We start from the raw sequence: 57,671 nt of genomic DNA, 5'->3' as shown, positions 1-57,671 counted from the left end.
CGCCGGACAGGGCCCCGGGCCGTGAACCGCCGGACAGGCCCTACGCGCGCGGCGGCGGGTCGTCGTGCAGGATCCGCTGGAAGAGGTGGGAGTCGCGCCAGGCGCCGTCGAGGTGCAGGTAGCGGGGCGCGGTGCCGATCTTCTCGAAGCCGCACTTGGCGAGGACCCGCTGGGACGCGTGGTTGTCGAGGAGGGTGGACGCCTCGATCCGGTGCAGGCCGAGCTCCTCGCGGGCGGCCCGGCAGACCTCCTCGGTCAGCGCGGTGGCCAGGCCCCGGCCCCCGTACTCCGGGTCCACCCAGTAGCCGAGCGAGGCGCTGCGGAACGGGCCGAGGACGATCCCGGAGAGGATCGCCGCGCCCACGATCCGCTCGCCACCGGGGAGTTCGTCCACCGCGAACCAGCGACGGGCGCCGTCGCCGAGCCGGGCGGCCTGGCCCTCCGGGGTGTAGTACGTCTCGGGGCGGTACGGCTCCCAGGGCCGCATGTACGCGCGGTTGCGCGCCACGGCCGCGGCGAGGGCGACGGCTTCGGCGGGGGCCTCGGGGGCAGCGGGTCTGATCCGTACGGTGCTCATCCGCGTACCGTAGACGCCCGCGCGCGCCGAAGCGACGCCCTAACGGGCCTCCTCCGCCCCGTACTTGGTGTCGGCCGCCGGGTCGAGCGCCAGCCGGTAGCCCCGCTTGACCACGGTCTGGATGAGCTTCGGCGTGCCGAGTGCGGTACGGAGCCGGGCCATCGCGGTCTCCACGGCGTGCTCGTCGCGGCCCGCGCCCGGCAGGGCGCGCAGCAGCTCGGCGCGGCCGACGACCCAGCCGGGGCGGCGGGCGAGCAGCCCGAGCAGGGCCATCCCGGCGGGCGGCACCGGGCGCAGCGCGCCGTCGACGAGGACGGCGTGGCCGCGGATCTCGACGCGGTGGCCGGCGACCGGCAACACCCGGGCGCGGGCGGGCAGTTCGCGGCAGAGCAGCTGGACGAGCGGGCCGAGCCGGAAGCGCTCGGGCTGGTGGGTGTCGATGGCGAGGGCCTGCAGCGGCAGCGCGGTCACCGGGCCCACGCACACCGCGAGCACGTCGTGCCGCAGCGCCGTCACCAGCTCGTCGAGCAGCCCGCGGGCGCGGGCCCGGTCGATGAGCGAGGCGGCGGCCGGCGCGCTGGTGAAGGTCACCGCGTCGAGGGCGCGGGCCACGGTGGCGTCGAGGAGCCGGTCGAGCGGGCCGATGTCCTCGGGCGGCATCCAGCGGTAGACGGGTACGGGCACGACCTCCGCGCCGCCCTCGGTGAGCGCCTCGACGAAGCCGGGCAGCGGCTCGCCGTGCAGCTGGAGCGCGATGCGCCGCCCGTCGACGCCCTCGCCGAGCAGCCGGTCGAGGACCTCGGCCATCGACTCGGAGGACGGCGACCAGGTCTCGGTGAGCCCGGCCGCCCGCACCGCGCCCTTGACCTTGGGTCCGCGGGCGAGGAGTTCGACCCCGCGCAGCCGGTCGAGGAGCGCCTCGCCGAAGCCCCAGCCGTCGGCCGCCTCGACCCAGCCGCGGAAGCCGATCGCCGTGGTGGCGACGACGACGTCCGGGGCGTGGTCGATGAGGTCCTTGGTGGCGGCGAGGAGCTCGGTGTCGTCGGCGAGCGGCACGATCCGCAGGGCGGGGCCGTGGACGACGGCCGCGCCGCGGCGGCGCAGCAGCGCGATGAGCTCGTCGGCGCGCCGGGCGGCGGTGACGCCGACGGTGAAGCCCGCGAGCGGACCCTGCTCGCCCGCGCCAGGGGCCCCCGCCACCGGCTCGCCCGCGGCTTGCTCGCCCGCGTGCTGACCGCCGGCGCCCTGTCCGCCGGCGACCTGCTCACTCGCGCCCTGTCCGCCGACGGCGTGCTCGCCCGCGAGCTCCCCGCCCGCGTGCTGCCGGCTCGCGCCCTGTCCGCCGGCGACCTGCTGCTCGCCCACGCCCCGCTCGCCCGCGCCCTGCTGCTCGCCCAAGCCCTGATCGTCCATGCCGTGCTCATCCCTGCCTGGCTCGTCCATGCCTGCCCGCCGACACTGCCGGGCCGGGATGTCGGTCCGGGTTCACCTGTATTTCCTGGTCGTTACGGCCGCGCCCGACCACTGTGACGCATCCCTCGGGCTCACACCTCCGCGGTGTCGCGCGACGGCAGGACGTCCGCCACCGTGTCGGGCACGGGCGCCACGGTCGACGGCCGGCGAAGGTATACCGCCCAAGTGACGGTCATGCACGCCGCGTAGAAGACGAGGAAGGCGACGAAGGCACCGGTGCCCGAGCCGACCGAGCTGAACGACTCCCGGAAGGCCAGGTTGATGCCGAGGCCGCCGAGCGCGCCGACCGCGCCGATGAGCCCCATGGCCGCGCCGGACAGCCGGCGGCCGTGCGCCTCGGCCGCCTCGCCGCTGAGCCCCTTCTCGTACCCCTGCGCGAGGAAGATGGCCGGGATCATCTTGTACGTGGAGCCGTTGCCGAGGCCGCTGAGCGCGAACAGCGCGACGAAGCCGACCAGGAACACGGCGAGCGACCCGGCGACGGAGGCGTAGAGCACGACCGCGGCGGCGACGGCCATCGCGGCGAAGGTGGCCAGGGTGATCCGGGCGCCGCCGTGCCGGTCGGCGAGCGCGCCGCCGACGGGCCGGACGAGCGAGCCGAGCAGCGGGCCGATGAAGGTGAGCGAGGCCGCCTGGAGCGGGGTGCGGCCGAACTGGGTCTGGAGCACGAGCCCGAAGGCGAAGCTGTAGCCGATGAACGAGCCGAAGGTCCCGATGTAGAGGAACGCCATGATCCAGGTGTGCCGCGCCTTCACCGCCTCCCTGGCGGCGCCGCTGTCGTTCTTCACGGGCGCCAGGTTGTCCATGAACAGCGCGGCGCACACGGCGGCGACGACGACCAGCGGCATGTAGACGCCGAGCACGATCCGCGGGTGCAGGGCCCCGGCGGTGCCGATGACGAGCAGGCCGACGAGCTGGACGACGGGCACGCCGATGTTGCCGCCGCCCGCGTTGAGCCCGAGCGCCCAGCCCTTCTTCCGCAGCGGGAAGAAGGCGTTGATGTTGGTCATGGAGGACGCGAAGTTGCCGCCGCCGACCCCGGTGAGCGCGGCCACCAGCAGGAACGTGCCGTACGAGGTGCCCGGCTCCATCACCGCGTACGCGAGGCCGGTCGGCAGCAGCAGCAACAGCGCGCTGAACACGGTCCAGTTGCGGCCGCCGAAGCGGGCGACGGCGAAGGTGTACGGGACGCGGATGACGGCCCCGACGAGCGTCGCGGTGGCGATCAGGAAGAACTTGCCGGCCGGGTCGATCCCGTACTGCGGCCCCATGAAGAGGACCATGACCGACCACAGGCTCCAGACGGAGAAGCCGATGTGCTCGGAGAGCACCGAGAACCACAGGTTCCGGCGCGCGATCCGTTCCCCCCGCTCCCGCCAGAAGGTCTCGTCCTCCGGCTCCCAGCGTTCGATCCACCGGCCGCCCATCTCGCACCTCCGCTGTCGGTTCCCTGTGCGACCGACGCTAGGAAGGCCGCGTTTCCGGGGGCGGCGCCGTGAGGTGACGGGGACGGAACCTTGCTCTCACCCGGAGCGCGGGTCCGCTGTGAGCGCCCCCAGCGCTTCCCCCTCGGGCAACCACGAGCCGGGCGGGCGCGCGTGCCACCCCTCCCGGGCGCCGATCTCGGCGGCGGCGCGGCGCAGGGCGTCGAGGGCGGGGTGGCGCAGGCCCTTGCGCCAGACGAGGCTCACCGGCGACAGCGGCACGGGGTCGACCAGGGGCCGCAGGACGCTGCCGGGCATCGGCGGGAAGTCGACGACGGCGAGGACCGGGGTCGGGGCCTTGGCCATGACCCGCCGGAACTCCTCCCTGCCGACGACGAGCGGCGCGGGCGGCGCGACCCGGATGCCGCGGCCCTCGAAGAGCCGGGCGGCGAGGTCGGTCCACTCGGGGGTGCGGTCGTTGCCGGCGCCCGCGTAGACCTGCCGGCCGGCGAGCGCGTCGAGCGGGACCTCGGCGAGGCCGGCGAGCGGGTCGCCCTCGGGCAGCAGGACGGCCATCGGCTCGTACCGGACGAACTGCGCCTCGACCCGGGCCCGCAGCTCGGGCGCGAGCCCGCCGTACCGCCCGAAGGAGGCGTCCAGCCGGCCGGCGAGCATCTCCCGTACGGCGCCGGTCAGCCCGCTCTCGTAGCGGGCCATCAGCTCAAGATCCGGAACGAGTTCGCGGGCGCGCCCGAGCACCCGCTCGTGGGCGAGGCCCGCGCTGTTGAGGTCGACGAGCAGCGCGCGGACCTCGCCGCGGAAGGCGTCGGCGAGTTCGTCGTGGGCGGCGAGTACCTTGTGCGCGTACGGCAGGAGCCGTTCGCCGTCCGCCGTGAGCGCGACCTGCCGGGTGCTGCGAACGAACAGCTCGGCGCCCAGGTCGCGTTCGAGCCGCCGGATGTCCCGGCTGAGCGCCTGCTGGGCGACGAAGAGCCGGGCGGCGGCCCGGGTGAAGTGGAGTTCCGCGGCGACGGCGACGAAGGCGCGCAGCAGCCGGGGGTCGAGGTCGTTGACGGGGCTCACCGCCGCAGTTAACAACAGAAGTGCGTGAACGGCGACCGATTAGGTGTTGGACCGCCAGGGTCATGCCAAAAGACCCTTGATCCATGCCGCAATCCGCTCCCCCGCAGACCGTCCCGCCCCAGGCCGTCCCGACGCGTTCCGCTGCCACGTCGACCGACCTGATGCTCACCCCCGCCGGCCCCGCCCTCACCCCTCGCTACCGCGAGACCCCCGCCCGGCCCCGCCGCACCCGCAGGACCCCCGCCAACCCCTACCTGCGCCTCTTCTCGCTCCCCGGCGCCCGCGCCTTCACCCTCGGCAACCTGATCGCCCGGCTGCCCATGGGCATGTTCAGCGTCAGCGCCGTCGTCATGATCGCCGGCGCGTACGGCTCGTACGCCCTCGCGGGCGCCGTCAGCGCCACCGGCATGGCCGCCGGCGCGCTCACCGCGCCCTGGATCGCCCGGCTCGTCGACCGCCACGGCCAGGCCCGGATCGCCGTGCCCGCCACCGTCTACGCGGCCCTCGGCCGGCTCGTCCTGCTCCTCTGCGCCCACGCCCAGGCCCCCGCCTGGACCCTCTTCCTCACCACCGCGCTCACCGCCACCGCCCCCAACACCGGCGGCATGTCCCGGGCCCGCTGGGCCCACCTGCTCAAGGACGCCCCGGACGCCAAGGCCGCGCTGCACACCGCCAACGCCTTCGAACAGGCCGCCGACGAGCTGTGCTTCATGCTCGGCCCGGTCCTGGCCGCGTTCCTCTGCTCCTCGCTCTTCCCGGAGGCCGGCACGCTCGTCGCCGCCGTCCTCTTCCTCACCGGAGTGCTGCTCTTCGCCGCGCAGCGCACCACCGAACCGCCCGTCGCCCCGCGCACCGCCGCCGCGTCCGGCTCGCCGCTCCGGGTGCCCGGCATGCCGGCGCTGCTCGCGGTGTTCCTCGCCACCGGCGCGGTCTTCGGCTCGATGGAGGTCGTCACCCTCGCGTACGTGGACGGCCCGGCCGCCGGCCCGGTCCTCGCCCTCCAGGCGGCGGGCTCCTGCGCCGCCGGCCTGCTCTACGGCCGTGTCCGCCGCGCCCCCGGACTCGCCGCCTGCCTCGCCGCCATGGCGACCCTGATGACACTCCCGCTCCTCGCCGCCGCCTCCACCGGCCTGCTGCCCGTCCTCGCGGGCGCCCTCCTCCTGGCCGGCATGGCGACCGCCCCGACCATGGTCACGGGCATGACCCTGGTCCAGCGACTCACCCCGCAGTCCCAGCTCAACGAGGGCATGACGCTCGCCGTGACCGCCCTCCTCGGCGGCATCGCGACCGGCTCGGCCACCGGCGGCTGGCTCGCGGAGCACGCCCCGACCACGACGTACGGCTACCTGGTCCCGCCCCTGGCGGCGGCGCTGGCCCTGGCGGTGTGCGCGGCGACGGCGTGCGGCCGACCGCCCCGCGGTCGGTGACGCGCGCTCGACTGGTACCGGAGGCGAGGAGTGAGGAGCGTCCACTTCGATCCCGCCGCCTGGGAGGACTTCCTCTTCCGGCTCTCCTCCGACCGCAGAACGGCTCGCCGTGTCACGCGCCTCATCGGGGAGATCCAGCACACCCCGTTCGCCGGAATCGGAAAGCCCGAACCCCTCAAGGGCGATCTGTCCGGCTACTGATCCAGGCACCGACCGGGCCGGCCGTGCGGATCAGCACCGACCGGGCCGGCCGTGCGGATCAGCTCTGCCGGAGCGGGCCCATCGGCGGCTGCACGCCGAAAGCGGTGGCTCCTCCCCCGACCCCGCCCTCGCAGCCGTCCGGCTCCTGGGTTCCGAGCCCCCGGGTCGAGGGCTTCTCGGCCGCCCAGAACATGTAGCCGAGCAGCCCGGCCGTCGTCCCGGCCCCGTTCGGCGCCGCGCCGCGGACCCAGTCGCCCGTCGCCTTCTGCAGCGAGTTCGCGTAGTCGGTGCACTCGGGCAGCGGGCTGCGGCCGTACGCGATGTAGAGCCCGGCCGTGAGCTTGGCCGGGGCGAGCGGGGCGACCGGCGGCGAGAACTGGGGCTTGCCGTCGAGGTGTTCCTGCCAGTTGGCTATGTGCGAGCTCGCCGAGGTGGGCCGGGCGGGCACCATGGCGTTGGCGTAGTCGAGCACCGGGCGGTCGGTGCGCAGCCAGTCGGCGGTGGCCTTGCGGTTGAGGTCGATGAGCCAGCGGTCGCCGGCGGCGGTGTCGATGGTGAGCCGGGCGGCCGGGTCGGTGCCGCCGGCGTCGTACGGGTGCACGGAGCGGTAGGCGTCGATGAAGGCTTGGAGCCCGGTCAGGTTCGGCGCGGTGTTCTGCTCGTAGTCGATCTCGATGCCGACGCCGAGGTCGGCGGCGACGGCCGCCGCGTTCCGCCCGAGCTGCGCGGGATCCTCGGCGAGCGCGGCGTCCCAGGCGTCGGTGTAGGTGATGCCGCCGACGGAGAGCATCACGCGGATGCCGTGCGAGGTGAAGTACTGGACGATCTCGCGGCTCATGCCGACGGGCACGCCGTTCACGGTGCCGGCGTCGTTGGTGCGGTGCAGCAGCTTGAGCGGGTCGACGAAGCTGAGCACGACCAGGTTGACGGAGGGACGCCCGTCGCCGCGGTCGATCAGCCAGTGGTTCTTCGCGTCGAACTCGGCGACGTCACGGACGGTGGACCAGGTGCAGAAGTCGTCGCCGCAGTGCCAGGCGCCGTAGACCTGGACGGGGGCGGTGGCCGTGGCCGAGGCGGGCGACGCGGCGGGGACGAGGAGGGTGAGGAGCACGGGCAGGACCGCGAGGAGTCCCTTGTGGCGCATACGTACCTCCGGGGATGCCGTGGCGTGGGGGGCGGCGACCGCAGGTTGGCAGGTCCAGACCAAGTCGGCAAGAGGGTGCGCATGACGAAGACCCGGGACCCGACGTGACGAGTCCCGGTCGACCAGGGGCCCCTCCTCTGCGGATTCCCGCACCGGTCGCGCGTCCCTCCTGTGCGGCGCCACTGCCGGCGCCGCACAGGAGGAGGGTCAGCCGACCAGCTCTGCGTAGGCAGCGGCGTCAAGCAGGCCGTCAGTAGAGGCGCCGTCCGCCGGCCTGATCTTGAACAGCCAGACGTCATACGCGTCGCTGTTCACGTCCTCGGGACTTTCGATGGCGTCGACGTTGATCTCGACGACCTCGCCGGCCACCGGGCCGTAGAGCTCGGAGGCGACCTTGACCGACTCCACCGCACCGATGGGGTCACCGACCTTGACCTGCTTGCCCACGGGTGGCAGATCGAAGAACACGATGTCCCCGAGCTCCTTCTGCGCATGGTCGGTGATGCCGATCGTCAGCGTTCCGTCCGCCTCGGTGCGCACCCACTCGTGCTCGTCGGTGTACTTCAGTTCAGCAGGGACATACGACATGCAGGACCCCTCGATGACGTTGCGCTATCACTTGATCACACAGTGCCATACCGGAGGGGCTCCCGCGACGCCTTCCGGGGACAGCCCGGAAGATCACAGCCAGCCGCCGACCCAGCCGCCCGGCGAGGACGAGGGCGTCCCCTCGGGTGCGGGGGTGCGCCCGCGGTGGCCGTGACATGAGAAAAACCCCCTGTCCTGGCGAAGATCTCGCAGGTCAGAGGGTTTTGCCCACATGGGATGAGTGGAGATGGCGGGAATCGAACCCGCGTCCAACGGTGCGGAATCAGGGCTTCTCCGTGTGCAGTCTGGTACGAGTTTCTCGGCCCTCCGGATCACCCAGACAAGTCCGGAACGGGCTCAGTCACTGTTTGGTTTCCCTCTTCACCCCGTGACCGGGATCAAGGTTTAGTTCCCTAGCTGATGCCAGGATCCGGGTCGGGAACAGCCCCGGGCTGACACTTCGCAAGTCGCTACTTAGGCAGCGAGGGCGAAGGAATCGCGCTTGGTGTTGGCGATTATTGGTTTCGGCGCGTGGTTTACGAGATCATTGCCGCTTCCTCGACACGCTTCCCCTGCTTCGACATCCGCTGTCGAAACCGATCATCCCCATGTTGATTTTTCAAAGGTTGCACCCTCTGTGAGGTGCAGGGCCCATGGTACGTGACCGACAGGCGCCGTTGCCAGCGCATTAACCCTGTCGACTCGGCCCTGGCGGCTTGAGCCCGGCCGGACCTCAGCCCTGCCGGGCCTGCTGGGCCCGCTGCCGGCGCCGCGCAGCCGCGATGGCACGGCTCGCCTCGCGGGTGTCCTGCTTCTCCTTCAGCGTCTGCCGCTTGTCGTACTCCTTCTTGCCCTTGGCCAGAGCGATCTCGCACTTCACCCGGCTGCCCAGGAAGTACAGCGACAGGGGCACGATCGTGTGACCCGTCTCGGACGCCTTCTGCTCCAGCTTGTCGATCTCGGCGCGGTGCAGCAGCAGCTTCCGCTTCCGCTTCGCCGAGTGGTTGGTCCAGCTGCCCTGGGAGTACTCGGGCACGTGGATGTTGTGCAGCCAGGCCTCTCCGCCGTCGATCTGGACGAAGCCGTCGACCAGCGACGCCCGACCCATCCGCAGCGACTTCACCTCGGTGCCCATGAGCACCACACCGCACTCGTACGTGTCCAGGATGTGGTAGTCGTGCCGCGCCTTCTTGTTCTGCGCGATGAGCTTGCGCTCCGGCCCCTTGTCCTGGGTCTTCTTCTTCGCAGGCTTGCCCTGCACGTTGACGAGTCCCTTTGCCATAGTGCGGTCATTTTCGCACTACGAGGCCCCTCCGAGGCCACTCAATACCGTGCGGGCCCGTTCTTCCGCCTGCCCGTCGACCGCGACGTCCGGCGTGATGCCGTGACCGTCGACGGCGTGCCCGGCGGGCGTGCGGTAGTGCCCGACGGTCAGCTCGGCGACGGAGCCGTCGGGCAGCGTGCTCGGCATCTGCACCGAGCCCTTGCCGAAGGTCCGCGAGCCGACCGTGACGGCCCGGCCCCGGTCCTGGAGGGCGCCGGTGAGCAGCTCGGCCGCGCTCATGGTGCCGCCGTCGATCAGCGCGACCAGGGGGCGGGCGGTGTCGCCGCCGCCGTCCGCGTACACGGCGTGCTGGGTGCCGTCGACGTCGTACGTGGCGACGAGGCCGCCGTCGAAGAAGGCGGAGGCGGCGGTGGCGGCCTCGGCGACCAGGCCGCCTGAGTTGCCGCGCAGGTCGAGCAGGACGCCGGCCCGGGCGGGCGCGGTGCGCACGGCCTGCCGGACCCGCTCGCCGGTGCCCTTGGTGAAGGCGGCGACCCGGATCAGCACGGTGCCGTCGGCGAGCCGGCGGACGGTGACGGGGTCGGTGACGAGCCGGGCCCGGCGCAGCGTCTGGGTCCAGCGGGCGCGGCCGCGCTCGACGCCGAGGGCCACGGTGGAGCCCGTGACGCCCTCGCCGCGCAGCAGCGAGACGATCTCGGAGACGCTCAGCCCGCCCACCGGCCGCCCGTCGATCGCGGTCAGCCGGTCCCCGACCCGCAGCCCGGCCCGCTCGGCGGGCCCGCCGCCCCGTATCCGGCTGATCTCGACCCGGCCGTCGGCGCCCCGCCGCGCGGACAGCCCGACCCCGGTGTAGGCGCCGTCCAGGGTCTGCTCGAACTCGGCGTACTCCCGCTTGTCGTACACCGCGCCCCACCGGTCGCCGCTGCGGCTGACGAACTCCTCCGCCGCCTTCTTCCCGGACTTCCCGTCGGCGACGGCCTGCGCGGCGGCCTGTGCGAGGGCGTCCCGGTCGACGGTGCCGGCGGCGGTGACCGTACGGGGCGAGGGCGCGGCCCGGGGGGTCTGCCGGGGGTCCTGCTGCCGGGGCAGCGCGCCGGTGGCCGCGGCCGTACCGATCACTCCGGCGAAGACCAACGTCAAGGCGGCCCCACGGAGAACTCCGCGGGGCCGTCGACAGAACTCGGGGCCGGCACCGGCACGCATGGCGCCCACTGTAGGACAAGCAGATGGCGTCGTACGGCGGTTGGCCGTACGACGCCATCAGGTCACCCGGAGGGAACTGTCACACCTTGAGGTACTTGCGCAGCGCCACGAACGCGGCGAGCGCCGGCATCAGCAGGCCGATCGCGAGGACGAGCGGGAGCTTGGAGAGGACCGCGTCCCAGCCGATGAAGTTGACCAGCTGCATCTTGTCGGCGAGGGCGATGCCGTGGTCGATGAGGAAGTAGCGGCCGACGAGCAGCAGCACGCAGGCGACGCCGCCGCCGAGGAGGCCGGCGAAGGCGGCCTCCATGATGAACGGCATCTGGATGTAGAAGTTGGTCGCGCCGACCAGGCGCATGATGCCGGTCTCGCGGCGCCGGCTGAAGGCGGAGACGCGCACGGTGTTGACGATCAGCATCAGCGCGATGATCAGCATGAGGCCCATGACGCAGAGGGCGGCGATGTTCATGCCGTTCATCAGGTCGAAGAGGTTCTGCAGGATGTTGCGCTGGTCCTGGACCGACTCGACGCCGTCGCGGCCGGCGAAGGCGGTGGCGACCACCTTGTACTTCTCGGGGTCCTTCAGCTTGACCCGGAAGGACTCCTGCATCTGGTCCGGGGTGACGACGGAGGCGATGGCCGTGTCGCCGTACTGCTCCTTGTAGTGCTTGTACGCCTCGTCGGCGGACTCGTGGTGGACCGTCTCCACGATCTCCGTCATCTTCTTGAGGTCGGCCTCGATCTGGTCCTTCTGCTGCGCGGTGACCGCGCCCTTGGCGCACTTGGCGCTGGAGGCGGCGTCGCTCTTGTTGCAGAGGAAGATGGAGACGTTGACCTTGTCGTACCAGTAGTCCTTCATCGTGCTGACCTGCTCGCGCATGAGCAGGGCGCCGCCGAAGAGGGCCAGGGACAGGGCGACGGAGACGATGACGGCGAAGGTCATCGTGAGGTTGCGGCGGAGACCGACGCCGATCTCCGAGAGCACGAACTGGGCGCGCATGTGACTCTTCCCCCGCCCGTCAGTGCTGGTAGCCGTAGACGCCGCGGGCCTGGTCGCGGACGAGCCGGCCGCCCTCGAGCTCGATGACGCGCTTGCGCATCTGGTCGACGATGTTCTGGTCGTGGGTCGCCATGACGACGGTGGTCCCTGTCCTGTTGATGCGGTCGAGCAGCTTCATGATGCCGACGGAGGTCTGCGGGTCGAGGTTGCCGGTGGGCTCGTCCGCGATCAGCAGCATCGGGCGGTTCACGAAGGCCCGGGCGATCGCGACGCGCTGCTGCTCACCACCGGACAGCTCGCCCGGCATGCGCTCCTCCTTGCCGCCGAGGCCGACCAGGTCGAGCACCTGCGGTACGGCCTTGCGGATCTCGCCGCGCGGCTTGCCGATGACCTCCTGGGCGAAGGCCACGTTCTCGGCGACGGTCTTGTTGGGGAGGAGGCGGAAGTCCTGGAAGACGGTGCCCAGCTGGCGGCGCATGTGCGGCACCTTCCAGTTGGAGAGCCGGGCGAGGTCCTTGCCCAGCACGTGCACCTGGCCCTGGCTGGCGCGCTCCTCGCGCAGGATCAGCCGCAGGAAGGTCGACTTTCCGGAGCCGGACGAACCGACGAGGAAGACGAACTCCCCCTTCTCGATCTCCAGGGAGACATCCCGGAGCGCGGGGCGGTTCTGCTTCGGATAGGACTTGGAGACGTTGTCGAATCGGATCACGGATGCACCACGGTCGGCCGGGAGTAGGTGTGCGTGACACTACGCGAACGGGGAAGGCCCGTGCAGTCGCGGTCCGGGCTTGTGCGCTTTATCCTTTTCGTCCTTCCCGGTCCTCCCGCCCGGATTCCGCGGGGCGCGCCGAAACGCGCCGGAGCTGGCACAGTGGTAGGGGAACGCCGGGGTCGCTCCGAGCGTTCTTCTTGTAAGCACCCCCTGTGCGGGAGGAGGAGAGCGCATGACCTATGACCGTCTGGTGTGCGCCAACTGCGCGGCGCCCGTCGCCGAGGGCCGCTGCCCCGTCTGCCGCGCGAACCGCGAGCGTCTGCCCCAGCCGACGGGCCTGACGCCGGCGATGCTGCTGACCCTGGTGATCGCCCTGCTGGCGGCGATGGCGCTGCTGGTGGTGGCGCGGGGCGTGTAGGAGCCCCCTGGACGTACGAGAGGGCCGGGAGCGCTTGGACAGCGCTCCCGGCCCTCTCACGTACAGCTATGTACTGGCTGACTCGCCTCAGACGGCGGTGCGCCCACCGGTCACGAGACGCGGCAGGAACCGGAAGCCGATACCACCGGCGATCATGGTGGCCGCCCCGATGATCAGGAACGAGGTCTCGGCAGCACCGGTCTCGGCCAGCTCCTCCTTGGCCTTGCCCTGCTCGACGGGCTGCGAGCCGGCGTTGTTGGTGCCGTTCTGGTTGCCGCCGTTGTCGACGCACTCGGCGCCGTCAAGGTCGACGGTGCAGGTGCCGGGACCGGCGCCGTTGTCGTTGCCACCGTCACCGTTGTCGTCGTCGCCACCCGGCTTGCCGGGCTTCGACGGCTTGCCCGGGTGCGTCGGCTCGCCGGTCGGCGGCGTCGTCGGCTCGCTGGTCGGCGGAGTGGTGGGCTCCGTCGTCGGCGGCGTCGTCGGCTCGGTCGTCGGCGGGGTCGTCGGCTCCGTGGTCGGCGGAGTGGTGGGCTCCGTCGTCGGCGGCGTCGTCGGCTCGGTCGTCGGCGGAGTGGTGGGCTCCGTCGTCGGCGGCGTCGTCGGCTCCGTGGTCGGCGGCGTCGTCGGGCAGAGCGTCGGGTCGATCTCGCAGTCGCCCGGCCCCCCGTCGCCGACCTCGGCGCCGAGGTTGATGCTGACCCCGACGGCCTGCGCGGCGCCGGCCGCCGTCAGGGACGCGCCGGCGGCGATCACAGCGCCGGCCGCAATGCGCGCAACGCGGATCCGCGTCTTCTTCGTCATCTGGCTGCTACCCCCAGTAGCTCATATCGTCTGTAGAGCAGCGGCCCGGGGCCGGGGACTGAGGGCGATCGCCGTTGTTCACTGGACCTGCCCCCGTCCACACACGCCCCAGGAACACGCATGCCGCGTGCCACCCTTCCGAGTTTCAAAGAGCACGTCAAGGTCGTTGCGCGTGCGATGCCCGAAAGATCCACTTCTGCCCGCCATGCGGGGATGCAACTGTGACGTAAACCCGGAACTCCCGCCCCCGCCACACCGGTTCCCATGTCGACAAAGCGTCAGGATCGCCACTCCATCGCTTGCGCCCGCGAATCCGGCGACCAGCGCGCGCAGGGCGCTCAAAGCGCCGGGCCCCGCTCACCAGGCGGGGCAGGGCCGGCGTACGCCTTGAGAAAGAGGGCTGCGGACTACGCCGTCTGCTCCTGCTGCTTCCGCCAGCGGATGCCCGCCTCCAGGAAGCCGTCGATCTCGCCGTCCAGGACGGACTGCGGGTTGCCGACCTCGAACTCCGTGCGGAGGTCCTTGACCATCTGGTACGGGTGGAGGACGTACGAACGCATCTGGTTGCCCCAGGAGCTGCCGCCGTCGCCCTTGAGCGCGTCCATCTTGGCGCGCTCCTCCTGGCGCTGGCGCTCCAGGAGCTTGGCCTGGAGGACGTTCATGGCGCTCGCCTTGTTCTGGATCTGGGAGCGCTCGTTCTGGCAGGAGACCACGATGCCGGTCGGGATGTGCGTGATGCGCACCGCCGAGTCGGTGGTGTTGACGCCCTGGCCGCCGGGGCCGGAGGCGCGGTAGACGTCGACGCGGAGGTCCGAGTCGTCGATCTCGACGTGGTCGGACGACTCGACGACCGGGAGGATCTCGACGCCGGCGAAGGAGGTCTGGCGGCGGCCCTGGTTGTCGAAGGGCGAGATGCGGACCAGGCGGTGGGTGCCCTGCTCGACGGAGAGGGTGCCGTAGGCGTACGGGGCCTTGACGACGAAGGTGGTCGACTTGATGCCGGCCTCTTCCGCGTACGAGGTCTCGTAGATCTCCGTGGAGTAGCCGTGGCGCTCGGCCCAGCGCAGGTACATGCGCTGCAGGCGCTCCGCGAAGTCGGAGGCGTCGACGCCGCCGGCCTCGGCGCGGATGTTGACGAGGGCCTCGCGCTCGTCGTACTCGCCGGACAGGAGGGTGCGGACCTCCATCTCGTCGAGCGCCTTGCGGACGGCCACGAGCTCGGTCTCGGCCTCGGCCCGGGTGTCCGGGTCGTCCATCTCCTCGGCCAGCTCGAACAGCACCGCGAGGTCGTCGATGCGGCCGCGCAGCGCCTCGGCCTTGCGGACCTCGGCCTGCAGGTGCGAAAGCTTGCTCGTGATCTTCTGCGCCGCCTCCGGGTCGTCCCAGAGGGACGGGGCCGCGGCCTGCTCTTCGAGCACGGCGATGTCTGCCCTCAACTTGTCGAGGTCCAGGACGGCCTCGATCGACCCCATGGTCGAGGAGAGGGACTTCAGCTCTTCGGATACATCGACGACTGCCACGCGTCCAGCGTAACGGCTTCCCGCGATTACCAGGTCCCCGCACTCACGGCTGGGTGGTGGACTGCTTGGTGTCCTGCGCCGGCGGGGCGTCCTCGCCGCCCGCCGCCGCCAGATAGCCGCCCGCTCCCAGGGCGCCCGCGAGGACGACCGCGGCGACGGTCAGCGTGATCCGGCGCTTGCGGACCGCGTCCGCCTTGTGCCGGGCCGAGCCGGGCCGCCGGGCGCTCGCCGAGCGCGGGGCGCGGGCGGTGCCGAGGGGGCCGCCGGAGAGCTCGTCGGGGCCGGGGACCCGCATGGAGGTGTGGGTGTCGCGGTTGGAGTCGGTGGAGGCGCCCGGGACGAGGGGCACGGCGGCGCGGCGCGGGGCGTTCTCGCCGCCGCTGCTGCCGTTCGTCGGGTACGGGTCCTCCTCGTACGCGGGTTCCGCGGCCGGGTCCGCGTCCGGCTCGTCCACGTCGAGCGGCGGGATGCCCTTGAGCGTGGGCAGCACGTCCCGCAGCCGGGTGGCGAGTTCCGAGGCGCGCAGCCGGGAGGCCGGGGCCTTGGCCAGGCACTGGACGATCAACTGCCACAGTTCCTCGGGGATGCCGGGCAGCGGCACGACGGTCTCGGTGACGTGGCGGCGCAGTACGGCGCCGGGGTGGCCGCCGCCGAACGGGGTGAAGCCCGCGAGCAGCTCGTACAGGACGGTCGCGAGGGCGTAGATGTCGACGGCGGCGCGCGGCGGCAGGCCCTCGACGATCTCGGGGGCGAGGTAGTCGGGGGTGCCGATGATCCGGGTGGCCCTGGTGCGGCCGGGGGTGTCGATCAGCTTGGCGACGCCGAAGTCGGTGAGGAGGGCGGGGTGGGCGCCGCCGGGGCCGAGCGGGCCCTCCATGTCGAGCAGGATGTTCTCGGGCTTGACGTCCCGGTGCACGACTCCGGCCTTGTGCGCGGCGGCGAGGCCGTCGGCGACGTCGGCGATGATCGCGACGGCCGCCTCGGGGGCGAGCCGGCGCTCGCGGTCGAGGCGGGTGCGCAGGTCGGTGCCGCGGACCAGGTCCATGACGAGCGCGAGGTCGTTGCCGTCCACGACGAGGTCGCGGACGGAGACGACGTGCGGGTGGTCGAGCCCGAGCAGGGCGGTGCGCTCCTGCACGAAGCGGCCGACGAGCTCCTGGTCGGCGGCGAGGTCCTCGCGCAGCAGCTTGATGGCGACGGGGCCCTCGGGGCCCTCGCCGAGCCACACCGTGCCGGCGCTGCCGCGCCCGAGAATCTGGTGGGCCGTGTAGCGGCTGCCGATATTCCGTGCCAAGACTGCTCCCTCAGCGGCTGCGGTTCGCGTCAAAAGTTACGCGTCCGAACGTGCCCACCGGCACTTCCGAGGGGAAATCACCCCTCGGAAGTCGACAAAGCGACAGGATTACCGGTCCGAACGCGGTCCTTGTCGGCTCTTACCGCCGGTTACTGGCCCGCGCCGCCGTCGCCCGTCGCGCTCTTCGCGCTGTCCACGAGCGAGGTGAACCAGTCGTACAGCGAGGAGATGCCGTCGCCGATCGCCTGCCAGTAGCCCTTGCCCTGGGCGACCCAGTCCTGGAGCGGCGTGAGCTCCCAGATCAGCCAGCCCGCGATCACGAAGAGCACGATCGTGAACAGGCAGCCCTTGAGGCAGCCGAGGCCCGGGATGTGCATCGGGTTGGCGCTGCGCTGCCGCGGCGGCCGCGGTTCGCGCGGTGCCGGGGCGGGCGCGGGCGCCTGGGGAGGCGGCTGCGGCGGCACGTACTGCTGCTGCGGCTGAGGCGCGTACTGCTGCGGCTGCGGCGGCTGCTGCTGGGCGTACGGCTGGGGGTGCTGCGGCCGCTGCTGGTACGGCTGCGGCGGGCCCTGCCGGTACTGCTGCGGCTGCGGCTGCGGCGGATACGGGCCCTGCGGCGGCTGGGGCTGCGGCCGGCGCTGGGGGCGGCGGCGCAGCGGGTCCTCGTCCGGGTCCAGGTACTGGACCTGCGTCTGCTCGTTGCGGTCGCGGACCTGGCGCAGCTGGGTCTGCCACGGGTGCGGCTGCTCGCCCGGCGGGTCCTGCGGCGCGGGCGGTACGGGGGGCATGACCGCGGTCGGGTCGGCGGCGCCGGGCGGGCCGCCCGCCGGGCCGCTGGTCGGCATGACGCTGGTGGCGGCCGCCGGGTCGTACTGCGGCGCCGGCGGGAACCCCGCCGGGGCCGCGGAACCGCTCGGCAGCACCTGGGTGGCACCGGCCGGGTCGACGCCCGGGGCGCCCGCCGTGCCCGGGACCGGCGCCGGGGCCGGGTCGGGCGCGAGCAGCGCGCCGACGCCGTCGGCGGCCTCGATCTGGGCCGGGGTGGCGTGCACGCCGATGCCGGCGGCCACCGTGCGCAGGCCGCGGGCGAGGTTCTCGGCGCTGGGCCGCTCGTCCGGGTTCTTGCGCAGGCAGCGCTCTATCACCGTCCACAGCGGGCCGGGCACGGTCGAGGGCCGCTGCGGCTCCTCGCTCAGGTGCCGGTGCAGGACCTCCAGGGCCGTGCCGCCGGCGAACGGCGGGCGGCCGGTGACCAGCTCGTAGAGGAGGATGCCCGCGCCGTAGATGTCGACGGCGGAGGTCTGCGGCCGGCCCTCGGCGGACTCCGGCGCGACGTACGCCGGGGTGCCGACGAACTCGTGGGTGCGGGTCAGGCCCGGGGAGTCGGCGAGGCGCGCGATGCCGAAGTCGGTGAGCATCGGGTGCATCGCGCCGGCCTGCTCGGCGAGCAGCACGTTCGCGGGCTTGAGGTCGCGGTGGACGACGCCGTCGGCGTGGCTGGCGGCGAGGGCGTCGGCGATCTGCGCGGTGAGCAGCGCGGCGGCGACCGGGGTGAGCGGGCCGTTCTCGCGGATGTAGCGGTGCAGGTCGGGGCCCTCGACGAGGTCCATGACCAGGGCGAGGACATCGCCCTCCACGACCAGGTCGCGGGTGCGCACGATGTTGGGGTGGGTGAGCCGGAGCAGCACGGACCGCTCGCGCAGGAAGCGCATCACGATGTCCGCGTCGTTCGCCAGCTCCTCCTTGAGGACCTTGATCGCGACGGTCTCGCCGGGCTCGCCGGGGACCGCGGCCTCCGCGCCGGCCGTCTCCCTCTGGCGGGCTCGCCAGACGGTGCCCGTGGCGCCGCGGCCGAGCGGCTCCTCGAGCAGGTACTTGCTGCCGATAGGCCGCACGTCACGCGCTCCCTGCTGATCGTGGTCCTGGATCCCGGGACCGGGTGTCCGAGGGCGTCCGAGGTGTTGTGTGGAGGGTCCCCGGGGTTCCCCTGTGTTCTGTGACCCGTCCGGGTGTCCGACCCACTTTAGTGCCGCCGAACGAGTCATCGACTGTCCCCGGGACGGCCGATTCCGAGCGTCTGCGCGTCCGGTGCGAACCCCGTACGGATCCGGAACCTGTCCGTTCACAAGACGCCCGGCGGCGGACGAAGGTTGCCGGAAGCGATACGAGACGTACGCAACCAGGCGATTTCCCGCCCTCGACACGGCCACGGACGACCGAACAAGATCACTTCTGGACGACCCGGAGGCGGGTTGTCAGTGGCAGGTGCGAGGATGCACCCAGCACGTCGTGTGCGGGTCGGGAGCCCCGCACCCGTGCCGACCTGTACCGGACGACGCGTCCGTGCCGGGTGGGGGGAGCGAGTGGGCGATTCCCCTGCCGGACACGCCGCGCAGAAGGGACCGCTGACGGCGATGCAGATCCGGCTGACCGTCCTCGCGCCGCACGCCGGCCATGCCGCCGGCCACGGCGCCGGGCGCGCCTGCGACGTGCTCGTCACCGCCCCCGCGGGGACCGAGCTGGCCGCCGTGGCCTCCTCGCTCGCGACCGCCGTCGCCGGCCCGGACGCCTCCTCCTCCGCGAGCATCGTGCTGTACGCGGGCGGGCAGCGCCTCGACACCCGGCGCTGTCTGCTGGGCGAGCCGCCGCTGGTCGACGGGGCCGTGCTCTCCCTCCAGGTGCCGGGACCCGACGACCACGGCGCCGAGGGCGCCCCGGCCCGGCTGCACGTCGTCGCGGGCCCGGACGCCGGCGGCGTCCATCTGCTGCACGGCGGAGCGATCAGAATCGGCCGTTCTGTCGACGCGGACGTTCCGCTGGACGACCCGGACGTCTCCCGCTCCCACTGCACGGTGACCGTCGGCGACGACGGCCGCGTCACCGTCACCGACCAGGGCTCCACGAACGGCACGACCCTCGACGGCGCCCCCGTCGGCCCGCGCCCCGTCCGCTTCCCGCCCGGCGCCGTGCTGCGCGTCGGCGAGTCCGCGCTGCGCCTGACGGCGGGACCCGGCACGAGCGCCCACGACGGCAGCACCCTCGCCACCGCCCCGGACGGCGAGGGCCATCTGCGGGTGAGCCTCGCCACGAGCCGTGCCACGGGCGCTGCCCCAAACGCCGCCACGGGCGCGACGACGAGCGGCGTCACGGAGCCGGCCGCGGCCCCCGTCGCGTACGCGCCGCCCTACGAGCCCGGCGCCAGGGCCGAGGAGCCGACCTTCGGCGGGAACGGCCTGCGGAGCGCCGGCATACGTCCCGACGGGCCCGAGCGGTCCGAGGGGCACACGCGCGCGGAGGACCCCGCCGCGGGGCCGCAGGGCGAGCTGGAGTCGCACAGCCGGACCCGGCAGGCCCGCAAGCGCGGCCTCGGCGCCTGGGCCCGGCGGCTCGCGGGCGGCCGCGAGGAGCCGGAGGCGGCGGAGTACGGCGTGGATCCCGTGCCGGCCTTCGCCGCGACCGCACCCGGCCCCGGACCGTCCCCGGACAACTGGCCGGACCCGGCCGCCGTGCTGCTCACCGCGCTCGGCCCGGGCCCGCGGCTGTGGGAGCGGGGCCCGGACCATCCGGAGGCCCTGGTGGTCCGGCTCGGCACGACCGACCGGGCCGAGCTGTCCGGCGTGCCCGTCACCGTCGGGCTGCGCGAGGCCGGTTCGCTGGGCCTGGCCGGGCCCGCGCCGCGGCTCGCCGGGCTCGCCCGCTCCGTGGTGGCCCAGCTCGCCGCCCTGCACTCCCCCGGCGACCTGGAGATCGTGCTGGTCAGCGCCGACCGGAACCGGCCCCTGGAGGAGCGGCGCCGGGCCTGGGCCTGGCTCGGCTGGCTGCCGCACGTGCGGCCCGCGCACGGCCAGGACTGCCGGCTGCTCCTCGCGTACGACCGCGACCAGGCCCACGCCCGCTTCACCGAGCTCACCCGCCGCCTCGACGACGGCCCGCTCGGCCCCGGCTGGCCCAGCGCCGACCGGGCGCAGGTCGCCGAGGCCGCCGCACGGCACGACGGGCCGGTGACGGTCGTGGTCGTCGACGGCGATCCCGGCTCCTCGGCGCTGCGCGAGACGGCGGCGCGGCTCGCCGGGGCGGGCGCCGCCGCCGGCATCCACCTGATCTGTCTGGCCGACGCGCCCGCCGCGTCCCCGGTCTCGCCGGTCGCGGCGACGTACGAGACGGCGTGCGCGGCCTCGCTCGCCTTCCGCGAGTGCGGGGCGGCCGCCCTGCTCAGCGGTGACGTGGCGACCGCGCTGCGGCTCCTTCGCACGTCCGGCGGCCGGGTCGCCGGGCACGGCACGGTCGGCATGCTCGACGCGGTGTCCGTGGCCTGGGCGGAGCGCTTCGGGCGGGCGCTCGCCCCGCTGCGCACGGAGCCGGCCGGCGGTGCCGGTGCGGGCGCCGGGGCCGGGCGGGCGGTGGCCGCCGCGCTGCCGCCGTCGTCCCGGCTCCTCGACGAGCTGGGCCTGGCCCGGGCCACGCCCGCCTCGCTGATGGCCCGCTGGGCCTCGGCCGGGGAGGGCACGGCGGTCCTGGGCGCGGGCCCGCGCGGTCCGGTCGCCCTGGACCTCACCAAGGAGGGCCCGCACCTGCTGATCGAGGGCCCGGCGGGCAGCGGCCGCACCGAGCTGCTGCGCTCCATCGCCGCGTCCCTCGCGGCCGGCGGCCGCCCGGACCGGCTCGGGCTGCTGCTCGTCGACGGCGCGGGCGGCGAGCGCGGCGAGGGCCTCGCGCCGTGTACGGAGCTGCCGCACGTCACAGAGCACCTGGTGGCCTCCGATCCGGTGCGGATGCGGGAGTTCGCGCAGGCCCTGGGCGCCGAGCTGAAGCGCCGCGCCGAGCTCCTCGGCGACACCCACTTCGCCGACCGCCGTTCGACACGCCTCATCGGCCAGCGCTCCGCCAGCCTGGACGAGTCCGTTCCGTCGTCGGCTCCCGCGTCCGCCGCGCGCGCCACGGCCCGTGTCCCCGACGCCCGCACGGCCCCCGGCGCCCTCGGCGCCCTCGGGGAGACGGCGAGCGGTCGCACGCTCCGCACGGACGCGAGCGGCTCGGTCGGAGACATGCCGAGCGGGCGGACGTACCGGACGGGGGCCGCGGCGAGCGCCGCGATGCTCGGGGACACGCCGAGCGGGCGGCCGGCCCGCCCCGGCGCCGGTGACATCTACGACCAGGACAGCGTCCCGATGTACCGCAGGAGCGCCGCCCCGGCGCCGGCGGTCGCGTCCCAGGCCGGGGGCGTCGAGGGGGCGGCGAGCCTGGCCCGCCTCGTCGTCCTGGTGGACGACTTCGACGCGCTCGTCGCGCCCGCGCTCGGCGCGCCCGGGCGTCCGGCGGCCGGTTCGGTCGTACGGGCCCTGGAAGCCGTGGCGCGCGGCGGCGCGCGGCTGGGTGTGCACCTGGTCGCGACGTCCTCGCGGCCGGACCGGACGGTGGACACGGAGCTGGCGCACGGCGCGCGGCTGCGGATCGTGCTCGACCCGCCGCCGGCCGGGCCCGGCGGCCCGGGCGAGCCGCAGCCGGGCCGCGGGCGGCTCGGGCACCCGGACGGCCGGGTGACGCCGTTCCAGACGGGCCGGGTCACCGGGCGCATCCCGCGCACGGCGACGCAGCGGCCCACGGTCGTGCCGGTGGAGTGGGAGCGGATGGGTGACCCGCCGACCCGCCGTCCGGTGCGCGAGCTGGGCAACGGCCCGACGGACCTGGCCCTGCTCGCGAGCGCCCTGGACCGCGCGGCCCGCTCGGTCGACGCCGCGCCGATACCGCCCCTCACGTCCCCGACGCACGCCTGACGGCACGTCACGAGCCCATCACGATCCCCCGTCTGCCGCGGAAGGCGGTATTGCGGGCCCTGCGCGACCCGGCTAGACCTGAGCGCACGGGACCGGAGAACGCGGGAGAGGCGGGGCTCGGATGCGTCATGGCAGAACTCTTCGACTCGGCGTGGTGGCGGCGATCGCCGTCCTCATGGCGGCCACGGGCTGCAGCAGCGGCGGTGACGGCGGCAAGGAGCCGGAACCGGCCGGGCCCGGCGCCACCACCGGCTCCGGATTACGGCTGCCTTCCCTCAAGGGCGAGAAGCTGGAGGTCGCGGCCGTCTGGACCGGCCCCGAGCAGGCCAACTTCACCAAGGTCCTGAAGGAGTTCGAGAAGCGCACCGGCGCGACCGTCACCTTCGTGCCGGCCCAGGACCCGATCGTGAACTTCCTCGGCACGAAGATCGCCGGCGGCTCCCCGCCCGACGTCGCGATGCTGCCGCAGGTCGGCGCCATCCAGCAGGCCGCCGCGCAGAAGTGGCTCAAGCCCCTCGGCCCCGAGGCCAGGGCGCAGCTCGCCGCGAACTACTCGAAGGGCTGGCAGGACCTCGGCGCCGTCGGCGGCACCCCGTACGGGGTGTACTTCAAGGCCGCCAACAAGTCCCTGGTCTGGTACAACACCGCCGCGTTCGGCAACGCGGGCGCGGCCGAGCCGAAGACCTGGAAGGAGTTCCTGAGCACGGCGGAGACGATCTCCGCCTCCGGCGTCACCCCGGTCTCGGTCGGCGGCGCGGACGGCTGGACGCTCACCGACTGGTTCGAGAACGTCTATCTCTCGCAGGCCGGTCCGGAGAAGTACGACCAGCTCGCCAAGCACACCATCAAGTGGACCGACCCGTCCGTGGCCCGTGCGCTCACCACCCTCGCCGAGCTGTTCGGCAAGCCGAACCTGCTCGCGGGCGGCACGAACGGCGCGCTGCAGACCGAGTACCCGGTCTCCGTCACCCAGACCTTCACCGGCGGCGAGCAGGCCAAGGCGGCGATGGTCTTCGAGGGCGACTTCTCGGCCGTCAACATCGCGCAGACCGGCGCGAAGATCGGCACGGACGCCAAGGTCTTCCCGTTCCCGGCGGTCGGCGACGGGGCCGCGGCGCCCGTGGTGACCGGTGGCGACGCGGCCGTGGCGCTGAAGGACGGCAAGGGCGCGCAGGCGCTGCTCACGTTCCTGGCCTCGCCCGACGCGGCGCGGATCTGGGCGGCCGAGGGCGGCTTCCTCTCCCCCAACAAGGCCCTCGACCCGGCCGCGTACCCGAACGACGTGCAGCGGAAGATCGCCACGTCGCTGATCGGCGCGGGCGACAAGTTCCGCTTCGACATGTCGGACCAGATGCCGCAGTCGTTCGGCGGCACGCCCGGCAAGGGCGAGTGGAAGGCGCTCCAGGACTTCCTGAAGAACCCGAAGGACGTGGCGGGCGCCCAGGCCCGGCTGGAGGCCGAGGCCGCCAAGGCGTACAAGAGCTGAGGGGCGGGACCGATGGCCGCCCGTACGCACGCCGGTCCTCTTGGCCGGGCGGACCGCGCCCGGCCCCGTCCCCGGCCGGGTCCTGCCCGGCCCCGTGGCCGTGCGGGCCGCCCCCGCGCCCGTACCACCCTCACCGCCGCGGTCTTCCTGCTGCCCGCCCTCGTCCTGCTCGGCGCGCTCGTCGTCTACCCGATCGGCTACTCGGTCCAGCGCTCCTTCTTCGACAGGTCCGGCGACTCCTTCGCCGGCCTGGACAACTACGTCACGCTCTTCACGGACGAGGCGATCCGCACCGCCATCCGCAACAACCTGATCTGGGTGGTCGTCGCACCGGCCGTGGCGACGGCCCTCGGTCTGGTCTTCGCGGTGCTCACCGAACGGGTGCGCTGGGGCACGGCCTTCAAGCTGGTCGTCTTCATGCCGATGGCGATCTCGATGCTCGCCGCCGGGATCATCTTCCGGCTGGTCTACGAGCAGGACCCGGACCGCGGGGTCGCCAACGCGGTCTGGGTCGGCGTGCACGACACCTTCGCCGAGGCGTCGACCTTCCCGCGCGCCCGCCCGCTGCCCGTGCACCCGCTGAAGGCCGCGGGCGGCGGCGCGTACGAGACGAAGTCCCCGGTCCGCACGGGAGAGGTGGCCCGGCTCCCGCTGGTCGGCGTCCCGCCGGCGCGGATGCCGGAGGGCGCCCGCCCGGCCCGTACCCCCGCCCCGGACCGCGCCGGAGTCACCGGCACGGCCTGGCTGGACTTCACCCGGGGCGGCGGCGGGAAGCCGAACGTCGTCGATGCGAGGGAACTCGGCCTGAAGGGACTGCGGATCGAGGCGGTGCGGGACGGCCGGGTGGTGGCCGCGACGACGGCCGCCGCCGACGGCACCTTCCGGCTGCCGGCCGCGGCCGACGGGGCGGTCCTCCGGCTGCCGGCGAGCAACTTCCGCGAGCAGTACGACGGCGTGGAGTGGCTCGGCCCGACGCTCGTCACCCCGGCGATCATCGGGAGTTACGTGTGGATGTGGGCCGGGTTCGCGATGGTGCTCATCGCCGCCGGGCTCGCGGGCCTGCCGCGCGAGCTGCTCGAAGCGGCGCGGGTCGACGGGGCGAACGAGTGGCAGGTGTTCCGCCGGATCACCGTCCCGATGCTCGCGCCGGTCCTCGGCGTCGTCCTCGTCACCCTGATGATCAACGTCCTCAAGGTCTTCGACCTGGTCTTCATCATCGCGCCGGGCTCGGCGCAGGACGACGCGAACGTGCTCGCCCTCCAGCTCTACCGCTCGTCCTTCGGCACGGACGCGGACCTCGGGGTCGGCTCGGCGATCGCCGTGCTGCTCCTGCTGCTCGTCCTGCCGGTGATGGCGGTCAACATCCGCCGCGTCCGCCGCACGCGAAGGGAGAACCGCAGGTGACCTCTCTCGGTTCCGGCTCCCGGCTCGGCTCCGGCTCCCGGCTCGGTTCCCGGCTCGCCGCCCGTACCGCCTCCGGCGCCGTCCGGGTCTTCCTCGTCCTGGTCGGCCTGTTCTGGCTGATGCCGACGGTCGGGCTGCTGCTCTCCTCGCTCCGCTCGCCGTCCGACATCGCGGCGAGCGGCTGGTGGCAGGTGTTCACCGCGCCGGCGCAGCTGACCACCGAGAACTACCGCAACCTGCTCTCCAACGACGCCATCACCGGCTCCCTCGTCTCCACCGTCCTGATCACCGTCCCGGCGACCCTGCTCGTGGTCGTCGTCGGCGCCTTCGCCGGCTACGCCTTCGCGTGGCTGGACTTCCCGGGCCGCGACTGGTGGTTCCTGCTGGTCGTGGGGCTGCTTGTGGTGCCGGTGCAGGTGGCGCTCGTGCCCGTGTCGAAGCTGTTCGGCGCGCTCGGGATCTTCGAGACGACGCTCGGGGTGGTGCTGTTCCACACGGCGTTCGGGCTGCCGTTCGCGATCTTCCTGCTGCGGAACTTCTTCGCGGAGATCCCGCGCGAGCTCCTGGAGGCGGCCCGGCTCGACGGCGCGGGCGAGGTGCGGCTCTTCGCCCGGGTGGTGCTGCCGCTCGGCGGTCCGGCCATCGCCTCGCTCGGCATCTTCCAGTTCCTGTGGGTGTGGAACGACATGCTGGTGGCGCTGATCTTCGCCGACGCCCAGTCGCCGCCGATCACGGTGGCGCTCCAGCAGCAGGTGCGCCAGTTCGGCAACAACGTGGACGTGCTCGCGCCGGGCGCGTTCGTGTCGATGGTGATCCCGCTGCTGGTGTTCTTCGCCTTCCAGCGGCAGTTCGTGTCGGGGGTGATGGCGGGCGCGGTGAAGTAGCGCTCCCTGGAAGGGTTACGCGGTGAGCGCCGCCACCGCCGAGCGCGCCAGGTCGTCCAGGTACCCCTCCGGCAGTTCCGTGCGGACCACGACCAGGCGCCAGTAGAGCGGCCCGAGGACCAGGTCGAGCGCCCGGTCCGGGTCGGAGCCCGCCGGCAGTTCGCCGCGGTCGACGGCCGCGCGGACGACCTGGGCGACCACGCCCTGCTGGCTGTCGAGCAGGGCCGCCTTCAGCGTGTCGGCGATCTCCGGGTGCCGGGCGGCCTCGACGAGGAGGTCGGGGATGACCTGCGAGGCCACCGGGTGCCGCAGCGCGTGCGCGGCGACCTCCAGGAGGGCGCGGACGTCCCCGTGCAACGAGCCGGTGGCCGGCGCGGGCAGGCCGCGGACGGCGACGGCGCCGACCAGGTCGAGGACGAGGGACAGCTTGGACTTCCAGCGCCGGTAGACGGCGGTCTTGCCGACGCCGGCGCGGCGCGCGATGCCCTCGATGGACATCCGGGCGAAGCCGACCGCGGCGAGTTCCTCGAAGACGGCCGCCCGGATGGCCTCGGTGACGTCCTCGCGGAGCACGGCGGCTCCGGCTGGGGCGCGGCGAGGGGTTCCCGAGGGTCCGGACGGTGTCGTCATGCACAGGATCTTAACCAGCGGTTACGGAACGCCGCCGTGACGACGGGACGGTCCCGTCCCGACGTTGCGCTCGGCGGCCCCGCGCTCTACTCTCGCCGTAGCGACGATACGGACCCGTTCCATCGGACGGCCTGCCCCCGGAAGGCGACGTGACCACGCAGACTCTCGCGCCCCCACCCAGCGCCCCCGCCACGCCCGGTGCGCCCACCGCGCCCGCCGCGCCCACCTCCGAGGAGCTGCGGGCCCTCGCCCGGCGCCACGGCCTGACCGTGAGCGGCGCGCGGCCCTCGCTCCCCGCGTACGTGCGCCAGTTGTGGTCCCGGCGGGACTTCATCACCGCCTTCGCGACGGCCAAGCTGACCGCGCAGTACAGCCAGGCGAAGCTCGGCCAGATCTGGCAGGTGATGACCCCGCTGCTCAACGCGGCGGTCTACTACGTGATCTTCGGCGTCCTGATGGACGTCAAGAAGGGCATCGCCGACTACGTCCCGTTCCTGCTCACGGGCGTCTTCGCGTGGACCTTCACCTCGCAGACGATCATGACGGGCACCCGCGCCATCAGCGGAAACCTGGGCCTGGTCCGCGCCCTGCACTTCCCGCGCGCCAGCCTGCCCATCGCCCTCGCGATCCAGCAGCTCCAGCAGCTGCTCTTCTCGCTCGGCGCGCTGGTCGCGATCCTGGTCTGCTTCGGCGAGTTCCCGCGCCCGAGCTGGCTGCTCGCGATCCCGGCACTGCTGCTCCAGACGCTCTTCAGCACCGGCCTCGCGCTCGTCATGGCCCGGCTCGCGGCGAAGACGCCGGACATCGCGCAGCTGATGCCGTTCATCCTGCGCACCTGGATGTACGCCTCCGGCGTCATGTGGTCGATCGCCCACCTCACCCAGGGCCGCGACCTGCCGCACGCGGCGATCGTCGCGCTCCAGGCCAACCCGGCCGCCGTCTACATCGACCTGCTGCGGTACGCGCTCGTGGAGAGCTTCCACGGCTCACAGCTCCCGCCGCACGTGTGGGCGCTCGCGGCCGGCTGGGCGGTGCTGACCTTCGCGGGCGGCTTCATCTACTTCTGGAAGGCAGAGGAGACCTACGGCCGTGGCTGACACCCTCACCATGACGGCGTACCAGGCGCAGACCGCGGACCCGGCGCCCGAGCGCACCCCCACCGTCGTCGCCGACGGCGTCCACGTCACGTACACCGTCCAGGGCGGCCGGGCAGGCAAGGGCAGCGCCACCTCCGCCCTCAGCCGGATCGTCTCCCGCCGCAAGGGCGCGCCCGGCGCCCGCAAGGTGCACGCCGTGAAGGGCGTCAGCTTCGCCGCGTACCGGGGCGAGGCGATCGGCCTGATCGGCTCCAACGGCTCGGGCAAGTCGACGCTGCTCAAGGCGGTCGCGGGCCTGCTGCCGGTGAACGCGGGCCACATGTACACCCTGGGCCAGCCCGCCCTGCTCGGCGTCAACGCGGCCCTCATGAGCGATCTGACGGGCGAGCGGAACGTGATCCTCGGCGGGCTCGCGATGGGCATGAGCCGCCGGGAGATCGCCGAGCGCTACGAGCAGATCGTCGACTTCTCCGGGATCAACGAGAAGGGCGACTTCATCTCGCTGCCGATGCGCACGTACTCCTCGGGCATGGGCGCCCGGCTGCGCTTCTCCATCGCCGCCGCCCGCAGCCATGACGTCCTCCTCATCGACGAGGCCCTCGCGACCGGCGACGCCGGCTTCCGGCGCCGCAGCCAGAAGCGGATCGACGAGCTGCGCGCCGAGGCGGGCACGGTCTTCCTGGTCAGCCACTCGAACTCGACCATCACCGAGACCTGCGACCGGGCGCTGTGGCTGGAGGCGGGCACGCTGCGGATGGACGGCCCGGCGGACGAGGTCGTGGCGGCGTACGAGGAATTCACGAGCGTCACCGGCTCGGGGGGCAAGAACGGGAAGAAGTAGGACATAACGCCCTAGAGTGCGGAGGGATGACGAACGAGCCCCCTCCGCACGCCACCACCGCCGGCCCCGCCCCCGCGAAGGCGACCGCGACCGGCCCGGTGAAGGCGACCGCGCAAGCGCCCGCGAAGGCGCCCGCGACCGGCCTCGGGACCGGCCCGGCGAAGGCGACCGCGCCCGCGCCGCCCGCCCTCACCCGGTCGCCCTTCGAGTCGGAGACCTTCACCTCCGCCACCTTCGTGACCGTCGGCATCGGCCGACTGCTCGCCCTCGGCGTCGTCTGGCTGCTCACCCGGATCGGCATGCTGATCCTGCTGCGCCGCGACGACCTCGGCATCGGCGGCGTCGCCACCGAGGTGTACTCGCTCTACCGGCACTGGTACGACCAGTTCGCGCACGGCACCTTCCCGCCCGGCGACCCCACCTGGCAGTACCCGCCCGGCGCGGGCCTGGTCGTGATGTCGCCCGGGGTCCTGCCCTGGTTCACGTACTTCCAGGGCTTCGTCTTCCTCACCCTGCTCGCCGACGCGGCCGTCACCGCCGCCCTCGCCGCCGCCGACAGCGCGCGGCTCACCCACGGCGCCTGGTACTGGGTGCTCGGCCTGCCGCTCCTCCTGCACATCCCGCTCGCGCGCTACGACGTGCAGACCACCGCGCTCGCCGTGCTCGCGCTGCTCGCCCTGAAGGCCCGGGCCCCGGCCGCGCACCGGATCGGCGGCGTGCTCGCCGGGCTCGGCGCGATGGTCAAGGTCTGGCCCGCGCTCACCCTGATCGGCACGCCGCGCGGCCGCACCTCCCGGGAGGCGTGGACGGCAGCCGCCGTCACCGCCCTGACGCTGTTCGGCGTGCTCGCGCTGCTCTTCACCGACTCGCTGGGCTTTCTGCGCCAGCAGGGCAACCGGGGCATCCAGATCGAGTCCCTCGGCGGCACCGGCCTCGCCCTCGCGAAGGCCGCCGGGATCTGGCCCGGCGGGGTGGAGTTCCGTTACGGGGCCTACGAGTACGTCGGGCCGTACGTCTCCACCGTCGGCCACCTGGCCCTGCTGCTCACCGTCGTCGCCTTCATCTGGCTGCTGATGTGGCGGATGCGGGCGCGCCGCTGGACCGCGGCCACCCCGCTCGACGCGGCCTTCGCGGCGGTGCTGCTGTTCACCGTCACCAGCCGGGTGATCAGCCCGCAGTACATGGTGTGGCTGCTCGGGCTCGCCGCCGTCTGCCTGACCTGCCGCCGCACGGTCATGCGCCCGGTCGCCCTGCTCCTGCTGCCCGCCGTGGCGCTGAGCTCCCTCGCGTACCCGGTCCTCTACCCGGACGTCGTCGCCGGCACCTGGCAGGGCCTCACCGTCATGACGCTCCGCAACGCCCTGCTGCTCGCTTCGGCGGCGCTGGCGGCGCGCCGCCTGTGGACGTCGACGGTGAGCCCGTAGCCGTACGCCCGCCGGTACGCCCGGCCGTACGCCCAGCCGTACGCGAAAGGGGCGCCCCCGCCGGTCACGTGGACCGACGGGGGCGCCCCCCGCATGACGAGGTGATCAGCTGTGCGTGCGCAGCAGCGTGCGCATCGTCCGCATGGCCACCGACAGGTTCGCCAGGTCGAAGTCGTCCGAGCCCTGGATCTCCTCCAGGGTCGTGCGCGCCCGGCCCAGGATCGCCGCGTTCTTGTCCTCCCACGCCTTGAACCGCTCCTCCGGGGTGGAGGTGCCGTTCCCGGCGGCGAGGACGTCCGCGGTGAGCCCGGCGTGGGCGGCGAACAGGTCCTCACGGATGGAGGCGCGGGCCATCGACTGCCAGCGGTCGGCCCGCGGCAGCTCGATGATCCGGTCCATCAGGTCGGTGATCCGCAGCCGGTCGGCCAGGTCGTAGTAGACCTCGGCGACCGCCAGCGGGTCCTTGCCGGTGCGGTCCGCGATCGCGACGATGTCGAGCGTCGGGAAGGCGGAGGAGAACCCGGCCACGCGCAGCGCCAGCTCCTCCGGGACGCCGACCGCGGTCAGCTCGTCCAGGATCGACTGGTACCACTCCAGGTCCGCGCCGCGCAGCAGCTGCGGCAGCTTCTCCCAGACCTGCTCGACCCGCTCCGCGAAGAAGTCGATGGTCTCGCCGATCCGGAGCGGCTGCGGCCGGTTGTTGAGCAGCCAGCGGGTGCCGCGCTCGACGAGCCGGCGCGAGTGCAGTCGCATCCGGGTCTGGAACTCGGCCGCCACCTTGTTGTCGAGCGCCTCGACGGCGTCCCAGACCTCGCCCAGGCGGAAGATCGCACGGGCCGCGGTCTGCGCGCGGACGATCTCCTCGATCGACGCGCCGGACTCCTCGCGGAGGCGGTGCAGGAAGGTCGAGCCACCGGTGTTGACGGTGTCGTTGACCAGCACCGTGGTGATGATCTCGCGGCGCAGGGCGTGGTTGTCGACGGCCTCCGTGAACTGCTCGCGCAGCAGCGTCGGGAAGTACGCGTGGAGCAGCCCGCGCAGGTACGGGTCGTCCGGCAGCTCCGTACCGATCAGCTCGTCGGCCACCGTGATCTTGGTGTACGCGAGGAGGACGGCGAGCTCCGGCTGGCTCAGGCCCTTGCCGCTGCCGAGCAGCTCGCGGATCTGCCGGTCGTTGGGCAGGAACTCCAGCGAGCGGTCGAGCGCCCCGTCGCGGCCCAGGCGGCGCATGAAGCGCTGGTGGGCGTGGAGCAGGGACGGCGACTGGGCGACGGCGTTGGCGAGGGCGGTGTTCTGCGCGTAGTTGTTGCGCAGCACCAGCCGGCCGACCTCGTCCGTCATCTCGGCGAGGATCTTGTTGCGCTGCTTGACGGTCATGTCGCCCTCGGCGACGAGCCCGTTGAGCAGGATCTTGATGTTGACCTCGTGGTCGGAGGTGTCCACGCCGGCGCTGTTGTCGATGGCGTCGGTGTTGACCTTGCCGCCCTCGCCCTCGGGTCCGCCGACGCGGGCGAACTCGATGCGGCCGAGCTGGGTCGCGCCGAGGTTGCCGCCCTCGCCGATGACCTTGGCGCGGACGTCCTGGCCGTCGACGCGGATGGCGTCGTTGGCCTTGTCGCCGACGTCGGCGTGCGACTCGTGGGAGGACTTCACGTACGTGCCGATGCCGCCGTTCCACAGCAGGTCGACGGGCGCCTGCAGGATGGACTTCATCAGCTCGGCCGGGGTCATCTTGGTGACGCCGTCCTCGATGCCGAGGGCGGCCCGCATGTGCGCGTTGACCGGGATCGACTTGGCGCTGCGCGGGTGGATGCCGCCGCCCGCGGAGATCAGCTCGGCGTTGTAGTCGGCCCAGGAGCTGCGCGGCAGGTCGAAGAGGCGGCGGCGCTCGGCGTACGAGGTGGCCGCGTCCGGGTTCGGGTCGATGAAGATGTGGCGGTGGTCGAAGGCCGCGACGAGGCGGATGTGCTCGGAGAGCAGCATGCCGTTGCCGAAGACGTCGCCGGACATGTCGCCGACGCCGACGACGGTGAAGTCCTCGGTCTGGGTGTCGTGGCCCAGCTCGCGGAAGTGCCGCTTGACGGACTCCCAGGCGCCGCGGGCGGTGATGCCCATGCCCTTGTGGTCGTAGCCGGCCGAGCCGCCGGAGGCGAACGCGTCGCCCAGCCAGAAGCCGTACGACTCGGCGACGCCGTTGGCGATGTCGGAGAAGGTCGCGGTGCCCTTGTCGGCGGCGACGACCAGGTAGGTGTCGTCCTCGTCGTGGCGGACCACGTCGACCGGGGGCACGACCTCGCCGGCCACCAGGTTGTCGGTGATGTCGAGGAGCGCGGAGATGAAGGTCTTGTACGAGGCGATGCCCTCGGCCAGCCAGGCGTCGCGGTCCACGGACGGGTCCGGGAGCTGCTTGGCGACGAAGCCGCCCTTGGCGCCGACCGGCACGATGACGGTGTTCTTCACCATCTGCGCCTTGACCAGGCCGAGGATCTCGGTACGGAAGTCCTCGCGGCGGTCGGACCAGCGCAGGCCGCCTCGGGCGACCTTGCCGAAGCGGAGGTGGACGCCCTCGACGCGCGGCGAGTACACCCAGATCTCGAAGGCCGGGCGCGGGGCCGGCAGGTCCGGGATGGCCTGCGGGTCGAACTTCATCGACACGTAGGAGTGCGGGGTGCCGTCGGCCGACTTCTGGAAGAAGTTCGTCCTGAGCGTCGCCTTGATGAGGGTGAGGAAGGAGCGCAGGATGCGGTCCTCGTCCAGGCTCGCGACCTGGTCGAGGGCGGCGTCCAGCTCCTCCAGGAGGGCGTCGATCAGCTCGGTGCCGGCGCGCTGCCGCTCCGGGGCCATGCGGGCCTCGAAGAGGTTGACGAGCAGCCGGGTGGTGTGGACGTTGTTGCGGAGGGTGTCCTCCATGTAGTCCTGGCTGAAGGTCGACAGCGTCGATCCGCCCTGGCGCAGGTACTTCGCGTAGGCGCGCAGCACCATCGCCTCGCGCCAGTTGAGCCCGGCGGACAGGACGAGCGAGTTGAAGCTGTCGTTCTCGGCCTGGCCGGTCCAGGTGGCGGCGAAGGCCTCCTGGAAGCGCTCGCGGGCGTCGTCGCCGAGGTAGTCGCCGCCGTTGCCGGTGGGCGTGGGCATGCGCAGGCCGAAGTCGTAGACCCAGGCGTTGGGGCGGTCGGCGAGGCGCAGCTCGTACGGGCGCTCGTCGGTGACCTCGACGCCGAGCCGGTTGAGCACCGGAAGGACGGCCGACAGCGAGATCTGCTCGCCGGTCTTGTAGATCTTGAAGCGGCGCTCGCCGGAGCCGGAGGCGACGGGCTCGTAGAGGGAGAGCGCGAAGTCCTTGCCGCTGTCGGCCAGGGCCTCCAGGTGGCAGAGGTCGGCGACGGCGGCGCGCGGCGAGTGGTCGGCCTTGTAGCCCTCGGGGAAGGAGTTGCCGTAGCGGCGCAGCAGCTCGGCGGCGCGCTCCTCGCCCAGCTCGGCGTTGAGCGCCTCGCCGAAGCCGTCGGCCCAGGAGCGGGTGGCGTCGGCGAGCCGGGCCTCGATGCGGTCGACGTCGGCGTCGGTGAGCTTGGCGAGCTCGGTGCCGGGCTCGACGCGGATGACGAAGTGCAGCCGGGAGAGGATCGACTCGGTGTTCCAGGCCGTGAAGTCGACGCTGGTGCCGTTCAGCTCTTCCTTGAGGATGTCGATGATCCGCAGCCGGACGCGGGTGGTGTAGCGGTCGCGCGGCAGGTAGACGAGGGCCGAGTAGTAGCGGCCGTACTCGTCCTGGCGCAGGTAGAGCCGCAGCCGGCGCCGCTCCTGCAGGTACAGGACGCTGGTGGCGATGGCCTGGAGCTGGTCGACCGGGGTCTGGAAGAGCTCGTCGCGCGGGTAGGTCTCCAGGATCTGGAGCAGGTCGCGGCCGTCGTGGCTGCTCGGCGCGAAGCCGGCGCCCGCGAGGACCTCCTGGACCTTGCGCTTGATGACGGGCACCCGGCGGACGGACTCGGTGTACGCGGCCGAGGAGAAGAGCCCCAGGAAGCGCCGCTCGCCGACGACGTTGCCTTCGGCGTCGAACTTCTTCACGCCCACGTAGTCGAGGTACGAGGGACGGTGCACGGTCGCCCGGCTGTTGGCCTTCGTCAGGATCAGCAGCTTGTGCTCGCGCGCCTTGGCGCGGGCGTCGGCGGGCAGCCGGCTGAAGGACGGCGAGACGGGGTGGGCGTGGTTGTCCTCGCCGCTGTGGTGCGGGTCGGAGCGCAGGATGCCGAGGCCGGTGCCGGGGACGGCGGCCAGGGCGTCGCCGTTGACCAGCTCGTACTCGCGGTAGCCGATGAAGGTGAAGTGGTCGTCGGCGAGCCAGCGGAGCAGCTCGCGGGCCTCCTCGACCTCGGTGGGCCGCAGGTCGGAGGCGACGGGCTCCTCGGGCAGGCCGTCGGCGATGCGCAGCGCGGCCTCGCGCATCTTCTCCCAGTCCTCGACGGTCTCGCGGACGTCGGACAGGACGCGCAGCAGGTCGTTGGTGATCTGCTTGAGGTCGGCCTTGTCGGTCTCGCGGTCGATCTCGACGTGGATCCAGGACTCGAGGAGCGCGTCGTGCGGCAGCTCGCCCTTGGGCTCCCTGCTGAGCACCTCGATGAGCTTGCCGGTCAGGTCGCGGCGGACCGTGACCTGCGGGTGGATGACGACGTGGATGCCGCGGCCCTGGCGGGACAGCTCGTTGGTGACGGAGTCCACGAGGAACGGCATGTCGTCGGTGACGACCTCGACGACGGAGTGGCTGCAGGTCCAGCCGTTCTCCTCCACCGTCGGGGTGTGCACGCGGACGTTCGCGGTGCCCTGCGGGCGGTTCTCCGCGAGGCGGTAGTGCGACAGAGCGGCGCCGAAGACGTCGACGGGGTCGCGGTCGCTCAGGTCCTCGGGCGCGGTGTGCAGGTAGTAGCGCTGGAGGTAGTCGAGCAGGGTCGCGTGGTCCGGACGCTTCCCGTCGGGCCCTGTCGGAAGTCGCCCCCCGACCGGGCTGTTCTCAGCTACCCGGGCAGCCCGATCGAGCAGCTCGGCCTTGGCTTCGTCCAGCTTGGTCTGCATGTCCTCTGACTCCTGTCGCGCGCCGTTGCGTGACGTCGGTGGAAGAAAGGGCACAACGCCACGACGCGGTGGTACCGGTCGGAGTCGACGTTATGCCGCGATGAGAGATGTCCGGGTCGTTCTCGGCCACGGTGGGTGTCGTGCCGCGGGCGTGGGTACAGCCCGGACGGAAGGGATCCGCGAACGCGCCGTAGGCCCGGCCGCGGTGGCGGACCGGGCGGAAGCCGGGGGCTGCGTTGCCCCCGCGGCATATCGCGCTGATCACGGGAAAAGCCTATCGCTGATGACCCCCACGCCGTCATGGTCCTTATGTGTACAAAAGCGGGGCAGGAAGTTTGACACTGTGGACAGCGACGCATGGTTCCCCGGGGTACACACCGAGACACACCGACATCAGGGATCTGACGGATCTGGGAGTCGCCATGGCGAAGATCTTGATCGTGACGGGGGACGCGGCGGAGTCGCTGGAGGTGATGTACCCGTACCAGCGGCTCCTCGAAGAGGGGTACGAGGTCCACATCGCGGCCCCGTCCCGCAAGCAGCTCCGCTTCGTCGTCCACGACTTCGAGCCCGGTTACGACACGTACACCGAGAAGCCCGGCTACACCTGGCCCGCCGACCTCGCCTTCTCCGAGGTCGACCCGGGCGACTACGTCGCCGTCGTCATCCCGGGCGGCCGCGCCCCGGAGTACCTCCGCAACGACCCGGAGCTCCGCAAGATCCTCAAGTCCTTCTTCGACGCCGACAAGCCCGTCGCCCAGATCTGCCACGGTCCGCTCCTCACGGCCGCTCTCGGCAGCCTCGACGGCCGTCACGTCACCGCGTACCCCGCACTCGAACTCGACATGCAGGCGGCGGGCGCGACCTTCCAGGACACGGAGGCGGTGGTGGACGGCCGCCTGGTGTCCTCAAGGGCCTGGCCGGACCACCCGAGCTGGATGCGCGAGTTCCTGAAGGTGCTGCGGGAAGCGAAGGCGTAGCCCCCCGACTCCCCCTCGCCCCCTCGCACGGTCCCGCGGACGCCGATGGCGCCGCGGGGCCAGGGGGGACCCGAAGTCGACGTCGAAGTTGTACGGCTACGGTGGTGCGGGTGGGAACCCCAGCCGGGCCGGAGGCCGGGCGCAGCCCCACCGGGGCGCACCCGCCCCGCTCCCCGGCCCTAGACCAGCTCGTCCGCCACCGCGACGGCCTCGGCGAGCGTGTCGACGACGGGCACGCCGACCCGCTCCAGCGACGCCCGGCTGTGCGACCCCCCGGTGTAAAGCACCGCCTTCGCCCCCACATGCGCCGCCGCCACCGCGTCGTCCGCCGCGTCCCCGATGACGACGACCCGCTCCGCCGACACCTCCAGCGCCGCCAGATGCCGCACCATGTGCCCCGACTTCCCGTCCGGGGACCGGTCGGTCCGCCCGTCGACCCGGATGAAGCGCTCGGCGATCCCGTGCTGCCGCACGAGCGGTATCAGGTCGTCGTGCGGCGCGAGCGAGAGCAGCGACTGCGTGAAGCCGGACGCCTGCCGCGCGGCCAGCAGCTCCGCCGCGCCGGCGGTGAGCTGGGCGCCCTCGGCCTGGGTCCAGTAGTGCCGGTGGAAGGTGCCGTCCATGAGCAGCCACTCTTCCTCGGTGGGCAGCCGTCCCATCAGCCGCTCGTAGAACTTGGGCACCGGCACCGTGTAGAGCTCCCGGTACCGCTCCAGGGTGATCGGTTCGAGCCCCAGCTCGGCGAAGGCCGCGTTGGTGGCGCCGATGACCGCGCCGATGTCGTCGAGCAGAGTGCCGTTCCAGTCCCAGACCAGATGCTTCGCGTGCTTCCCCATGGGAAGCCACGGTACCTGCCGTGAAGGACGGTCACGCCAGGTCAGGCAGGGCGAACAGCGTCGGGCGGGGAGGGCCGGCCGGAGAGGGTCAGCCGAGGAGCCCGGGGATCTCCTGCACGCCGAACCACAGCAGCTCGTGGTCCTCGGCCCCGTCGACGACGAACTGCGCGTCGTCGTCGCCCTGGTCCGCGGCGCCGAGCGCGGCGGCAGCGGCGGCGACGTCCGCCTCGGCGTCGTCGGCGTCGGCGTGCACGGCGGCGGCCTTGGCCAGCGGTACGGCGGCGGCGATACGGACCTCACCGAGCGCGCTCGCGTCGAGCCCGCGGTCGGGGTCGACGGCGGCGTCCCTGTCGGCCACGTCGACGGCGACGACGACCCGGCGCCTGGCCGCCCCGGGGTCACCGGCGAGCAGCCGCAGCGAGGCGGCGGCGGCGCGGTTGAGGGCGGCGTACTCCAGCTCCTCGATGTCGTCGGAGACGTACCACTCGCGCAGCGCGGGGGTGACGGCGTAGGCGGTGAGCGGCCCGGGGCCCAGCTCGCCGGCCTTGTGCGCCTGTGCGAGACCGGGGAGCGTCAGAGGGACGTACACGCGCATGGCTGGCCGCTTTCGTAGTCGGAGACGCCCTCAGGATACGTGCGGAGTCCCCTTTCGGGGGCGGGGCCCCGACACCCCGGCCGACCGGGGCGCCCGCGCGGCCCGCCATACGGGTTGACGCCACGAGGGGGCCGACGAGCGCCCGCACGTCCTGACCGACCACGGCGGCCGGCGGGCCGGCGGACCACGCACCGGCCAGACGCCGCAGGGCGAGCGCCGGCAGCCCGGCCGGGACACGGCCCCGAGGGCCCGAAGCCCGGCCCTTCAAGCCCGTCGCCGCGCGCCGCCATACGTCGCCGCCGGCAGCAGCGAACAGCCGGGCAGGGGCAACGCGCAGCCACCGCCACCTGTCCGCCCGCCCCAGGCCCGGCCGGCCCGCTCCTGGCCACCCACTCCGCCCGTCACCCTGATAGGTGAATCGCTCTGCGTGACGCCCGCAGGCCAGGCGCCCCTTGCGAGCGCGCCCGCCTCCCCCGTACAAGATCCCCAAGAAGTTACCGACTGGTATCAGCCGGTCACTCATCGCGACGAACGGGGACCCCATGAACACGAACACCCTGCGCCCCCGCGGCCCCGCCGGAACCGGTCCGCGCGGCCGTGCCGGGGCCGCCCCACGGCGGATGGCGCCGCCGCACCTGATGTTCGCCGAGAAGCTCCTCGCCGTGCTGAGCGGGGAACGGCCCGTGCACTGGATGCTCGGCCACACGATCGGCGAGGCGTACGAGCAGCTGGTGCAACTCGCCCCGGAGACGCCGCTGCGCTCCTCCGGCCCGCGTCCGGTGCTGCGCGCCTGCCGCTTCCACCCGCCGGCCGACGGCGCCCTGGAGGCCTGGGCCACCGTCGCCACCGGCGACCGCGTCCGGGCCATGGCCTTCCGCCTCGAACGCGGCTCCGACCGGCGCTGGCGCTGCGCGGCGGTGGAACTCGACGGCCTGCCGAGCGCCTGAGACACGGCGCCACGCCGAAGGGGCCGGCCGCCACCCGGCGACCGACCCCTCGACCACGACAACCGCGACGCGGCTACTTCTTGCGGCGACGCCCACCCGCGCTCTTCTGCGCCTTCCGGCGCTCCGCGCGCGTCAGGCCGTCGCCCTCGGCCGCGTCACCGTCCGACGCGAAGTCGCCCTCGACGACCGAACCCTCGCCGTCGACCTTCGGCGCCGAGAAGTGCAGCCGGTCGGGCCGCTGCGGGGCGTCCAGGCCCTTGGCGCGGATCTCCGGACGGGCGGCGCCCGCCGGGACGGTCGCGTCCTCCTTGTCCAGGGACTTGGCCGCGTCCTGCACCGGGACCTCCTCGACCTGCTGCTCGACCTGGACCTCCAGGTTGAACAGGTAGCCGACGGACTCCTCCTTGATGCCCTCCATCATCGCGGAGAACATGTCGAAGCCCTCGCGCTGGTACTCGACCAGCGGGTCCTTCTGCGCCATCGCGCGCAGGCCGATGCCCTCCTGGAGGTAGTCCATCTCGTAGAGGTGCTCGCGCCACTTGCGGTCGAGGACCGACAGGACGACCCGGCGCTCCAGCTCACGCATGATGTCCGAGCCGAGCTGCTTCTCGCGGGCGTCGTACTGCTCGTGGATGTCGTCCTTGACGGACTCGGCGATGAACTCGGCGGTGATGCCCGCGCGGTCCCCGGCCGCCTCCTCCAGCTCCTCGATCGTGACCTTGACCGGGTAGAGCTGCTTGAACGCGTTCCACAGCCGGTCCAGGTCCCACTCCTCGGCGAAGCCTTCGGCGGTCTCCTGGCGGATGTAGTCGTCGATGGTGTCGTCCATGAAGTGGCGCACCTGCTCGTGCAGGTCCTCGCCCTCCAGGACGCGGCGGCGCTCGCCGTAGATGACCTCGCGCTGCCGGTTGAGCACCTCGTCGTACTTCAGGACGTTCTTACGCGTCTCGAAGTTCTGCGACTCGACCTGGCCCTGCGCGGAGGCGATGGCCCGGGTGACCATCTTGTTCTCGATCGGCACGTCGTCCGGGACGTTGGCCATGGCCATGACCCGCTCGACCATCTGGGCCTTGAAGAGGCGCATCAGGTCGTCGCCGAGCGACAGGTAGAAGCGGGACTCGCCCGGGTCGCCCTGACGGCCGGAACGACCGCGGAGCTGGTTGTCGATACGGCGGGACTCGTGGCGCTCGGTGCCCAGGACGTACAGACCGCCGAGCTCCTTGACCTCCTCGAACTCCGCCTTCACGGCCTTTTCGGCGCGCTCCAGGGCACCCGGCAGGGCCGCGGCCCACTCCTCGACGTGCTCGACCGGGTCGAGGCCGGCCTGGCGCAGCTCCGCCTCGGCGAGGTCGTCGGGGTTGCCGCCGAGCTTGATGTCCGTACCGCGGCCGGCCATGTTCGTGGCGACCGTGACGGCGCCGCGGCGACCCGCCTGGGCGACGATCGCGGCCTCGCGCTCGTGGTGCTTGGCGTTGAGGACCTCGTGCGGGATGCCGCGCTTGCTGAGCTGCTGCGACAGGTACTCGGACTTCTCGACCGACGTGGTGCCGACGAGGACCGGCTGGCCCTTCTCGTGCTTCTCCGCGATGTCGTCGACGACGGCGGCGAACTTGGCGACCTCGGTCCGGTAGATCAGGTCCGGCTGGTCCTTGCGCTGCATGGGCTTGTTCGTCGGGATCGGGACGACGCCCAGCTTGTAGATCTGGTGGAACTCGGCCGCCTCGGTCATGGCCGTACCGGTCATGCCGGAGAGCTTGTTGTAGAGGCGGAAGAAGTTCTGCAGGGTGATCGTGGCGAGCGTCTGGTTCTCGTCCTTGATCGGCACGCCCTCCTTGGCCTCGATGGCCTGGTGCATGCCCTCGTTGTAACGGCGGCCGGCGAGGATACGGCCGGTGTGCTCGTCGACGATCATGACTTCGCCGTCGATGACGACGTAGTCCTTGTCCTTCTTGAAGAGTTCCTTGGCCTTGATGGCGTTGTTCAGGTAACCGACGAGCGGGGTGTTGACCGACTCGTACAGGTTGTCGATGCCCAGCCAGTCCTCGACCTTGGCGACGCCGGCCTCGTGGATGGCGACCGTGCGCTTCTTCTCGTCGACCTCGTAGTCGCCGGTCTCCTCGATGCCCTTCATCGGGTTGCCGGGCTCGCCCTTGGTGAGGCGGGTGACCAGCTTGGCGAAGTCGCCGTACCACTTGGTGGCCTGGTCGGCCGGGCCGGAGATGATCAACGGCGTACGGGCCTCGTCGACGAGGATGGAGTCGACCTCGTCGACGCACGCGTAGTTGTGGCCGCGCTGGACGAGCTCGTCCTGGGACCACGCCATGTTGTCGCGCAGGTAGTCGAAGCCGAACTCGTTGTTCGTGCCGTACGTGATGTCGCAGGCGTACTGCTCGCGGCGCTGCGCCGGCGTCATGTTCGCGAGGATGCAGCCCACCGTCAGACCGAGGAAGCGGTGGACGCGGCCCATCATCTCGGAGTCGCGCTCGGCGAGGTAGTCGTTCACCGTGATCAGGTGCACGCCGTCGCCGGACAGCGCGTTCAGGTACGCGGGGAGCGTGCCGACGAGGGTCTTGCCCTCACCGGTCTTCATCTCGGCCACGTAGCCGAGGTGGAGGGCGGCACCGCCCATGATCTGCACGTCGTAGTGGCGCTGACCGAGGACGCGCTTGGCCGCCTCGCGGACGGTGGCGAACGCTTCGGGGAGCAGGTCGTCAAGGCTCTCGCCGTCGGCGTACCGCTGCTTGTACTCGTCGGTGAGCGCCCGCAACTCGGCGTCGGAGAGGTTGACGAAGTCCTCTTCGATGGAGTTGACCTGGTCCGCGATGCGGTGCAGTTTGCGCAGGATCTTGCCTTCGCCTGCACGCATGAGCTTGTGGAAGACGGACACTGAGGCTGGTCTCCTTGCCGGTCGGGCCTGGCACTGGGTCTTGTCATGACTCGGGCGCGGGCACGGCAGGTGGTCCCCACCGCAACGGCCATCGTAAGCGAGACCGCCCTCGCGGAGGGAGGCCCGCAGGGCCGGAGCCCTCGCTCCCGCCCCTCGCGCCTCACACAGGAAGAACGCACGAGGCCGCCGGAAGGTGCCGCCCCGCCCGAAAAGTGTTCGCTTCCGCCCGGACGGGTCACCACAATTTCGTCATGGAGCCCATCACACTGAGCACCGACCGGCTGCGCCTGCGCCCCTTCACCCCGGAGGACGTCGACGCGGTGTACGCCGCCTGTCAGGACCCCGACATCCAGCGCTGGACCACCGTCCCGTCCCCGTACGGCCGGGCGGACGCGGAACTCTTCGTGACCCGCATCGCGCCGGAGGGCTGGCTCCTGGACGGGGAGTACGCCTTCGCCGTCGAGCCCCTGGAGGGCGGGCCGCTGCTCGCCGCGGCCGGCCTGCACGCCCGCGGCCCGGGCGTCCGCGAGGTCGGCTACTGGCTGGCCAAGGAGCACCGCGGCCACGGCTACATGACGGAGGCCGTCACCGCCCTCGCCCGCTGGGCCATCGGCTCCCTCGGCGTGCACCGCCTCCTCTGGCGCGCCGAGGTCGGCAACGGCGCCTCGCGAGCCGTCGCCGAGCGGGTCGGCTTCACGCTGGAGGGCGTGGAGCGCGCCGGCCTCGTCAACAACGGCACGGCCCGCGACTGCTGGCTCGGCTCCCTGCTGCCGTCGGACCTCGGCCTCCCGTCACCGCTGCCGTATCTGCCGCCGAGGACGACGCCGGAGAGCTGAGGGCGTCGCGGGGGGGGCCGGGGCGGAGCTCAGGAACCGGGGCCGTGGCCGGGTCCGGGCGGGGGCCGGGGCGGGGCCCGTGGCCGTCGCCCGGGGGCCGGGGGCCGGGGCCGGGCGGTGGCCGGGGCCGTGACCCGGGTGCCGGGGCCCGCGGCCCGGGCCGGGGGCCCCGGCCCCGGCCCGGGCCGTCGGGACCGACCCCTCGAAAGCTCCACCCGGTGTCAGTACCGCCCTCTAGGGTGCGGATCATGACTGCCGCTCCTCGCCCCGCCGCCGAACTCTCCGCCGACGACGCCCGCCGGATCGCCTTGCGGGCCCAGGGCTTCCTGGGAGCCCCCGACCGGCGGGCGGGGGTGCGGGGCGTGCTGCGGCATCTCGGACAGGTCCAGCTGGACACCATCTCGGTCCTCGCCCGCTCGCACGAGCTGATCCCGTACGCGCGCCTGGGCGCGGTCGGCCGCCGCACCGTCGAGGACGCGTACTGGACCGAGGGCCACGCCTTCGAGTACTGGTCGCACGCCGCCTGCATCCTGCCCGTCGAGGAGTGGCCGCTCTTCGCCTTCCGCCGCCGTGCCTACCGCGACCGCCCGCACTGGGGCCACAAGCTGTCCCCGGCGGCGTACGACGCGGTGATCGCGCAGCTGCGCGCCGAGGGCCCGCAGACCGCGACCGAGCTGGGCGGGGCCAAGAACAAGGGCGAGTGGTGGGACTGGTCCGACTCGAAGATCGCCGTGGAGCGGGCGCTGATGTACGGCGAGGTGGTGGTCACCGAGCGGCGCGGCTGGAAGCGGGTGTACGACCTGGCCGAGCGCGCGATCCCGGACGGGTTGCTCCACGACGACCTCGACGACACGGAGTGTCTGCGCCGTCTCGTGCGGCAGGCGGGCGAGGCCCTCGGCGTCGGCACCCGCGCGGACATCGCCGACTACCACCGGATCAAGGCCGAGGCGTTCGACGCGGTGGTGGCGGACTCGGGGCTCGTGCCGGTCACGGTGGCCGGCTGGGGGAAGCCGGCCTGGGCGGATCCGGCGGCGCTCGCGACCGAGCCGCGCGGCCGGCACCGGACGACGCTGCTCTCGCCGTTCGACTCGCTGATCTGGGAGCGGCCCCGCACCGAGCGCATCTTCGGCTTCACGCACCGCCTCGAGGCGTACGTGCCCAAGCCGAAGCGGGTGTACGGGTACTTCGCGATGCCCGTCCTGTCCGGCGGCCGGCTCGTGGGACGCGTCGACCCGGCGCGCGACGGCCGGACCCTGGTCGCCCGGCAGGTGACGCTGGACGGCGCGAAGGCGGTCCCGGCGGTGGCGCGGGCGCTGCGCGAGGCGGCCGAGTGGGTGGGCTGCGACGCGGTGGCGGTGGAGCGGGTGGACGCCCCGGAGCTGGCCCCGGAGCTGGTCAAGGCCCTCGGCTGAGGTGGGGCGGGCCCGGCCGACGAGACGGGTCGCCAGGGCCGGTCATCGGGACCGGCCGTCGGGGCCTGCCGAAGGGGCCGGCCATCGGGTCCGAGGGGGCCGGTCATCGGGTCGGGCTGTGCCGAAGGGCGCCCTCATGTCGTCAGCGGATCTCGAGGATCTTCTCCCGCATCGCGTAGACCACGGCCTCCATCCGGGAGTGCAGCTGCAGCTTCTCCAGGATGTTGCGGACGTGGTTCTTCACGGTGTTCTCGGAGATGAACAGCTCCTTGGCGATGTCCCGGTTGTTCATGCCGGTCGCGACGAGCTTGAGGACCTCCAGCTCGCGGTCGGTCAGCCGGGGCGCGGGCACGAGCCGGCGCTCGTCGGTGCGCTGGATCATCGACTTGAACTCGGTGAGGAGCTTCGACGCCATCGACGGGCTGATCTGCGACTGGCCGTCGGCGACCGCGCGGATCGCGGTGGCGACCTCGTCGGTGGAGATCTCCTTCAGGAGATAGCCGGTCGCGCCCGCCTTGATCGCGTCGTAGAGGTCGGCCTCCTCGTCGCTGATCGTCAGCATGATGATCTTCGCGCTGGGGGCGACCTCCTTGATGGAGGTGCATGCCTCGATACCGCCGCGCTTGGGCATCCGGACGTCCATCAGGACGATGTCGGGGAGCAGATCCGCGGCCTTGTCGACGGCCTCGGCGCCGTCGCCCGCCTCGCCGACGACCTGGATGTCCTCTTCCTGCGCGAGAACGATCTCCAGACCGCGGCGGAAAAGGGCGTGATCGTCCACGACGAGGACCCGGATCGGCTCGCCTCGTGACGCGCCGTTGGCCGAATCCATTCCCTCCGGGTTCATCGTGCTCTGGGGCTCCCGCCCGCCGTGCACCGGCCCGAAGCTGTCCGCCATGGTTCCTCCCCCTGAAGGCCGTGGCCTGAAGTCGTGTACTGATTCACTTTTCGGTCCCCAACCGCTGCTCGGGGAGCACCGGTTGGCGTGCACGCCATGATTTCATGCCGCGGCGACAACCAGGTGATCCCGTGGTCGCACGGGGGCGCGTACGGTCGCACAGGGGTGCCCCTGCAAGCGCTCCGGGCGCTCCAGGGGCACCGTGTCATGGTCGTCCGCGACCGAGTCGATGGCGGCGGGTCAGCCGCCGAGCGCGCCGCCGGCGCCGCCCCCCTCGGACTCGGCGAACGGGTCGTTCTCCACTCGGATGACGCCGAAGTCGTACGCGTGCCGCCGGTAGACGACACTCGGCAGCTTGGTGTCGGCGTCGACGAAAAGATAGAAGTCGTGCCCGACCAGCTCCATCTCGTAAAGAGCCTGGCCGAGGCTCATGGGAGCGGCCTTGTGGGTCTTCTCCCTTACCACCAGCGGCCCTTCGCCCTGGACCTCGATCGAGCCCATCATCGTGGTGGGCACGTCGGGCTCCTCGGGCACGAGCTCGCCGCTTCCGTTGAGCTGGGCGACACCCGGCACCACGTCGGCGACCTCGGCGGCCGACAGCCTGCCGCTGCCGCGGCGGGTGAACCGCTTGTCGTGCTGCCTGCGCAGCCGGGCCTCCAGCTTTCCGTGGGCGAGGTCGAGCGCTGCGTACGGGTCGCCTGCTGACGCTTCCGCCCGGATCACCGGGCCTCGGGAATGGACGGTGATCTCCACACGGTCGGACCGGTCGGCCTGCCGCGGGTTGGTCTCCTTGGACACCTCGACGTCGAGGCTGATCACCTTGCCGTCGAGCTTCTGGATCTTCTCCAGGTTCAGCTTCTCGGCCACGTGCTTCCGGAACCGCTCGGGCACCTCGGTCTTGCGGCCCTTGACGACGATGTCCACGCAGAACTCCGTTCCCGGATCACTCGGTACGGCTCCTTGGCCGGCGAGCTTCTCCCTTTGCACCAGACTCCGGCGATTACCGGAGTCTCGGACTTGGCGACCTGACCTCCTCCTCCCCAGCCGACAAGCTCCCCACCCCACCAACCAGAGGTTAATTCGCCCTGAACTCCTGTCCTGTAGGCGCACCCGTGCATTCGGTGAGGCGTGGCATTCGCCATTCCTCACAACCGAACATAGCTCGTTCGGACGGGTGTCGGCACCCGGTGCGGCCACATACCTTCATTCGGGTGTTTTCACCTCTCACCACCTGCAACGATGCAACTTCCCCGTGAGTTCCGGTTTATTTCGAACGAGGCCGGAGAAGATGCGACTACCGCCGCCACCGGCCGTTCGAATAGGCCTTCCGCCACGCCTCCCTTCGAGCTGTGCGCTAATCCGTGGAACGTGAACGGACGGTGTACGCCGCGGGCCCCGGACCGGGCCGCCGCGAGTGCCCGAGCCGCCTCCGCGAGCGAGGCCCCCGTGGTCATCAGGTCGTCCACGAGTACCACCCGTCCGCCCGCCCGGCCGGCCTCGTCGAGCAGCCGCGCTCCGCCCGTCGCGACCTCCAGCGCCCCCGCCAGGTTGGCCGCCCGCTCCCCCGCGCCGAGCCCCGACTGGTCGGCCACCCAGCGCCGCTGCCGCAGCACCGGCAGCACCCGCGCCACCCGCCCCGACCGCCGCAGCCGCCCGGCGGCGGCCAGCGCGATCCGCCGCGTCGGATCGTGGCCACGCGCCCGCACGGAGCGCCGCGAGGACGGCACCGGTACGAGGAGCAGCGGGCCGTCCCCGGGTCCGCCCAAGGCCCCGGCAGCGGCCGCCACGGCCCCGGCCAGCGCCGCGCCGAGGGGCCCGGCGAGCGGCAGCGCGCCGCGCTCCTTGTGGGCGAGGAGCAGCGCCCGTACCGCACCCTCGTACGGCGCGGCGGCATGCACCACCGGCAACCCCACGGGTTCGGGCACCGGCCGCACCCTGCCCGGCCCGCTCCCGGCCAGCTCGGCCTCGCACGGCGGGCACAGCGCCGTACGGGGTCTCCCGCATCCTCCACAGGAGACCGGCAGCACCAGCCCGGCAACCTCTCGCCACCACCCCTGCATGGCACCACTGTCCCCCCGCACGGCGCCCCCGGCCACCCCTGTGGACAACGCCCTGTGGACAACCCGCCACAGCCGCCGAGAACGGCGGGCGGGGGGCGGCGCGGGGGGCCCGCGCGCGCGGGTGTCGCGCAGCATGGGGCCGCGCCGGGCGCGCGACACCGTGCGGGTGTGGGGACCAGCGCGGCGCGAGTGTTGCGTGGCGCAGGGCGCCAAGCAGCGGGCGAGCACGTCCGACCGCGAGGACCGCGCGGCACGTCCTTCACGCGCGGCGTGGCCGCGCAGGCGCGCTGGTCCCGTGCGGCGCGGGTGTCGCGCGGCACAGGGCGCAAGCAGCGGGCGGTCGCGCCCGCCGCGGAGACCGCGCGGCACAGGTGCCACGCGCAGCGTGGCGGCCGCGCCGGTCGTGGCCCCCGCCGGGCGCGCGACACTCGGGGTGCAGGCACTCCCAGCGCGGGTCGCGCAGGCGGCGGGACCCCCCGGCGCCGGCCCTCAGCCGGGATAGACCGGCGAGTTGCCCGCCTTCACCACCGGCTGCCAGTTCGCGCCCGGCACGAGCCGCACGATGCCGTCGTTGCCGGAGTTCGCGACCACCGGCGCGCTCTGGTCGGCCCCGTACGGCGCGGCCACCGACGTGACGCCGTTCAGGCCCGGCAGGACGGACGTCGCCGAGGTGGAGCCGTCGGTCTGGACGTACCGCACCTGCTGCACGCCGCCCTTCTCCGTGCCGACCACGACGAGCCGGCTCGGCCCGGCCCAGGACACCGCGGTGACCGACTCCAGGCGGGGCGCGGCGTCCTGCAGGTCCTTGACGGTGACCTCGACGCGGCCGTCCTCGACGGTGCGCTCCACCCGGCCGATCTGCAGGGTGGTGCGGTGGTCCCGGGTCACGAGCAGCGCGATCCGCACGCCGTCCGCGGAGACCCGCAGCGACTCGACGCGGGCACCGTCCCGCAGCCACGGCGTGCTGACCTCGACCCGCTCGCCCTGGCCGCCGGGCACCAGCCACAGCCGCGGCTTCAGCGGGTTGCGGTCGGCGACCCACAGGTCACCGCGGCCGTCCCAGCTGGGCGCCGACAGCCGGTCGTCGGGCCGCAGGGCGCTGCTGATCACGACCGGCGCCGGGAGCTCCTCCTCGGTGGTGATCGAGCCGACGCGCAGCTCGCGCCCGTCGTTCACGATCGCGGCCGCGCGGTTCTCCTCGCGGTCCACCGCCACGGACCGCAGCGGCACCGCGCCCTTGCCGAACGGACCGGGCACCTCGGCCGGCTTGTCCGGCTGACGGCCGCCGACCGACAGCATCATCAGCCGGTCGTGCTCGTCGACGAAGTACGGGGTCTCGCCCCGGCCGGGGTTGCGGACCGGCGAGAACTCCTGCAGCGCCTGCCCCTTGCCGAGCAGACACAGCCGGTTGCCCTTGCTGCCCTGGATCTCGACCTGCTCGACCCGCACCGACGTCAGGTCGCCCAGCGTGAACAGCAGCTGCGCCGCCATGCCCTTGCAGGCCGGCGCGTTGACGTTGTCGGCCTTGGCGTTGAGCGGGACCTTGAGGGTGGACTGGTCGTCGGGCGTCAGCGACCTGACGTCCTCCCGCAGCTCCGTACCGGACGGGAAGCGCGAGTCGACCGCGGGGCCGAGCCACTTCGTCGGGCCGTCCAGGAGCGCCTTGACGGTCTGCGTCACCGGATCCATGCGGGTGACCGGGTCCTGGCGCTGCCGGATGTAGACGGGGTCGGCGACCAGCCAGCTCTCGCCGGAGGCGAAGTAGTACTTGTTGACCGAGCGGTAGTTGCGCAGGAAGTCCGCCTCGCCGAGCACCAGGCCCCGCGGCAGGCTGTCGATCCGCCATTCCTTGCTCTTGCCGTCCGCCGACGTCTGCTGCACCACGTGGATGGCCGTGTCGAACTCGGACGGCACCTCCGGCCGGTACGCGTGCTTCGCGTCGACCTCCGCGATCCGGCGGCCGGAGATCGGAAACGTCCGCCCCTGGCTGTCCGGATCACCTGGCCGGTCGGCCTGGTCGCGGTCGGGCGCGGTGGTGAGCACAGTGATGCTCTCCTCCGGCCGCCACGTCCGCGCGGCCTGCTTGGTCAGGTACTTCCGCGCCGTCGCGAACCCGGGGTCGTCACTCGTCATGGCCTCCAGGAAGCCGTCGACGATCTCCTCCGGATCGGCGTTGTCCCGCGGCGCCACCGCGTACACCCGCACCTGCGAGTCCCCGGCGTTGGACGCCTTGACCGCCTGCACGTCCCCGCTGTCGGGCATCCCGGCGCACCCGGTCACCACAAGCGCCCCGCAGGCGGCGAGCACCACGCCGCGCCCGACCCGCCCGGCCACCGACCGTCCGGTCACCGAAGGACCGGCCGCCGACCGTCCCGCCGCAGGGGCTCCCGCCGCCGAAGGCCCAGTCGCCGAACCCGCGGCCGTCGCAGGCCCGGCCACCGAAGGCCCAGCCACCGAAATACCGGCCGCCGACCGTCCCCGCCCCAGGGTCTCCCGCTTCCCTCGATGGTCAGCGCCCACCAGTTCCGTCCTCCCGCTCGGCGCGCGTCGACGCCATCGCCTCACCACTGTCGCCGTCGGCGCCCTCCGCGGGCAGGGCGACCACCCGGGCTCCGCTGCCCGGCAGGGCCGTCGGATCCACCGTGGCCCGCGGCGCCGGCGGTATCCGCGGCGGTACGGGCAGCGCCGTACGAGCCGCCCCGGCCGCCTGCATCGGCACGCCCGCGAGCCGCCCGCCGGACGCGGCACCGGCACCCGTACCCGTACCGGAGCCCGTACCGGCCCCGGAGAGGGCCGCCTGCTCGCGGTTGCGCCGCGAGTCGTCCGGCTCCAGCGGGATGGGGGAGCCACGCAGCGGCTCGTCAGCGGTACGCGGCAGGGTCAGCCGGAACTGCGAGCCGCCACCGGGCTCGCCCCACGCCTGGAGCCAGCCGCCGTGCAGCCGCGCGTCCTCGACGGCGATCGACAGGCCGAGGCCCGTGCCGCCGGTGGTGCGGGCGCGGGCCGGGTCGGCGCGCCAGAACCGGTTGAAGACGCGGGTCGCCTCGCCGGGCTTCAGGCCGACGCCGTAGTCCCGTACGGCCACGGCGACGGCACCGCCCGCGGCGGCCAGCCGCACGATCACGTCCTTGCCCTCGCCGTGCTCGACGGCGTTCACGACCAGGTTGCGCAGCACCCGCTCGACCCGGCGGGCGTCCGCCTCGGCCACCACGGGCTGCTCGTCGCCGACGACGACGATCCGGCTGCCCTTGCGCTCGGCCAGCGGCTCCGCGCCGCCGATGACCCGTCGTACCACCTCGCGCAGGTCTATCGGCGCGGCCTCGAGCGCCGCCGCGCCCGCGTCGAAGCGGCTGATCTCCAGCAGGTCGGAGAGCAGCGACTCGAAGCGGTCGAGCTGGTCGCCGAGGAGTTCGGCGGAGCGCGCGGTGACCGGGTCGAAGTCGGCCCGCGCGTCATGGATGACGTCAGCCGCCATCCGTACGGTCGTCAGCGGGGTGCGCAGCTCGTGCGAGACGTCGGAGACGAACCGCCGCTGCATCCGGGACAGCTCCTCCAGCTGCTGGATCTTGAGCTGGAGGGTCTGCGCCATCTTGTTGAAGGCCTCGCCGAGGCGCGCGATGTCGTCCTCGCCGGTGACCTTCATCCGCTCCTGGAGGCCGTTGACCGACAGTCGCTCGGCGACTCCGGCGGCCATCCGCACGGGCGTGACGACCTGCCGCACCACGAGCCACGCGATGGCGCCGAGCAGGACGACGACGAACAGCCCGGCGGTCGCCAGGGTGGCCTTGACCAGGGCGAGGGAGTCGCCCTCCTGCGTGAGCGGGAAGAGGTAGTACAGCTCGTACGGCTGGCCGTCGGCGTCGTTGAGCCGCTTGCCGACCACCAGGCCGGGCTCGGACGGCTTGCCGCTGGTGTAGTGGATGCGGGCGTACGTCTGGAAGGTGTTGGTGCCCTGCGCGACGCTGTGCCGCAGCTCGGCGGGAATGCTCGTGGTCGGATCGACCTCGCCGGAGGCGCGGGCGCCGCGGCTGGCGGTGTCCCCGGTCTCCAGGGAGAGCGCGACCACGTTGAACGCGCTCTGACCGCCGCTGGCGAGCTGCTCGACGAGCGTGGAGCGCCAGTTCACCGAGGACCCGGCCCGGCCGCCGTCCTGCTCGCCCGGCGCGGGCTGCGTGGTCGCGGCCCGGTCCTGCGCGGCGGAGAACCCGCCGGCGGCCTGGCTCTGCGCGGCCTTCTCCTTGGCGTCGAGCAGGCCGTTGCGGACCTGGCCGATGACGACCAGGCCGAGCAGCAGCACCACGCCGAGCGACATCAGCAGGGTGCCCGCGACGACCCGCACCTGCAGGTTGCGCCGCCACAGCCGTACGGCGGGCAGCAGCGGACGGCGCACCCAGCGCGCGATCAGCCGGAACGCGGGTCCGCCCGGTGTCCCGTCCTGGAAGAGACGGCCCAGACCTCGGCCCCCCCGCCCCGGTCCGGCAGCCCGCCCCGCACGGACCCCAGGGTCCCCGGCCTTGTCCCCGGCCTTGGGAGCAGCACTGCCCTTGGTCATGTCAGCTCGGTCCCGCCTTGTAGCCGACACCGCGGACGGTCACGACGATCTCCGGCCGCTCCGGGTCCTTCTCGACCTTCGAGCGCAGCCGCTGCACGTGCACGTTCACCAGACGGGTGTCGGCGGCGTGCCGGTAGCCCCACACCTGCTCCAGGAGCACCTCGCGCGTGAACACCTGCCACGGCTTGCGGGCCAGCGCGACCAGCAGGTCGAACTCCAGCGGCGTCAGGGCGATCGACTGCCCGTCCCGCTTCACGGAGTGCCCCGCCACGTCGATGACCAGGTCACCGATGGTCAGCTGCTCCGGCGCCGGCTCCTCGGACCTCCGCAGCCGCGCCCGGATGCGGGCGACGAGCTCCTTCGGCTTGAACGGCTTCACGATGTAGTCGTCGGCCCCGGACTCCAGACCGACGACGACGTCGACCGTGTCGCTCTTGGCCGTGAGCATGACGATCGGCACCCCGGACTCGGCCCGGATCAGCCGGCACACCTCGATGCCGTCCCGACCGGGCAGCATCAGGTCGAGCAGCACCAGATCCGGCTTGGCCTCACGGAAAGCGGCGAGTGCCTTGTCACCGTCCGACACGAACGACGGCTCGAAACCTTCACCCCGCAGCACGATCCCGAGCATCTCGGCGAGTGCCGTGTCGTCGTCGACGACAAGAACGCGTCCCTTCATATCGACATCATCCCATTTCCGTATCAGTCTCAAGGCGGCTGGTGAGATACCTCACCGACCTGCGGTGACGGCCGTGAACGGCACCTGTAGGGCCCCGTGACCGCCCAGCACCGTACCTTGCCCCGTCAACTCCGGACGAGGAGCCCGATGCCCGCGGCGACATTGGCCGGCCCCGGGACCGCGAACGCCCACCCGAGGAACCGGGCGGCCAGGCGCCTGAACCGGCTCACCGCGGCGGTCGGTGGGGTGCCCTTCCCGTACGCGTCGACGTAGTCCTGCTGGGACTGGTCCACCCACGCGGCCATGGTGTCGGCGACGCCGGTCCGCTTCAGTGCCGCGAACCAGCCCCAGAGCGCGGCGGCCGCGCCCCAGGCGAGCAGGAAGACCGCCTGGCCGTGCGGTGACGTCTGCGGCCCGACCCAGGACAGAACCGTCCACTGCTCCCCCGTCCCGCCGCCGTTTCGTACGGGTGGAACGGCGTTCGGCACAGTCTGACCCGCGACGGCCCCGGTGGGAAGGCGGGGCAGGAACTGCCTGGCCCGCCCGCGGGCGGGCCCCGCGTGGCACGATGGCTCCCGGCCCGCCGCCCTGCCGGGCGGACGGCCGCTGAGACCAAGCCGGTTCGGCGATCCGGCACCGCGACCAATCCTCGAGGTGGACCACCGTGAACGACACTCCGGGCTGGACCTCGCCCGGATCCGCCCCCGCCGACGGCCCGGACGGCACGCCCGGCGACACGAACGGCTCCGCCCCCCAGTGGTCCCAGCAGCAGCCGGCCGCCGGCCAGTGGCAGTCGCCGACCGGTCCCGGCCACGCCGCACCGCCGCAGGCACCGGCTCGCGCGTACGGCGGCCAGGGCGGCCCGGGCTGGGGCGCACAGCCCCCGTACGGCCAGTGGGGCATGCCCGCGGCCGCGAAGCCGGGCGTGATCCCGCTGCGCCCGCTGACGCTGGGCGAGATCCTCGACGGCGCCGTGACGACGATGCGCCGGTATTGGCGGACCGTTCTCACCGTCTCCGTCACCGTCGCGGTGATCATGCAGATCGCGGAGACCCTGACCCAGCGCTATCTGATCCCGGCCCGCCCGAAGATCAACCCGGACGCCGACCCCGCCGAGGCGATGGCCCAGACCGCCGAGTCGATGAAGGTCAGTCTGATCGCCTCGATCCCGGCCTACGTGATCATGATCGTCGCCACGCTGGTCAGCGCCGCTCTGCTCACCATCGTCATCAGCCGGGCCGTCCTCGGCCGCCCCGTCGACCTCGCCACCGCCTGGCAGGAGGCCCGCCCCCGGCTGCTCCAGCTGTTCGGGCTGACCCTGCTGATGCCGCTGATCGGCGGCGCCGTCGTGTTCGTCGGCATGCTGCCCGGCCTCCTCCTCGGAGCCGCGAGCAGCGGTGCCGGTTCCGCCCTCACCGCCGTCGGCGGCCTCTGCGGCTTCGTGGTCATGCTCTGGCTGATGATCCGCTTCAGCCTGGCCTCGCCCGCCCTGATGCTGGAGCGCCAGGGCGTCATCAAAGCGCTCAAGCGCTCGGCGAAGCTGGTGCAGGGCTCGTGGTGGCGCATCTTCGGCATCAGCGCCCTCACCCAGCTCATCGTGCTCGTCGTCGCGTTCATCCTCGCGCTGCCGTTCGGCATCATCGCGGTGATCGTCTCCGGCGACGGCCTCGCCGGCCTCAGCAGCGGGGGCTTCGAGACCAGCTGGTCGTTCCTGCTCATCACCGGTATCGGCGGGATCATCACGAGCGCCGTCACCTACCCGCTCCTGGCCGGTGTGACCGTCCTCCTCTACATCGACCAGCGCATCCGCCGGGAGGCGCTCGACATCGAGCTCACCCGGGCCGCCGGACTCGCCGTCCAGGGAGGCTGATGGCGTGAGGCTCACGGGGGGAACGGCCGGCGACGTACCGGTGGACATCCCGCGCGTCCCCGCCCAGGAGGCGGCGGAGCGGGAACTGTCCAAGCCGCTGTACCACGAGAACGACCCCAGTCTTCTCCAGCGCGCCCTCGACCGCTTCTGGGACTGGATCGGCGGCCTCTTCGACGCGGCCGCCGGCGCGACGCCCGGCGGTGTCGTCGGCGTCGTGGCCGTCGTCCTCGTCGTCATCGCCCTGGTCGCCGCCCTCTGGTGGCGCCTCGGCACCCCCCGTCGCGCACCCTCGGGCGGCGGCGACGCCCTCTTCGACGAGGGCCCGCGCACGGCCGCCGAACACCGGGCCGCCGCCGCCCGCCACGCCGCCGCCGGCCAGTGGAACCAGGCCGTCCAGGAACGCATGCGGGCCATCGTCCGCTCCCTCGAAGAGCGCACCCTGCTCGATCCGCGCCCCGGCCGCACCGCCGACGAGGCGGCCGCGGAGGCCGGCCGGTCCCTGCCCGCCCACGCCGACGGGCTGCGCTCCGCCGCCCGCGCCTTCGACGACGTCACATACGGCGCTCGCACCGCCGACGAGGCCGCGTACCGGCGCATCGAGCAGCTCGACACCGCCCTGGAACGCACCAAGCCGTCCCTCACCACGGCCGCCGCCTCCGCCTTCACGGAGGCGCCCCGATGAGCCGCTCGGCCACCAGCGCCACCTCGGCCTCGCTCACCCCCCGCCAGCTGTGGACCCGCGCCCGCGGCACGCTCGTGCTCCTGGCCCTGCTCCTGCTCGGCGGTACCCTCCTCGCCACGGTCCGCTCCGCGGACCACGGCGGCGGCTACCTCGACCCGCGCTCCGCCGATCCCTCCGGAGCCCGGGCCGTCGCCGAACTCCTCAAGGCCCGGGGCGTCAGCGTGGACGTCGTCGACAGCCTCGCCGAGGCCACCGCCACCACCGGCGCCGACACCACGCTCCTCGTCACCACGCCGGACCTGCTGACCGACGAGCAGCAGTCCACCCTGTACGAGGCGATGACCCGCTCGGCCGGACGCACCGTCCTCCTCGGAGCCGGCCTGCCCTCCGTCGGCACCCTCGCCCCCGGCATCGACACCGCCCTGAGCACCAAGGTGTCCAGCTTGGAGCCCGGCTGCACCCTGCCGGACGCCACCCGCGCCGGCAGCGTCGAACTGGGCGGCGAGCGCTACCGGACCGGCACGACCACCGCCGACGCCTGCTACCTCTCCGACGGCCTGCCGACGCTGGTCCGCGTCCCCCGGGCGGGCAACGCCGACACCGTCCTGCTCGGGTCGTCGCAACTCCTGACGAACAAGCACCTCGCCCAGCAGGGCAACGCCTCTCTGGCCCTCCAACTCCTCGGCTCCCGCCCGCATCTCGTCTGGTACCTCCCCTCGCTCACGGATGTGCCCGCCGACCCCGAGGCCGCGGACGACCCCACCGGCTCCTTCTTCGACCTGGTCCCCTCCGGCTGGCTGTGGGGCACCCTCCAGCTCGCCGTCGCGGCCCTGCTCGCCGCCATCTGGCGCGGCCGCCGCCTCGGCCCCCTGGTGACCGAACAACTCCCCGTCGCCGTCCGCGCCTCCGAGGCCACCGAGGGCCGCGCCCGCCTCTACCGCAAGGCCGACGCCCGCGACCGCGCGGCGACCGTCCTGCGCACCGCGACCCGCACCCGCATCGCCCCGCTCCTGGGCGTCCCCTCCAAGGACGCCCACACCTCCGATCTGCTCCTCCCGGCACTGGCCCCCCGGCTCCCCGCCGACGCGGCCGGCCACCGGGACCTCCTCTTCGGCCCGGCACCCGCCGACGACGCCGCCCTGATCCGCCTCGCCGACCAACTCGACGCCCTCGAAAGAGAGGTACGCACCTCATGAGCGCCCCGACCCCCGAGACCGTGCCGAGCTCGGACCGCGCCCGCGCCTCCCTGGAGGCCCTGCGCACCGAGATCGGGAAGGCCGTGGTCGGCCAGGACCCCGCCGTCACCGGTCTCGTCGTCGCCCTGCTCTGCAAGGGCCACGTGCTCCTGGAGGGAGTCCCCGGCGTCGCCAAGACCCTCCTCGTGCGGACGCTCGCCGCCGCGCTCGAACTCGACACCAAGCGCGTCCAGTTCACACCCGACCTGATGCCGAGCGATGTCACCGGCTCCCTCGTCTACGACACCCGGACCGCCGAGTTCTCCTTCCAGCCCGGCCCGGTCTTCACCAACCTGCTGCTTGCCGACGAGATCAACCGGACGCCCCCGAAGACCCAGTCCTCACTCCTGGAGGCGATGGAGGAACGCCAGGTCACCGTGGACGGCACACCCCGCCCACTGCCCGAGCCGTTCCTCGTCGCCGCGACCCAGAACCCCGTCGAGTACGAGGGCACCTATCCGCTGCCCGAGGCCCAACTCGACCGCTTCCTGCTCAAGCTGACGGTCCCGCTGCCCTCACGCGAGGACGAGATCAACGTCCTCACCCGCCACGCCCAGGGCTTCGACCCGCGCGACCTGAAGGCCGCCGGGGTCCGCCCCGTCGCCGGCCCGGCCGAACTCGAGGCCGCCCGGGAGGCCGTGACCAAGGTGGCGGTCTCCCCCGAGATCGCCGGCTATGTCGTCGATATCTGCCGTGCCACGCGTGAATCCCCCTCGCTCACCCTCGGCGTCTCCCCCCGAGGAACCACCGCCCTGCTCTCCACGGCCCGCGCCTGGGCCTGGCTCACCGGCCGGGACTACGTCACCCCGGACGATGTGAAGGCCCTGGCCCTGCCGACCCTGCGCCATCGCATCCAACTGCGGCCCGAGGCCGAGATGGAGGGAGTCACCACGGACTCCGTCCTCACCTCGATCCTCGCTCACGTCCCCGTACCCCGCTGAGAACGGCGCCCCATGGCCCTCACCGGACGAACCGCCCTGCTCGCCGCCATCGGATCGCTTCCCGTCGGCATCCTCGCCCCGAGTTGGACGGGGATGCTGGCGGTGAACGCGCCACTCACACTCGCAATTCTGTGCGACTACGCGATGGCCGCGCCAGTGCGAACGCTCCAGTTCACCCGAAGTGGTGACACGTCAGTTCGACTGGGTGACGGCGCCGACGTCAAGCTCACCGTCACCAACCCGTCCCGCCGCCGCCTACGCGCCCAACTCCGCGACGCCTGGGCCCCGAGCGCCGCCCAGACCCCCGCGCGCCAGGAGCTGACGGTTCCCGCCGGCGAGCGCCGCCGCCTCAACACGGCCCTGCGTCCCACCCGCCGCGGCGACCGCCGCGCAGAGCGCGTCACCGTCCGCTCGTACGGCCCGCTCGGCCTCGCCGCCCGCCAGGGCAACCACGAGGTCCCCTGGACGGTCCGCGTGCTGCCGCCGTTCACCAGCCGCAAGCACCTGCCCTCGCGCCTGGCACGCCTGCGTGAACTCGACGGCCGCACCAGCGTTCTGACGCGCGGTGAGGGAACCGAGTTCGACAGCCTGCGCGAGTACGTGCCCGGCGACGACACCCGCTCCATCGACTGGCGGGCCAGCGCACGCCAGTCCGCGGTCGCCGTCCGCACCTGGCGCCCCGAGCGCGACCGCCACATCCTGATCGTCCTGGACACCGGCCGCACCTCCGCCGGCCGCGTGGGCGACGTCCCCCGTCTCGACGCCGCGATGGACGCCGCCCTCCTCCTCACCGCCCTCGCCTCCCGCGCCGGCGACCGCGTCGACCTCGTGGCCTACGACCGCCGCCTCCGCGCCCAGGTCCAGGGCCGCTCCGCTAGCGACGTCCTGCCCGCCGTGGTGGACGCCCTCGCCCCGCTCGAACCCTCACTGGTCGAGACCGACGCCCGCGGCCTGGCGGCCACCGCCCTGGCCCGCGCCCCGCGCCGCTCTCTCATCGTCCTGCTCACGGGCCTGGATGCCGCCCCGATCGAGGAGGGCCTCCTCCCGGTCCTCCCGCAGCTCACCCAGCGCCACACGGTCCTGGTCGCCTCCCCCGCCGACCCGCGCATCGCCGACATGGCGACCAAGCGCGGCACCATCGAGGGGGTCTACGAGGCCGCCGCCGCGACCCAGGCCCAGTCCCAGCGTCTCCGCACGGCGGAACAGCTCCAGCGTCACGGCGTCACCGTCGTGGACGCGAGCCCTGATGAACTCGCTCCCTCTCTCGCGGACGCGTATCTGGCTCTGAAGGCGGCCGGCCGGCTGTGAGGAGGGGGGGTCTTGCCTGGGCCAGGCTCCCCTCTACGAGGGTCCTCAGAACGCAGAAAAGCCCCGCACCATACGGTGCGGGGCTTTCCCACAATGATTGTTCGGCGGCGTCCTACTCTCCCACAGGGTCCCCCCTGCAGTACCATCGGCGCTGAAAGGCTTAGCTTCCGGGTTCGGAATGTAACCGGGC

General features: G+C 72.8%; 44 protein-coding genes, 1 rRNA gene, 1 other RNA gene and 1 pseudogene. 19 read left to right on the top strand and 28 right to left on the bottom strand.

The features are described from left to right. Nucleotides 1-40: 40 nt before the first annotated feature. From ACWEV0_RS03535 to ACWEV0_RS03520, 4 genes are all read right to left on the bottom strand, one after another. On the bottom strand, nt 41-577 hold the full coding sequence (locus ACWEV0_RS03535; RefSeq protein ID WP_453146087.1) for a GNAT family N-acetyltransferase: 537 nt from the start codon (nt 575-577) through the stop codon (nt 41-43). 39 nt (nt 578-616) lie between these two features. Then, nucleotides 617-1,990, bottom strand: a complete 1,374-nt coding sequence (locus tag ACWEV0_RS03530; RefSeq protein ID WP_453146085.1) for a uroporphyrinogen-III synthase — start codon at nt 1,988-1,990, stop codon at nt 617-619. Between the two features lie 131 nt (nt 1,991-2,121). Next, nucleotides 2,122-3,477, bottom strand: a complete 1,356-nt coding sequence (locus tag ACWEV0_RS03525; RefSeq protein WP_453146083.1) for a nitrate/nitrite transporter — start codon at nt 3,475-3,477, stop codon at nt 2,122-2,124. Between the two features lie 96 nt (nt 3,478-3,573). Next, the gene (locus ACWEV0_RS03520; RefSeq protein ID WP_453146081.1) at nt 3,574-4,557 is read right to left on the bottom strand and encodes a LysR family transcriptional regulator; all 984 of its coding nucleotides are present in this window, start codon (nt 4,555-4,557) and stop codon (nt 3,574-3,576) included. Between the two features lie 83 nt (nt 4,558-4,640). On the opposite strand from ACWEV0_RS03520, the gene ACWEV0_RS03515 reads away from it, so the two are divergent. Together ACWEV0_RS03515 and ACWEV0_RS03510 are read left to right on the top strand one after the other, a co-directional pair. Continuing rightward, nucleotides 4,641-5,984, top strand: coding sequence for an MFS transporter (locus ACWEV0_RS03515; RefSeq protein WP_453146080.1), 1,344 nt, complete (start codon nt 4,641-4,643; stop codon nt 5,982-5,984). Between the two features lie 30 nt (nt 5,985-6,014). Further along, a pseudogene (locus ACWEV0_RS03510) lies at nt 6,015-6,182 on the top strand (Txe/YoeB family addiction module toxin); the annotation flags it as partial. 61 nt (nt 6,183-6,243) lie between these two features. Here ACWEV0_RS03510 and ACWEV0_RS03505 read toward each other — a convergent pair. The 7 genes from ACWEV0_RS03505 to ftsE all read right to left on the bottom strand — a co-directional run bounded on the left by ACWEV0_RS03505 (nt 6,244) and on the right by ftsE (nt 12,114). After that, complete coding sequence (locus ACWEV0_RS03505; protein WP_453146078.1) at nt 6,244-7,329, bottom strand: hypothetical protein; 1,086 nt, start codon at nt 7,327-7,329, stop codon at nt 6,244-6,246. A gap of 207 nt (nt 7,330-7,536) precedes the next feature. After that, nucleotides 7,537-7,917 carry a glycine cleavage system protein GcvH gene (gene gcvH, locus ACWEV0_RS03500; protein ID WP_453146076.1) on the bottom strand — a complete coding sequence of 127 codons (381 nt, stop codon included), beginning with the start codon at nt 7,915-7,917 and terminating at the stop codon, nt 7,537-7,539. Between the two features lie 239 nt (nt 7,918-8,156). Next, nucleotides 8,157-8,525: a transfer-messenger RNA gene (ssrA, locus tag ACWEV0_RS03495) on the bottom strand. A 125-nt stretch (nt 8,526-8,650) separates the two neighbouring features. Next, entirely contained in the window at nt 8,651-9,199 is a 549-nt protein-coding gene (gene smpB, locus ACWEV0_RS03490) for an SsrA-binding protein SmpB (RefSeq protein WP_453146074.1), read from the bottom strand. Nucleotides 9,200-9,217: 18 nt separating this feature from the next. Further along, on the bottom strand, nt 9,218-10,405 hold the full coding sequence (locus tag ACWEV0_RS03485) for a S41 family peptidase (protein ID WP_453146073.1): 1,188 nt from the start codon (nt 10,403-10,405) through the stop codon (nt 9,218-9,220). A gap of 79 nt (nt 10,406-10,484) precedes the next feature. Next, a complete protein-coding gene (ftsX, locus tag ACWEV0_RS03480) occupies nt 10,485-11,405 on the bottom strand; it encodes a permease-like cell division protein FtsX (protein WP_453146071.1) in 921 nt (306 codons plus the stop codon). Between the two features lie 19 nt (nt 11,406-11,424). After that, a complete protein-coding gene (gene ftsE, locus ACWEV0_RS03475) occupies nt 11,425-12,114 on the bottom strand; it encodes a cell division ATP-binding protein FtsE (RefSeq protein ID WP_403800706.1) in 690 nt (229 codons plus the stop codon). A 235-nt stretch (nt 12,115-12,349) separates the two neighbouring features. Here ftsE and ACWEV0_RS03470 point away from each other — a divergent pair, with 235 nt between their 5' ends. After that, a complete protein-coding gene (locus ACWEV0_RS03470; RefSeq protein ID WP_453146069.1) occupies nt 12,350-12,535 on the top strand; it encodes a hypothetical protein in 186 nt (61 codons plus the stop codon). Between the two features lie 87 nt (nt 12,536-12,622). On the opposite strand, the gene ACWEV0_RS03465 is transcribed toward ACWEV0_RS03470, so the two are convergent. From ACWEV0_RS03465 to ACWEV0_RS03450, 4 genes are all read right to left on the bottom strand, one after another. Beyond that, nucleotides 12,623-13,339: an LPXTG cell wall anchor domain-containing protein gene (locus ACWEV0_RS03465; RefSeq protein WP_453146067.1), complete on the bottom strand. Its 717-nt coding sequence runs from the start codon at nt 13,337-13,339 to the stop codon at nt 12,623-12,625. A gap of 407 nt (nt 13,340-13,746) precedes the next feature. After that, nucleotides 13,747-14,859 (bottom strand): peptide chain release factor 2, encoded by a 1,113-nt coding sequence (prfB, locus tag ACWEV0_RS03460; protein WP_453146066.1) that lies wholly within the window; start codon nt 14,857-14,859, stop codon nt 13,747-13,749. Nucleotides 14,860-14,902: 43 nt separating this feature from the next. Next, a complete protein-coding gene (locus ACWEV0_RS03455) occupies nt 14,903-16,153 on the bottom strand; it encodes a serine/threonine-protein kinase (RefSeq protein WP_453146065.1) in 1,251 nt (416 codons plus the stop codon). 149 nt (nt 16,154-16,302) lie between these two features. After that, the gene (locus ACWEV0_RS03450; protein WP_453146063.1) at nt 16,303-18,048 is read right to left on the bottom strand and encodes a serine/threonine-protein kinase; all 1,746 of its coding nucleotides are present in this window, start codon (nt 18,046-18,048) and stop codon (nt 16,303-16,305) included. Between the two features lie 519 nt (nt 18,049-18,567). Between ACWEV0_RS03450 and ACWEV0_RS03445 the strand changes: the two genes are divergently transcribed. The 4 genes from ACWEV0_RS03445 (at nt 18,568) to ACWEV0_RS03430 (ending at nt 25,701) form a co-directional block, all read left to right on the top strand. Then, entirely contained in the window at nt 18,568-21,927 is a 3,360-nt protein-coding gene (locus ACWEV0_RS03445) for an FHA domain-containing protein (RefSeq protein WP_453146209.1), read from the top strand. A gap of 121 nt (nt 21,928-22,048) precedes the next feature. Beyond that, complete coding sequence (locus tag ACWEV0_RS03440; RefSeq protein ID WP_453146061.1) at nt 22,049-23,413, top strand: ABC transporter substrate-binding protein; 1,365 nt, start codon at nt 22,049-22,051, stop codon at nt 23,411-23,413. A 12-nt stretch (nt 23,414-23,425) separates the two neighbouring features. After that, the gene (locus tag ACWEV0_RS03435; RefSeq protein WP_453146060.1) at nt 23,426-24,817 is read left to right on the top strand and encodes a carbohydrate ABC transporter permease; all 1,392 of its coding nucleotides are present in this window, start codon (nt 23,426-23,428) and stop codon (nt 24,815-24,817) included. Continuing rightward, complete coding sequence (locus tag ACWEV0_RS03430) at nt 24,814-25,701, top strand: carbohydrate ABC transporter permease (protein ID WP_453146058.1); 888 nt, start codon at nt 24,814-24,816, stop codon at nt 25,699-25,701. The genes ACWEV0_RS03435 and ACWEV0_RS03430 overlap by 4 nt, the downstream gene beginning before the upstream one ends. A gap of 15 nt (nt 25,702-25,716) precedes the next feature. Here the strand turns inward: ACWEV0_RS03430 and ACWEV0_RS03425 are convergent, their stop codons facing one another. Next, nucleotides 25,717-26,331, bottom strand: coding sequence for a TetR/AcrR family transcriptional regulator (locus tag ACWEV0_RS03425; RefSeq protein WP_453146056.1), 615 nt, complete (start codon nt 26,329-26,331; stop codon nt 25,717-25,719). A gap of 149 nt (nt 26,332-26,480) precedes the next feature. On the opposite strand from ACWEV0_RS03425, the gene ACWEV0_RS03420 reads away from it, so the two are divergent. Genes ACWEV0_RS03420 through ACWEV0_RS03410 form a run of 3 tightly spaced genes read left to right on the top strand, consistent with a single transcriptional unit; the run spans nt 26,481 to nt 29,693 of the window. Then, the gene (locus ACWEV0_RS03420; protein ID WP_453146054.1) at nt 26,481-27,428 is read left to right on the top strand and encodes an ABC transporter permease; all 948 of its coding nucleotides are present in this window, start codon (nt 26,481-26,483) and stop codon (nt 27,426-27,428) included. Between the two features lie 10 nt (nt 27,429-27,438). Continuing rightward, the gene (locus ACWEV0_RS03415) at nt 27,439-28,269 is read left to right on the top strand and encodes an ABC transporter ATP-binding protein (protein ID WP_453146207.1); all 831 of its coding nucleotides are present in this window, start codon (nt 27,439-27,441) and stop codon (nt 28,267-28,269) included. Nucleotides 28,270-28,295: 26 nt separating this feature from the next. Next, nucleotides 28,296-29,693, top strand: a complete 1,398-nt coding sequence (locus ACWEV0_RS03410; RefSeq protein ID WP_453146052.1) for a glycosyltransferase 87 family protein — start codon at nt 28,296-28,298, stop codon at nt 29,691-29,693. Nucleotides 29,694-29,798: 105 nt separating this feature from the next. Here ACWEV0_RS03410 and ACWEV0_RS03405 read toward each other — a convergent pair whose 3' ends face one another. Continuing rightward, entirely contained in the window at nt 29,799-34,763 is a 4,965-nt protein-coding gene (locus ACWEV0_RS03405; RefSeq protein ID WP_453146050.1) for an NAD-glutamate dehydrogenase, read from the bottom strand. 422 nt (nt 34,764-35,185) lie between these two features. On the opposite strand from ACWEV0_RS03405, the gene ACWEV0_RS03400 reads away from it, so the two are divergent. Then, the gene (locus tag ACWEV0_RS03400) at nt 35,186-35,743 is read left to right on the top strand and encodes a DJ-1/PfpI family protein (protein ID WP_453146048.1); all 558 of its coding nucleotides are present in this window, start codon (nt 35,186-35,188) and stop codon (nt 35,741-35,743) included. Between the two features lie 179 nt (nt 35,744-35,922). Here the strand turns inward: ACWEV0_RS03400 and ACWEV0_RS03395 are convergent, their stop codons facing one another. Next, on the bottom strand, nt 35,923-36,579 hold the full coding sequence (locus ACWEV0_RS03395) for an HAD family hydrolase (protein WP_453146046.1): 657 nt from the start codon (nt 36,577-36,579) through the stop codon (nt 35,923-35,925). A gap of 88 nt (nt 36,580-36,667) precedes the next feature. Beyond that, nucleotides 36,668-37,174 (bottom strand): DUF6912 family protein, encoded by a 507-nt coding sequence (locus ACWEV0_RS03390; protein WP_453146044.1) that lies wholly within the window; start codon nt 37,172-37,174, stop codon nt 36,668-36,670. Nucleotides 37,175-37,716: 542 nt separating this feature from the next. Here ACWEV0_RS03390 and ACWEV0_RS03385 point away from each other — a divergent pair. Continuing rightward, nucleotides 37,717-38,121: an Rv3235 family protein gene (locus ACWEV0_RS03385; RefSeq protein WP_453146042.1), complete on the top strand. Its 405-nt coding sequence runs from the start codon at nt 37,717-37,719 to the stop codon at nt 38,119-38,121. Nucleotides 38,122-38,194: 73 nt separating this feature from the next. Here ACWEV0_RS03385 and secA read toward each other — a convergent pair whose 3' ends face one another. Beyond that, nucleotides 38,195-41,008 (bottom strand): preprotein translocase subunit SecA, encoded by a 2,814-nt coding sequence (gene secA / locus ACWEV0_RS03380; protein WP_453146041.1) that lies wholly within the window; start codon nt 41,006-41,008, stop codon nt 38,195-38,197. Nucleotides 41,009-41,259: 251 nt separating this feature from the next. Here secA and ACWEV0_RS03375 point away from each other — a divergent pair, with 251 nt between their 5' ends. Together ACWEV0_RS03375 and ACWEV0_RS03370 are read left to right on the top strand one after the other, a co-directional pair. Beyond that, on the top strand, nt 41,260-41,844 hold the full coding sequence (locus tag ACWEV0_RS03375; protein WP_453146040.1) for a GNAT family N-acetyltransferase: 585 nt from the start codon (nt 41,260-41,262) through the stop codon (nt 41,842-41,844). Nucleotides 41,845-42,092: 248 nt separating this feature from the next. Continuing rightward, nucleotides 42,093-43,256 (top strand): winged helix-turn-helix domain-containing protein, encoded by a 1,164-nt coding sequence (locus ACWEV0_RS03370; protein WP_453146038.1) that lies wholly within the window; start codon nt 42,093-42,095, stop codon nt 43,254-43,256. 142 nt (nt 43,257-43,398) lie between these two features. Here ACWEV0_RS03370 and ACWEV0_RS03365 read toward each other — a convergent pair whose 3' ends face one another. The 7 genes from ACWEV0_RS03365 to ACWEV0_RS03335 form a co-directional block, all read right to left on the bottom strand. Next, nucleotides 43,399-44,154 (bottom strand): response regulator, encoded by a 756-nt coding sequence (locus ACWEV0_RS03365; RefSeq protein WP_453146036.1) that lies wholly within the window; start codon nt 44,152-44,154, stop codon nt 43,399-43,401. A gap of 240 nt (nt 44,155-44,394) precedes the next feature. After that, on the bottom strand, nt 44,395-45,078 hold the full coding sequence (gene hpf, locus ACWEV0_RS03360) for a ribosome hibernation-promoting factor, HPF/YfiA family (RefSeq protein WP_453146034.1): 684 nt from the start codon (nt 45,076-45,078) through the stop codon (nt 44,395-44,397). A 293-nt stretch (nt 45,079-45,371) separates the two neighbouring features. Beyond that, on the bottom strand, nt 45,372-46,214 hold the full coding sequence (locus ACWEV0_RS03355; protein WP_453146032.1) for a ComF family protein: 843 nt from the start codon (nt 46,212-46,214) through the stop codon (nt 45,372-45,374). Between the two features lie 489 nt (nt 46,215-46,703). Then, nucleotides 46,704-48,476: an LpqB family beta-propeller domain-containing protein gene (locus ACWEV0_RS03350; RefSeq protein WP_453146205.1), complete on the bottom strand. Its 1,773-nt coding sequence runs from the start codon at nt 48,474-48,476 to the stop codon at nt 46,704-46,706. Between the two features lie 247 nt (nt 48,477-48,723). Further along, on the bottom strand, nt 48,724-50,766 hold the full coding sequence (gene mtrB, locus ACWEV0_RS03345; RefSeq protein ID WP_453146030.1) for an MtrAB system histidine kinase MtrB: 2,043 nt from the start codon (nt 50,764-50,766) through the stop codon (nt 48,724-48,726). 1 nt (nt 50,767) lies between these two features. Further along, entirely contained in the window at nt 50,768-51,445 is a 678-nt protein-coding gene (mtrA, locus tag ACWEV0_RS03340) for a two-component system response regulator MtrA (protein WP_197990047.1), read from the bottom strand. A 125-nt stretch (nt 51,446-51,570) separates the two neighbouring features. Continuing rightward, complete coding sequence (locus ACWEV0_RS03335) at nt 51,571-51,933, bottom strand: hypothetical protein (protein WP_453146028.1); 363 nt, start codon at nt 51,931-51,933, stop codon at nt 51,571-51,573. 176 nt (nt 51,934-52,109) lie between these two features. Between ACWEV0_RS03335 and ACWEV0_RS03330 the strand changes: the two genes are divergently transcribed. From ACWEV0_RS03330 to ACWEV0_RS03310, 5 genes are read left to right on the top strand one after another with little or no spacing between them, the layout of a single operon-like run. Then, nucleotides 52,110-53,315: a hypothetical protein gene (locus ACWEV0_RS03330; protein ID WP_453146027.1), complete on the top strand. Its 1,206-nt coding sequence runs from the start codon at nt 52,110-52,112 to the stop codon at nt 53,313-53,315. Nucleotides 53,316-53,319: 4 nt separating this feature from the next. After that, entirely contained in the window at nt 53,320-53,997 is a 678-nt protein-coding gene (locus ACWEV0_RS03325; protein ID WP_453146025.1) for a DUF4129 domain-containing protein, read from the top strand. Then, nucleotides 53,994-55,193, top strand: a complete 1,200-nt coding sequence (locus ACWEV0_RS03320; protein WP_453146023.1) for a DUF4350 domain-containing protein — start codon at nt 53,994-53,996, stop codon at nt 55,191-55,193. The genes ACWEV0_RS03325 and ACWEV0_RS03320 overlap by 4 nt, the downstream gene beginning before the upstream one ends. Then, the gene (locus tag ACWEV0_RS03315) at nt 55,190-56,173 is read left to right on the top strand and encodes an AAA family ATPase (protein WP_453146021.1); all 984 of its coding nucleotides are present in this window, start codon (nt 55,190-55,192) and stop codon (nt 56,171-56,173) included. The genes ACWEV0_RS03320 and ACWEV0_RS03315 overlap by 4 nt, the downstream gene beginning before the upstream one ends. A 12-nt stretch (nt 56,174-56,185) precedes the next feature. Next, on the top strand, nt 56,186-57,481 hold the full coding sequence (locus ACWEV0_RS03310; protein ID WP_453146019.1) for a DUF58 domain-containing protein: 1,296 nt from the start codon (nt 56,186-56,188) through the stop codon (nt 57,479-57,481). Nucleotides 57,482-57,580: 99 nt separating this feature from the next. On the opposite strand, the gene rrf is transcribed toward ACWEV0_RS03310, so the two are convergent. Continuing rightward, nucleotides 57,581-57,671 (bottom strand): 5S ribosomal RNA (rrf, locus tag ACWEV0_RS03305); the annotation flags it as partial.

This window comes from Streptomyces sp. NPDC003943 (assembly GCF_053605265.1).
This window is presented reverse-complemented; position numbering and strand designations above follow the sequence as displayed.

Excerpts from the sequence above, each read along its gene's own strand:
- ACWEV0_RS03535 (WP_453146087.1), bottom strand. The coding sequence starts at position 577 with ATGAGCACCGTACGGATCAGACCCGCTGCCCCCGAGGCCCCCGCCGAA.
- ACWEV0_RS03530 (WP_453146085.1), bottom strand. The coding sequence starts at position 1,990 with ATGGACGATCAGGGCTTGGGCGAGCAGCAGGGCGCGGGCGAGCGGGGC.
- ACWEV0_RS03525 (WP_453146083.1), bottom strand. The coding sequence starts at position 3,477 with ATGGGCGGCCGGTGGATCGAACGCTGGGAGCCGGAGGACGAGACCTTC.
- ACWEV0_RS03515 (WP_453146080.1), top strand. The coding sequence starts at position 4,641 with ATGCCGCAATCCGCTCCCCCGCAGACCGTCCCGCCCCAGGCCGTCCCG.
- ACWEV0_RS03505 (WP_453146078.1), bottom strand. The coding sequence starts at position 7,329 with ATGCGCCACAAGGGACTCCTCGCGGTCCTGCCCGTGCTCCTCACCCTC.
- gcvH (WP_453146076.1), bottom strand. The coding sequence starts at position 7,917 with ATGTCGTATGTCCCTGCTGAACTGAAGTACACCGACGAGCACGAGTGG.
- smpB (WP_453146074.1), bottom strand. The coding sequence starts at position 9,199 with ATGGCAAAGGGACTCGTCAACGTGCAGGGCAAGCCTGCGAAGAAGAAG.
- ACWEV0_RS03485 (WP_453146073.1), bottom strand. The coding sequence starts at position 10,405 with ATGCGTGCCGGTGCCGGCCCCGAGTTCTGTCGACGGCCCCGCGGAGTT.
- ftsX (WP_453146071.1), bottom strand. The coding sequence starts at position 11,405 with ATGCGCGCCCAGTTCGTGCTCTCGGAGATCGGCGTCGGTCTCCGCCGC.
- ACWEV0_RS03470 (WP_453146069.1), top strand. The coding sequence starts at position 12,350 with ATGACCTATGACCGTCTGGTGTGCGCCAACTGCGCGGCGCCCGTCGCC.
- ACWEV0_RS03465 (WP_453146067.1), bottom strand. The coding sequence starts at position 13,339 with ATGACGAAGAAGACGCGGATCCGCGTTGCGCGCATTGCGGCCGGCGCT.
- ACWEV0_RS03445 (WP_453146209.1), top strand. The coding sequence starts at position 18,568 with ATGCAGATCCGGCTGACCGTCCTCGCGCCGCACGCCGGCCATGCCGCC.
- ACWEV0_RS03440 (WP_453146061.1), top strand. The coding sequence starts at position 22,049 with ATGCGTCATGGCAGAACTCTTCGACTCGGCGTGGTGGCGGCGATCGCC.
- ACWEV0_RS03435 (WP_453146060.1), top strand. The coding sequence starts at position 23,426 with ATGGCCGCCCGTACGCACGCCGGTCCTCTTGGCCGGGCGGACCGCGCC.
- ACWEV0_RS03425 (WP_453146056.1), bottom strand. The coding sequence starts at position 26,331 with ATGACGACACCGTCCGGACCCTCGGGAACCCCTCGCCGCGCCCCAGCC.
- ACWEV0_RS03415 (WP_453146207.1), top strand. The coding sequence starts at position 27,439 with ATGACGGCGTACCAGGCGCAGACCGCGGACCCGGCGCCCGAGCGCACC.
- ACWEV0_RS03410 (WP_453146052.1), top strand. The coding sequence starts at position 28,296 with ATGACGAACGAGCCCCCTCCGCACGCCACCACCGCCGGCCCCGCCCCC.
- ACWEV0_RS03405 (WP_453146050.1), bottom strand. The coding sequence starts at position 34,763 with ATGCAGACCAAGCTGGACGAAGCCAAGGCCGAGCTGCTCGATCGGGCT.
- ACWEV0_RS03400 (WP_453146048.1), top strand. The coding sequence starts at position 35,186 with ATGGCGAAGATCTTGATCGTGACGGGGGACGCGGCGGAGTCGCTGGAG.
- ACWEV0_RS03395 (WP_453146046.1), bottom strand. The coding sequence starts at position 36,579 with ATGGGGAAGCACGCGAAGCATCTGGTCTGGGACTGGAACGGCACTCTG.
- ACWEV0_RS03390 (WP_453146044.1), bottom strand. The coding sequence starts at position 37,174 with ATGCGCGTGTACGTCCCTCTGACGCTCCCCGGTCTCGCACAGGCGCAC.
- ACWEV0_RS03385 (WP_453146042.1), top strand. The coding sequence starts at position 37,717 with ATGAACACGAACACCCTGCGCCCCCGCGGCCCCGCCGGAACCGGTCCG.
- ACWEV0_RS03375 (WP_453146040.1), top strand. The coding sequence starts at position 41,260 with ATGGAGCCCATCACACTGAGCACCGACCGGCTGCGCCTGCGCCCCTTC.
- ACWEV0_RS03370 (WP_453146038.1), top strand. The coding sequence starts at position 42,093 with ATGACTGCCGCTCCTCGCCCCGCCGCCGAACTCTCCGCCGACGACGCC.
- ACWEV0_RS03365 (WP_453146036.1), bottom strand. The coding sequence starts at position 44,154 with ATGGCGGACAGCTTCGGGCCGGTGCACGGCGGGCGGGAGCCCCAGAGC.
- ACWEV0_RS03355 (WP_453146032.1), bottom strand. The coding sequence starts at position 46,214 with ATGCAGGGGTGGTGGCGAGAGGTTGCCGGGCTGGTGCTGCCGGTCTCC.
- ACWEV0_RS03350 (WP_453146205.1), bottom strand. The coding sequence starts at position 48,476 with ATGCCCGACAGCGGGGACGTGCAGGCGGTCAAGGCGTCCAACGCCGGG.
- mtrB (WP_453146030.1), bottom strand. The coding sequence starts at position 50,766 with ATGACCAAGGGCAGTGCTGCTCCCAAGGCCGGGGACAAGGCCGGGGAC.
- mtrA (WP_197990047.1), bottom strand. The coding sequence starts at position 51,445 with ATGAAGGGACGCGTTCTTGTCGTCGACGACGACACGGCACTCGCCGAG.
- ACWEV0_RS03320 (WP_453146023.1), top strand. The coding sequence starts at position 53,994 with ATGAGCCGCTCGGCCACCAGCGCCACCTCGGCCTCGCTCACCCCCCGC.
- ACWEV0_RS03315 (WP_453146021.1), top strand. The coding sequence starts at position 55,190 with ATGAGCGCCCCGACCCCCGAGACCGTGCCGAGCTCGGACCGCGCCCGC.
- ACWEV0_RS03310 (WP_453146019.1), top strand. The coding sequence starts at position 56,186 with ATGGCCCTCACCGGACGAACCGCCCTGCTCGCCGCCATCGGATCGCTT.